Source organism: Azospirillum sp. TSH100 (genome assembly GCF_004923295.1).
GTDB lineage: Bacteria > Pseudomonadota > Alphaproteobacteria > Azospirillales > Azospirillaceae > Azospirillum.
In genome coordinates this window covers 339,727-394,880 of the sequence record NZ_CP039638.1, presented here as the reverse complement: position 1 = coordinate 394,880, position 55,154 = coordinate 339,727, and the positions used below count along the sequence as shown (strand labels likewise).

Genomic DNA, 55,154 nt, shown 5'->3' with positions numbered 1-55,154 from the left:
GTGCGCGTGGAAAAGCTGGACGTCTTCCCCGACGCCGCCAGCGTCGGCGTCGAGATCGAGCGCGCACGGGGGTAAGGGTGCCGCACAGGGGTGAGGGTGGCTCAGGCCCTCACCGAACTCCTTTTTACCGCCGCATCGGCACCGCCCGCTTGACCAGCCGGCGGTCCATGTCGGCGCTTGCCACCGTCGGCTCGCCCAGGCTGCGCATGACGAAGGCGAAGGTGTCCATCACCCGGTCCAAGACGATCTCGTTGTCGTCCGGCCGGCGGCTGACCGACACCACGGCATAGCCGGCAGCGCGGGCCACCGCCGGTTCCCCGCGCAGGCCGCGCACGCCCCAGCCCGCCAGCGCATCCTTGCAGCGGAACAGCTCGGCGGCGAAACCGCCGGCCGACTGGGTGCGGCCGACCACATAGGCGGCGGCGACCGCCAGCGGCGCCAGCAGCCCGTCCCAATCCAGGCAATCCTCCCGCCCGACCCACACCCCGCCGACCGAGCAGGCGGCGGCGCCGATCGCCTCGCCCAGCCCGGCGCGGAAGGCGCGCAGGGAGGCCACCGCGTCGGCCGCCGGCATCGGTTCCACCCGGCGTCCCTCCGGCATCAGCATCAGCCGGCCTGCCCATTCCGACGAGGGTGGCAGCTGTTCGGTCAGGCGCGCGAGCAGCGCCTCGCGGGCGGCGGCGAAGGGGACGACCTCGGACATCGGGGCCTGCGGCAATGGTGGGGAGGGGAGGGCGAGAAAAAGCCTGAGATGCCGGGAACTGTCAAGAGCAAGCCCATGCGGCGGCAACCCATGGCTGTTCTTGGTGCGCGTTGTCACAGGCCAGGGGCGCGAAACCGGCCCTGCCCGGAAAAAATACGAAGCTTTGCGTTTTTCCGCTTGCCAGGGTCGGTCAACAGCCATATAAGGCGGGCCTCCGTTCCCGGTTAGCTCAGTTGGTAGAGCAGCGGACTGTTAATCCGCTTGTCGCTGGTTCGAGTCCAGCACCGGGAGCCATCACGCGGGTGTAGCTCAGTTGGTTAGAGCGCCGGCCTGTCACGCCGGAGGCCGCGGGTTCAAGTCCCGTCACTCGCGCCATTCTCTTATATCTCCTTCAGAAGTTGTCGATGCGGATGATCGCGACTGCCCCAGCGGGCAGCTTCGCGCTATCATGCTTTCTTCGCCGTGTTCACGATGCGGCCGATGGCGCCGGTTTCCTGTTGAACGGAGTCCGCGCGCCGCAACGGCCGTGCGCATCTCGGATCGAGAATTGCCGGGGAGGAACCGCTCATGCGTTTGTCTGACAAGGTCGCCGTCGTCACCGGTGGGGGATCGGGCTTCGGCGAGGGCATCGCCCGACGCTTCGCCGCCGAAGGAGCCCGCGTCATCGTCGCCGACCTGGACGAGGCCGCCGCCGGCCGCGTCGCCGACAGCCTGGGAGAGACGGCGCTTGCCGTCCGCGCCGACGTCGCGGTAGGGGAGGATTACGAGGCCATCGTCTCGGCGGCGCTGGGCGAATTCGGGCGGCTCGACATCCTGGTCAACAATGCCGGCTACACCCACCGCTACGGCTCGATGCTGGATGTGGACGAGGCCACCTTCGACCGCATCTATGCCGTCAACGTGAAGTCGATCTATCACAGCGCCATCCACGCCGTGCCGGTCTTCCGCGCCCAGGGCGGCGGCGTGATCCTGAACATCGCCTCCACCGCCGGGCTGCGGCCGCGGCCGAACCTGACCTGGTACAACGGCTCCAAGGGCGCGGTCATCACGCTCACCAAATCGATGGCGGCGGAACTGGCGTCCGACAATGTCCGGGTCTGCGCCATCGCCCCGGTCGCCGGCGAGACCGGCATGCTCCACCGCTTCATGGGGCAGGACACGCCGGAACGCCGCGAACAGTTCCTCAGCAGCATCCCGCTGGGGCGCCTGTCGACGCCGGGAGACATCGCCAACGCGGCGCTGTATCTCTGCTCCGACGAAGGGGACTTCCTGACCGGTGTCTGCCTGGAGGTCGATGGCGGGCGGTGTATCTGAAGAAGAGCTAGCCCCCCACCTGACCTCCCCCGCTGGGCGGGGGAGGGACTGCCTCCGCTTTTCCGGACGGGCACTCGCTCCCTCCCCCGCCCAGCGGGGGAGGATTGGGGCCGGGGCGAGTGGCGTTGTCAGCCTGCACCTTCTCAACCACCACCACCTCAACCACATCCTCCTCCCGCTTTTCGTCCGGCAGGATGGCGTCGAGCAGGCGGGCGATGTCGTCGGTGGGCCGCAGGGCGCCATAGCCCGGCGCGTTGTAGTCCCAGTCATAGTCGGCGAAGCCGCGGAAGCCGGCGATCACCGGGTCGCTCACCCAGGCCTTGCGCAGAGCCTCACGGCGGAGTTCCGCCGGCACATTGTTGCGCAGGAAGCCGGTGTAGTCGCTGTCGGCCCCCAGACTGTCCAACGGGGGCAGGTCCGGCGCCTCCTCCTCAACCGCAGCCTCCTCACTCACCTCGGCCTCGGCGGTCTCCACCGTCAGTTCTTCGGGCGGCCCCTCCGCCCGTGTCTCGCGCTTTAACCGCGACCAGCGGCCTAGGAAGCCCTCCTCCACCACGCGCTCAACCATGCTGCGCCTGCCCGGTCCTGCGGTGCCGCGCCAGGGCTTCCGGATCGGCGCGGTCGCGTTTGCGCTTGTGGAAGGGACGCTCGACATAATGGCGGGCGACGAAGCCGTCCATCCACAACACCAGCGGGATCGGCAGCGGCAATGCCTCGATCACGTCGTCGCCGGCTTCGGCATGGGCGTCGATCTCGCCGGGGTCGACGGTGACTGCCAGCAGCCGCACCCCCGGCGCCGGGCCGCCCGGCCGCAGGATGACGTAGGCGCTGGGGCTGCCGCCGTCGAGATTGTGCTTGTAGTTCTCAGCCTCGGTCGGGAACAGGGCGATCTCGGCGGTGCCGGCGTAATGGCGGGTCCAGTCCGGCCCTTCGGCCAACACGCTCCAATCGACCAGGGTGGGATCGGCCGGGACCAGCATCACCGGCTGCCAGCGCGCCTCGATCCAGGGGTTGTCGACGCGCCGACGCTCCACCACCACGCCGACGCTGCGCCGTTCGGCGCGGTCGGGCGGCGAGGTTGGAGTGGTGGGGGTGGCTGTGGAGGACGGGAACTCGCTGGGCATTGTCGGTGTTCCTGATGGGCTGGGGCCGGACGGCCGAAGCCGGACTCTGTCCCCGCTACAACGCGCCGGCGGCGGTTTGGTGCCGCCGCGCCCCGGGACTCCAACGGCTTTCCCCGAAAGACCAATGTTCAAGAGGAAGGATGCGCCATGCGCAAGTTCGCCGCCGCCTTGCTGCTGTCGGGGCTCCTGTCCGGCCTGCCGTTGCCGGCGTCAGCCCAGCAGGCGGATCAGCAGCCGAACCAGCAGCCCGGATCCGGCCAGCCGGCGGCACCGGTCGAGTCCGGATCGAAGGAGTCGGCCGGCGACGCGCTTGCCCGCGACGGCAAGGTGCAGCAGAGCCAGGATCCGCATCCCACGGCCCAGGGCACCAGGTCGCCCAATCCGGGGAGTTCCGCCGCCACCGGCAGCCGGGACTTGCAGCAGGCGCTCGCCGATGTGCGCCGGGCGCCGCCCGACCTCAACGGCACCCCAGTGCCGCGTCCGAACCAGTGGGCAAGCGAACCGGACCAGCCGAACGAGCCGACCCGGTCGCAGAATCCCTCCGATCTGACCAGCCAGGAGGTGAAGTGACGGGTGCTTAACCCGACACCCGGCGTCCGCGGACGCGGATCAGGCCGCTGCCCTCGGGATCGGCGCGGTCCGGCTTCAGCATCGCTTCCAGCAGCCGGGCGTCGCTGGTCCAATAGGGGACATACCAGGCACGGTCGGGGTCCATCACCAGCGCGCGCCGGTTCGCCGCGTCATAGGCGCCCAGTGGTGCGATGTGGCCCATTCCGACGTCGCCGGTCAGCGTGCCCTGGTCGAAGGCCAGCAGGATGATGTCGTCGGCGCTGCGCTCGTTGTCGGACAGGATGCGGCGCAGCTCCGCCAGCGTCGCGGGGGAGGTGTCGCGCGGGCGCCAGACCTCCACCTCGGCATCGATGCCGTAGGCGTTCAGGCTGCGGTGGACATAGGCGATCAGCTCACCAAAGGAGATGCCCTCGCCGTCGTCGGCGGTGGCGTCCCGCCAATGATCGTCGTCCAGCCGGTCGAGCAGCTGCTTGTCGGTGACCAGCCGTTCCGATGCCAGCCCCGGCAACCCGCGCAGCGCGTTCAGCATCATCACCACGCTGGTCACCGAGCAGGAGGCCCCGGTCGTCTGCGGCACGTAGAAAGGGCTGAGAGCCCAGTAATCCGGGGCCGGGGCGGTGCGGACGAAATCGACCGAGCGGGTGATCGGAACCGCATCCGGGCCGAATTTCGGCTTCCTGTCGTCCTGCGCCAACACGGGCGCCACACAGGCGGTCCATAGCAGGAGGCTGGCCCCCAGGGTCTTCGCCACGGCTCCTACGGTCCACGTCGCTTGCGTCATCGGAAACTGTCTCGGTCCGTCCGGTCTGGAATGGGGATGCGCCCCGCCGGGTCTGCGGCGGGATGCCGCATGCATATGGTGCGCTGCGGCACCGGCGCCAAGCAGGGGGCACGGCTGCGCCGATTGCGCTTGCGCCGGGTGCTCAAGCCGTTTTGGGGAAGGTTTTCCGAAATGCATGTGGGCGGAGCCTCCGTTGCTCGACCTCCGAGCAAAACAGGCTCCGCCCACCGCGGGGGCCGGCGCGTCGAGGGCGTACCCCCGATGCACTGGTCCTATCGTCAGGATCGTCTGTCGCTAACAGGCGATCAGACGCCGTCCCAGAAATGCTCCAGCCCGACCGCACCGACGCCCTCGGCCCCCATCTTCGCCCAGGCGAGGTCATGGATTCCCATGGCGAAGGCCGGCGAGGAGGACTGGAGCGAATAGTCACCCCAATAGGCGTTGTTGAACATCGGCTTGGCGATCACGTCATGGTCGCCGTATTTCGGCACGTTGTAGACGAGGTTGTTGTCGATGACGAAGTCGTTGGCGCTCAGCAGCTCGGTGTAATCGTCCAGCGGCAGCGTGCCCATCACCACGTTCTTGGTGATCGTGTTGTTGTGCGGGTCGCCGGCGGTGCCGTGCACCGGTTGCCATTCGATGCGGATGAAGTCTTCCTTGTTGCTGGCGATGACCGAGAAGTTGTTGGTCACCACGTTGTTGTCGCCGCCGTGGATCTGCACAGAGGCCCAGTCGGCGTCCTTGATGAAGTTGTCCTTGACGGTGATGCCGCCGGCCATGTCGTCCAGATAGATGCCGAAGCCCTTCTGGCCGGACAGCCAGGTGTCCTGGTTGCTGGTGGCCAGCCCATTGGCATGCTCGATCCGGTTGCCCTGGATGATCATGCCGGTGTCGACGCTGGACCGGCCCAGGATCTCGATCGCGCCGCCGTCGGCGGTCTCCAGACCGGTGTAGGAGATGTGGTTGTACTGGATGACGTTGTTGTGGTTCACCGTGTTGGTGGTGCCGCCGTAATCCTTGAACGAGATGCCGTAGCGGGCGCTGTGGTCGATGTCGTTGTTGGAGATCAGGTTGTTGTCCACCCCGGTGCCGATGATGCCGGCGACCGCCTTGTGCACCTCGCCGATGTTGCTGATGGTGTTGGCATAGATGCTGTTGCCGTTGCTGCGGCCGTCCATCTCGATGCCGTTTTCCGCCAGATGGTTCAGCGTGTTGTGGGCGATCTGGTTGTTGGACGAGCCGGACCCCAGATGGATGGCGGTGCCGACGTTCAGGAAGCTGTTGTCGCTGATGTGGTTGCCGCTGGCCTTCAGCAGGTCGAGCGCGTTGCCGCCGGTGGTGGTGTTCTTGAAGGTCAGCCCGTCGATGGTGACGTCGCTGGCGCCGTTCAGCCGAACCAGCGTGCCCAGCCGCGGCACCTCCACGCCGGTGGAGACGAAGTTGGAGCTGGCCGCCTTGTAGAGCAGCGCGCCGTCGCTGGTCCGCCAGGCGAACTCGCCCGCCTGATCGACGTAAGCGGCATTGTTCAGCAGCTTGTAGGTGGTGCCTTCCGCGAAGGGCAGGGAGGCCCCGTTCTTCAGCGTGATGGTGCGGGTGGAGGCATTGAAGCTGGCGATGCTGCCCAGCGTGTCGCCCAGCCGCTCGGCATCCATGATCTGGATGAGCGTGCCCGGCTGGATGTCGGCGGTGGTGACATCGGTGCCGTGGGATCGGATGGACCAGCCGCTCGGCCCCGCCGAGGCGGCGTCGGCGAAGTGCCAGCCGCTGGTGACGTCGGCGCTGTCATAGGCGAACTTCTCCGCCAGATGCTGGCGGACGTCGCCGACGACCAGATCCAGGTTCGTGGCGGTGCCGAGCTTGGCCGAATAGAGGCCGTTGCCCTCGCTGGTGAAGCTCTTCACCACTTCGCCGCCGCTCAGCACCGGCTTCTCGCCGGGATAATTCTGGAAGCTGTGGCCGTTGTCGAGCGCGGTCAGCTCCAGCGTCTTGGTCAGGTGGTAATCGCCGGCGCGGATGTAGGTGGTGTCGATGGTCGGGTCGGCCCGCATGGCGGCCTGCGCCTTCTCCAGGCTGGCGAAGGGGCCGTCGGTGCCGTCGGCGTTCGGCGCCGCCAGCTTGCCGGACCACGTGTCCTTGCCGTTGGTGGCGACGTAGAAGGCCGGCTTGGTCGGGGCGGTCGGCACCGGCGTCTGTGTGGACGGCGTGTCGCTGAACAGGTCGGTGCCGGCCTTGATGTTCAGGGCGCCGCCCCAATAGAGGCCTTCCTGGCCGGCGACCACGTCCTTGCCGTCGACCGCCCCCTTGTCATAGGTGACGATGCTGTCGGTGGCGGCCACCGTGTGGCCGTTGATGGAGACCGACTTGACGAACAGGTTGCGGTCGACGCCGTTCACGGTGGCGTCGTTGTCGTACCAGACCTGGACCGTATGGGCCTTGGTCGGGTCGACGTCGGTGGTGAACTTGTAGCCGGCGGTGGTGGCGGTCGCCTTGGCGTCGCCGATCACCTGGCCGTCGACCAGCAGCTTGAAATGCGCCGCCTGACCGCCGGCCGAGGTGCCGGAGGCGTTGACGATGATGTCCACCGACTTGCTCGGCGGCGGCGGGGGAGGGGGGACATAGGCGCCGCCGAAATACTCCTCCGGCACGCCGAAGGTCAGGGCGCCGCCCCAATAGAGGCCTTCCTGGCCGGCGACGACGAACTTGCCGTCCACCGGACCCTTGTCGTAGGAGGCCATGTCCGAGGTCGACGCGATGGTCTGGCCGTCGATGTTGATCGACTTGACGAACAGGTTGCGGTCGACGCCGTTCACGGTGGCGTCGTTGTCGTACCAGATCTGGATCTTGTGGGCCTCGTTCGGGTCCACGTTGGCGGTGAAGGTGTAGTTGGTGGGCGAGGTGGCGTTGACCCAGGCATCGCCGACCACCTGATCGTCGACCAGCAGCTTGAAATGGGGAGCCTGGCCGGCGGCGCTGACGCCATAGGCGCTGACCTTGATGGTCGTGGTCATGGTGGAGGCCGGCTCGGCGCCCGGCGCCGTTGCGGTCGACGGGAACAGGGTGGCGGGCAGCGGCACATTCAGGGCGCCCGGCCAATACATCTCGGTCTGGCCGGCGATGACGTTCAGGCCATCGACCTTGCCGGTGTCGTACTGGACGGACGGATCGATCGCCAGGATGGTCTTGCCGTTCACCTCGAACGACTTGACATACAGGTTGCGGTCCTCGCCGTTAACCTTGTCGTCGTTGTCATAGACCAGCTGCAGGGCGTGGGCCTTGTCGGCCGGCACGGTGGCGGTGAAGACGTAACGCGACTGGGTGGCGGAGGAGACGGTGGCCTCACCGATGCTGGTGCCGTCCAAAAGCAGTTGAAAATGCGGCCATTTTCCGCCGGCCACATCGCCCCAGGCATTGACCGCGAAGGTGACCTGGATCGTGCCGTCGGTGTTGGTGGTAGCCATTTTGGAACTCCGCTTTATGGGTATCGCCTTGTTCCGCAGGCTCGTCTGTTAGCCTTAATCGGGTACTAACACTTATAGTTAGGAAATTATGAATGACGGCGTTTTCCGTGGCATGAATGAGACAAAAAACGGACGATCGTTTTTTAAGCGAATCAGGAGGAAATGAAACATTTCCACACTGCCGGAAGCGGCAAGCTGTAATCGGCAGTTTTTGCCCGGCTGACTCGGATTTGGCCGTCTCTGTTCGGAAGGTTCATTGTGGATGAAGGTGGGCAGGTTCCTTTTTTGGAAATTCGACTTGCGGGCCGCTCCGAAAAGCGCCGTTACGGTATCGCTGTCGGTGCGGATCAAACGCCGCGGATCACCATCCGGGAGGTGCCGTCGAGCGGTCGTACGCACCGGCCTCATGGCCTCGGTTCATCGCGGCATGCGGCTTTGCGGCGTTTGGTAAACCTCGCTGAAATGCGTGCGGAACAGGCGCATGGCCGGTGTCAGCTCGACCCCTTGGCGCCAAGCCAGGCCGACATCCATCGCCGGAACCCGCTCGCGCATGATGATCGTCTCGATCCGTTTGCCTTCCAGTGACCATGGCCGATAGACCATGTCGGACAGGATGGTCACGCCCTGGCCGTTGGCGACGGTGGAGCGAACGGCTTCGATCGACGAGGTGCGCAGCCGGACATTGGGGCGAAAGGGTGAGGCGCTCCAGTAGCGGGTGGTCCAGTGGGCGGCCTCGTCGACGGTCAGCATGATGTAGGGGTGCTCGGCCACATCCTGGAGCCCGACGGAATCGAGTTCGAGCAGCCGGTGCCCGGCCGGCACCCACAGGCGCCGCTGGCTGCCGATCAGCGTTTCGGTCGTCAGTTCCGGATTGCTGATGTTGGAGGTCAGGACCACCGCCATGTCGAGCCGACCGGTGATCAGATTGTCCTCGATCATCTCGCGCGTCAGCTCGTGGATGTGGATGCGCAGGTTGGGGTAGCGCCGTTCCAGCCGCTCCAGATGCTGCGGCAGAAAATATCCCAGAACCGTATAGCTGGCGCCGATCGACAGGCTGCCGGCGACCTCAGCCGCCATATCCGCCGGATGCAGCGCCTCCTCGACGCTCGCCATGATGCGGTGGCTCGCGGCCAGGAAACGGCGGCCGGTGTCGGTCAGCTCCATGCCCTGTGCGGTGCGGACGAACAGCCGCCCGCCGACCTCCGCCTCCAGCTCCTTGATGGCGGAGGTGATCGCCGACTGGGAAATCGACAGCTCGCGCGCCGCCCGTGACACCTGCCCGAGATTGGCGGTGGCAAGGAAATATTTCACGTGGCGGAAATTCAGCATATCAAACCCCGGATTTTGCCATAAGATATTATCGAAAAATCAGAATATGCCTAAATCCTGCACAGGCCAAGGCCATCCCATAGTGGCTGAATTCCGCTGTCTTGCCTGATTTTCGAGCGAATTTTGACGACGGAAAAACAGATAAAGCAATCGCAAAAATTAGAAATTGCAAAGGGTAGGGAACGGCATACGCTCATATGGCAAGGCAGCCATTCCACGGACTCATCCCTGGGGCTCAGCACCCCCGGTTCCGTAAGCAAGCAAGGGAGTAACGCGTTGGCTCGTACAATGGTCGATCTCAACTGTGACCTCGGCGAGGGGTACGGCCAGTGGACGCTCGGCGAGGCCTCCGACGACGCGCTGATGGACCTCATCAGCTCGGCCAATGTCGCCACCGGCTTCCATGCGGGCGATCCCAATCTGATGGATCGCGTGGTGCGGCTGGGGGTCGAGCGCGGCGTGGCCCTGGGCGCCCACCCCGGTTATCGCGACCTCCAGGGCTTCGGCCGCCGCGTCATCCAGGCCAAGCCAGAGGAGCTGGTGAACGACATCCTCTATCAGGTCGGCGCGCTGCGTGAGTTCGCCCGCCGCCATGGCACCCGGCTTCAGCATGTCAAGCCGCACGGCGCCCTTTACATGGAGGCGGCGAAGGACGAGACGCTGTCGCGCCTGATGGTCGAGGCGCTGCTGAAGTCGAGCCCCGATACGCTGCTGTTCTGCATGGATGTATCGGAAACCTGCGCCGTCGCCGAGGCGGCCGGCCTGCCGGTCATCCGCGAATTCTACGCCGACCGCGATTATGACCGCAGCGGCTCCATCGTTTTCGCCCGCCGCATGCGGCCGCTCGATCCGGCCGAGGTCGCCGACAAATGCGTCCGGGCCTGCCGCGACGGCAAGGTGCGCACGGTGGAGGGCGACGACATCGAGATTGCCTTCGATTCCATCTGCTTCCACTCCGACACGCCGGGCGCCCTCGCCATCGGCACCGCCGTGCGCGACGCCCTGCTGAAGGACGGGCTGCGCATCGTCGCGGCCGCCGATCTGGTTGCCCAGAAGCGCTGACGTCTCCCGGTTTTCCTGTTCCGTCCCAGACGGCCCGTTGAAGAAGGAATGTTTCGATGCCCGAGATCCGCTCTCCCCTTCCCGGCTCCTTCTACCGGCGTCCCGCCCCCGGCCAGCCGCCCTTCAAGGAGATTGGCGACCGGGTGGAGCCGGGCGACGTCATCGGCCTCGTCGAGGTGATGAAGAGCTTCAACGAGATCCGCGCCGATGTCGCCGGGACCATCCTGAGCTTCGCGGTGGAGGATGAGGAACCGGTGATGGCCGGCGCCGTCCTCGTCGAGCTGGAAGGCTGATCGCGATGACGATCCGCCGCCTGTTCGTCGCCAACCGTGGCGAGATCGCGGTGCGGATCATCCGCGCCGCCAAGAGCCTGGGCATCGAGACGGTCCAGGCCTATTCCGAAGCCGACCGCGACATGCTGGCGGTCAAGCTGGCCGACGAGGCCGTCTGCGTCGGCCGCCCGGCCGCCCGGCATTCCTATCTCGATGCGGCCGGGCTGGTGTCCGCGGCACGGAAGGCCGGCTGCGACGCCATCCATCCCGGCTACGGCTTCCTCTCCGAGAATGCCGAATTCGCCGAGATGGTGGAGAGCTTCGGCATGGTCTTCGTCGGTCCGAAGGCCGACACCATCCGCCGGATGGGCGACAAGGCCGCCGCCCGCGAGGCCGCCATTGCCGCCGGCGTGCCGGTGGTCCCCGGATCGCAGGGCCGCGTCGCCGATGTCGAGGCGGCGCTGACCGCCGCCGAGACCATCGGCTATCCGGTGATGATCAAGGCGGCGGCCGGTGGTGGCGGCCGCGGCATCCGCATCGCCGAAACGCCGGAGGAGCTGCGCCGCCTCGCCCCGCAGGCCCAGTCGGAGGCCCAGGCCGCCTTCGGCGACGGCGGGCTCTATCTGGAGCGGGTGATCGGCAATGCCCGCCACATCGAGGTGCAAATCCTCGGTGACGGCACCCGCGCCATCCACTGCTTCGAGCGCGAATGCTCGCTGCAGCGCCGCCGTCAGAAGGTGTGGGAGGAGGCGCCCGCCGCCTGCCTGGACGAGGCCACCCGGGCGCGGCTCTGCGCGTCGGCGGTGGCGCTGGCCGAAAACGTCGGCTACCGCGGCGCCGGCACGCTGGAATATCTCTATGACGAGCCGACCGGCGCCTTCTACTTCATCGAGATGAACACCCGCATCCAGGTGGAGCATCCGGTGACCGAGATGATCACCGGCATCGATCTGGTGGCGGCGATGATCCGCATCGCCGGGGGCGAGCCGTTGCCCGTCACCCAGGATCAGGTGACGCGGACCGGCCACGCCATCGAGGTGCGCGTCAATGCCGAGGACCCGGCCGCCGGCTTCCTGCCCAGCCCCGGCACCGTCGAAAGCCTGTCGGTGCCCGCCGATCCGGCCGTCCGCTTCGACGGCATGGTCTATGAGGGCTATACGGTTCCGCCCTTCTACGACTCCCTGCTCGGCAAGCTGATCGTGCATGGCGCCACCAGGGGCGAGGCCATCGACCGCATGGCGGCGGCGCTGGAGGGCTTCACCCTGACCGGACTGAAGACCACCGTCCCGCTGCACAAGGCGCTGGCCGCCGATCCGGACGTCCGGGCGGGCAAGGCGCACACCCGGTTCCTGGAAGGCTGGCTGGCCGGGAACCCTGCATTCAATCCCCCGAAGGCCGCGCAATAGGAGCACCGGATGCAGACCCGCTATTCCTACGGTGGCGACGAGCACATCTTCGTCGAAATGGACGAGGAGATGTCGCTCGAAGCCTTCTTCAAGAGCATGTCGATCACCAACGCGGTCCGCGCGGCGCACATCGACGGCATCACCGAGATCTGCCCGGCCAACGGCAGCTTCCAGATCAAGTTCGATCCCGACCGCATCGCCCCGGACGACCTGATGGGCCGGCTGCGTTCGCTGGAACAGGCGGCGGACAAGGCGGAGAAGCGGCTTGAGACCCGCATCGTCGAGGTGCCGGTCTTCTACCGCGATCCCTGGACCACCGAAACGCTGATGCGTTTCCGCGAGCGGCACCAGGATCCGCAGAGCACCGATCTGGAATACGCCGCCCGGATGAACGGCTACGACACGGTGGAGCAGTTCATCCACGCCCACCATGCTTCGCCCTGGTTCGTGTCGATGGTCGGGTTCGTCGCCGGCCTGCCCTTTCTCTACCAGCTGGTCGAACGGTCGCGGCAGATCCAGGTGCCGAAATACCTGCGCCCGCGCACCGACACGCCCAAGCACACCATCGGCCATGGCGGCTGCTTCGGCTGCGTCTATTCGGTGCGCGGGGCCGGCGGCTACCAGATGTTCGGCATCACGCCGATGCCGATCTACGACCCGACCCAGAAGGTCTCCTATCTGCGCGAGTTCATGGTGTTCTTCCGCCCCGGCGACATCGTGAAATGGAAGCCGATCGACCGCGAGGAATACGACGCCATCACCGCCGACGTCGCGGCCAACCGCTACGAGCCGCGCATCCGCAAGGTCACCTTCGATCTGGACAGCTTCAATGCGGACATCGACGGCACCAACCAGCGGCTGATGGAGACCCTCCATGGCGTTTAAGGTTCTGAATCCCGGCCTGCTGACCACCGTCCAGGATCTCGGCCGGCCCGGCTATTTCCATCTCGGCATCCCGATGTCGGGGGCGATGGACCGCTACGCGCTGCGCGCCGCCAATCTGCTGGTCGGCAATCCGGAAGGCGCGGCGGCGCTGGAGGCGGTCTTCATGGGACCGCAGCTGGAGTTCGAGGTCGACGCCACCGTCGCCGTCACCGGCGCCGACCTGCCGGCCCGCGTCGATGGCGCGCCGCATCCGGCCTGGACCGCCTTTCCGGTGCGCGCCGGACAGGTGTTGTCCTTCGATTACCTGAAGGGCGGCGCGCGGGCCTACATCGCGATCTCCGGCGGCATCGACACCCCGCCGGCGCTGGGCAGCCGCTCCACCTACATCATCGGCGCGCTCGGCGGCTATCACGGCCGGGCGCTGGCGGCGGGCGACATGGTGCCGCTGGGCACGCCGGGCGCCATCCGCCATGGCACCGAGGTGCCCGAGGCGCTGCGCCGCACGGTGGGCAAGAGCGCCGAGCTGCGGGTGCTGCCGGGCCTGTACTGGCGCCTCATCACCGAGGAGGCCGGGCGCAACTTCTTCGAGGACAGCTGGAAGGTGGCGCCGGAAGCCGACCGCATGGGCTACCGGTTCCGCGGCGGCCGTCCCTTCACCTTCGAGCCGCGCGAACAGCCTTTCGGCGCCGGCTCCAACCCGTCCAACATCGTCGACGCCTGTTACCCCTACGGTTCGATCCAGGTGCCGGGCGGCACCGAACCCATCGTGCTGCACCGCGACGCCGTGTCGGGTGGCGGTTACTTCACGCTGGGCGCGGTGATCTCCGCCGACATGGACCTGATCGGCCAGATGCAGCCCCATACCGGCGTCCGCTTCGTCAAGGTCGACATGGATCAGGCGCTGGCTGCCCGCGCCGACGAGGCCGACAGGCTGGCTCGCCTGCGCGAAGCCCTGGCCTGACCGGCGGGGAGGCGGCACCCCGTCCGCCGCCTCCCTCCCTTTTTAAACATTCCCCGTCCGTCCAATCCCCCGTCCGTCCAATCCCATGCCGTGGAGACCACTTGCATGAACGCCTTCGCTCGCGCTCTCGTCGCCGCCACAGTTCTTGGAAGCAGCTTCGCCGCCACCCTTCCGGTGTCCGCCGCCGAGTGGTTTCCCTATCCGGCGGTGGAGGTGACACCCGCCTTTTCCGCCGACGGCAAGCCGAAGGACGTCTCCTACAGCCCGCTGTCCAAGGCGGCGAAGAAGTGGGACATCTGCGTGTCCTTCCCGCACATGAAGGACGCCTACTGGCTGGGCGTCGATTACGGCGTGGTCGAGGAGGCGAAGCGGCTGGGGGTGAAGGCCACGGTGGTGGAGGCCGGCGGCTACACCGAACTGAACAAGCAGATCAGCCAGATCGAGGATTGCGTCGCCCGCGGCGCCAACGCCGTGGTGATCGGCGCCATCAGCTTCGACGGGCTGAACAATCTGGTGACGGAGCTGGCGAAGAAGAACATCCCGGTGATCGACGTCATCAACGGCATCTCCTCCCCGGCGCTGACCGCCAAGTCGCTGGTGTCCTTCCACACCATGGGGGCGGAAGCCGGCCGCTATCTCGCCGCCAGGCATCCGGCCGGCAGCCCGCCGGTGAAGGTCGGCTGGTTCCCCGGCCCGGCCGGCGCCGGCTGGGTCGAGGCCGCCAACAAGGGCTTCATGGAGGCGGTGGCCGGCTCCGCCGTGCAGGTGCTGGAGCCGCGCTATGGCGACACCGGCAAGGAGGCGCAGCTTCGGCTGGTCGAGGATGTGCTGCAGGCGACTCCCGACATCAAATACATCGCCGGCACCGCCGTGACCGCCGAGGCGGCGCAGGGCCTGCTGCGCGAGCGCGGTCTGACCGACAAGGTCGGGCTGATCGCCTTCTACATGACGCCCGGCGTCTATCAGGGCATCAAGCGCGGCTTCATCCAGGCGGCACCGGCGGATTCCATGGTCATCCAGGGCCGCATCGCCATCGATCAGGCGGTGCGGGCGCTGGAGAAGACCGATCTGGTCAAACATGTCGGCCCGAAGATCTTCGTCGTCGACAAGACCAACGTCGGCAGCGTGCCGCGCGACACCATCCTGCCGCCGGATAATTTCGCCCCCGTCTTCAGCGTGAAGTGAGGCTGTTTCCCCCGCCACCGGTTTCCAAGCGGGGAACCGGTGGCGGGGCCATCCGGAGTGTGCGCATGTCTCCTCCCGTCCTGATCCGGACCGTCGCCCTGACCAAGCGCTATCCCGGCGTCACCGCGCTGGACCGCGTCGATTTCGATCTGCGCCCCGGCGAGGTGCATGTGCTGTTCGGGGAGAACGGCGCCGGCAAATCGACCCTGATCTCGCTGCTGGCCGGGGTGTCCGCCCCCAGCGAGGGCGAGATTCTGGTGCGCGGCTATCATGTCCGCTTCGCCGGTGTCGCCGACGCCCGTGCCGCCGGCATCTCCGCCGTCTTCCAGGAATTCTCGCTGGTCCCCACCCTGACGGTGGCGGAGAACCTGTTCCTGGGCGACGAGCCGATGAAAGGCCCCTTCATCGACCGCCCGGGGATGCGGCGCAAGGCCGCCGCCCTGTTCGCCGAGCTTGATTTCTCCATCGATCCGAAGCGGCTGGTCGCGACGCTGAGCCGCGCCGAACAGCAGATGGTGGAGATCGCCAAGGCCCTGCACGGCGATGTCGGCATCCTGATCCTCGACGAGCCGACGGCCTCGCTGACCGACCGCGAGGTCGATCATCTGTTCGCCGTTATCGCCCGCATGAAGGAGCGCGGCGTCGGCATCATCTATATCTCCCACCGGATGCAGGAGTTCGCCCGCATCGCCGACCGCGTCACCGTCCTGCGCGACGGCAAGCGGATCGGCACCGTGGCGATGGCGGACACCAGCGAGGCGGCCCTGATCGAGATGATGGCCGGCCGCTCCATCGGCGAGATCTATCCCACCATCGCCCGCAATCCCGGCCCGGTCCTGCTGCGGACCGAGGGATTGCGGGCCTGGGGAGTCCATGGCGTCGATCTGGAGGTGCGTGCCGGCGAGGTGCTGGGCGTCGCCGGTCTCGTCGGTTCCGGCAAGTCGCGCAGCTTCCGGGCGCTGATGGGGCTGCTGCCGGTCGAGGCCGGGCGGGTGACGGTGGGCGGTCGCGATGTCACCGGTGCTTCGACCCGCGACCTGATGCGCGCCGGCCTCTGCTATGTGCCGCCCGACCGCAAGACCGAGGGGCTGCAACTCGCCTTCAGCACACGGAACAATCTGGCCCAGGGTGAGCTGGCCGGGACGCGGAGCCGCTTCGGCCTGCTGCCCTGGCGGCGCATCCGCAAGCGCTGCGAGGCGACCGCCGAACGGGTCGAGCTGCCGGCCGCCTATCGCGGCCGCGCCGTCGGCAAGCTGTCGGGCGGCAACCAGCAGAAGGCGCTGTTCGGCCGCGCGCTCGGCCGCGACTACGACCTCTACATCTTCGACGAGCCGACCGTCGGCGTCGACATGGGCGCCCGTGCCGCGATCTACCGTCTGATCCGCGAACTGGCGGAGGTCGGCAAGGCGGTGGTGGTCATTTCCTCCGACCTGCCGGAGGCGATGAACCTCGCCCACCGCCTGCTGGTCTTCGCCCATGGACGCATCGCCGCCGAACTGGAAGGCGACGCCATCAGCGAAGCCGCCATCCTTTCCCATTTCTTCGATCCCGTTCCTTCGGCTGCCACCCCAGCGGTCCCCACCATCGACCAGGAAGCGAGACTGCCCGCATGAGCGCCACCACCTCCTCCGCCACCCCGTCCTCCGGCACCGCTCCGGCCTCCACATCCGTCCGGCTGCGCGCGGCCGGGCGGGCGCTGTTCATCCGCCTGGGTGTGCTGCCCTTCTTCCTGGCGGCGGCGTTGATCGTGTTCACGGTCATTTCCGACCGCTTCCTGACGGCGGACAATCTCGTCAACGTGATGCGCCAGTCGGTCTATCTGGTTCTGGTGTCGCTGGGGCAGATGACGGTTCTGATCACCGGCGGGTTCGATCTCGCGGTCGGGGCGACCGTCGCCCTCACCTCCGTGGTGTCGGCTCTGGTGATGGCGGCGCTCGGCACGGTGTTCCCGGATGCCCCGGCCCTGGTGATCGCGTTCGGCGTGCTGGCCGGCTTCGGGGTGGCGGCCCTGGTCGGGCTGGCGAACGGCGCCGGGGTCGCGCTGTTCGGCGTCTCGCCCTTCATCATGACGCTGGGCGTCAGTTCCGTGGCGGCCGGCGGATCGCTGTTCCTGACCGGCGGCGTTCCGGTGTCCGGCCTGCCGGCGGAATTCGCCGATCTGTTCGGTTTCGGACGCTGGCTGGGCATTCCGGTGCCGGTGCTGGTTGCCGCCGTGGCGGTCGCGGTCGCCTGGATCGTCATGACGCGCACCCGGATCGGTGCCCACCTCTATGCCGTCGGCGGGAACATCAAAGCCGCCAGGCTGTCGGCCATCGATACCGGGCGCACATTGATCGTCGCCTATGTCCTGTGCGCCTTGATCGCGGCGCTGACGGGCCTGCTGTTGACGGCCCGGGTGGAATCGGGAGAAGCCAATCTGGGCGGCACGCTCGCCCTGGAGTCCATCGCGGCGTGCGTGATCGCCGGCGTGTCCCTGCGCGGTGGCATCGGCCGGGTTGACACCGTGGTGCTGGGAGCCGTGTTCATCGTGCTGGTGCAGAACGGGATGAACCTTGCGCAGGTCGGATCCTATCTGCAGATGGTGCTGCTGGGCGGGCTGCTGATCCTCGCGGTGATCTTCGATCAGATCCGGTACCGCATGATGATGGACGCGTAAGGCATCGTTGAGTGCTGACCTATGCGGGAGGGGGCGGTCGGACCAACCGCCCCCTCTACGCCTCCTTCCACCTATCCCTGAACACCAGATCCTCCAGTGGCAGGCGTTTGCGCCACCCCTTGGTCTCCAGTTCCGGCGTCGCCTCGAAATGGGAGACGTGGCCCAGGCAGAGATAGGCGATCGGCACGATCCGCTCCGGGATGCCGAGTGCCGTCCGCAGCGCCTCCTCGTGCAGGATGCTGACCCAGCCCACCCCCAGACCCTCCGCCCGCGCCGCCAGCCACAGATTCTGCACGGCGCAGACGCAGCTGTAGAGGTCCATCGCCGGCATGTGGGTGCGGCCCAGCACCACCGGGCCGGAACGCTCGCGGTCGCAGGTGATGCACAAATTCACCGGCGCCTCACGGATGCCCTCCAGCTTCAACCGGCTGTAGAGGCTGCGCCGTTCTCCCTCGAACATCGCCTCCGCTTCCTCGTTGGCGCGGGCGAAGTCGGCATGGATGCGGGACTTCACATCCCGGTCGGTGATGACGATGAAGTTCCAGGGCTGCATGAAGCCGACCGACGGCGCATGGTGGGCGGCCAGCAGGATGCGGTTGAGCACCTCGTCGGGCACCGGGTCGGGGCGGAACTGCCCGCGCACGTCGCGGCGGGAGAAGATCGCCTTGTAGAGCGCGTCACGCTCCGCCGGGGTGAAGGCGTCCTCCATCCTCACCCCCGCGCGATCAGGTGGAAGAAGGAGCCCAGCGCCAGCCCGCGCCGGCTGCCGAGTTCGCCCAGGTCGCTGCCGTCCGCCGCCGTCGCCTGCAACAGCGGCGCGTCGTCGCCACGGGCGAGGGTCGAGGCGTAATGGAACTCGTGCCCCCGCAGCAGCGCTCCGGCCGGTCCCAGCGGCCCGTCGGCCAGCAGCGACGCCCGGCGGTAGCCCAGATGCAGCCGCCGCTTGGCGAAGGAGGTGCGCACCCCCAGCAGGCCGGTCATCGGGTGGGTGACGCCGTCGGCATCCTCCAGCGTCTCGCCCATCACCATGTAGCCGCCGCATTCGCCATAGACCGGCACCCGCTCCGCCGCCGTCCGCAGGCCGTCGCGGAAGGTGGCGTTGGCGGCGAGGCGGCCGGCATGGAGTTCCGGATAGCCGCCGGGGAGATAGACGGCATCCGCGTCCCGTGGCGGTGGCTCGTCGGCCAGGGGGGAGAAGAAACGCAGCTCCGCCCCCGCAGCCTGCCAGCCGGCGGTCAGGTGCGGATAGACGAAGGTGAAGGCGGCATCACGGGCGATGGCGATGCGCTGGCCCAGAGGCGGCAGGGCGGGGGCGTCGCTGCCCGGCCCGGCCTTGGATGGCTTTGCCAACGCAACGACGCTGTCGAGGTCGACATGCTCCGCAACGAAGCGGCCGAGTGCCGCCAGCCGGTCGGACAGCCCCTCCGTCTCGTCGGCCTGGACGAGGCCGAGATGGCGCTCGGGCAGGCTGAGATCGGGCGCGCGGGGGAGGGCGCCGAGCAGGGGAATGCCCAGCGCCTCGATGGCGTTGCCGGCCAGTGCGGTGTGGCGCGGGCTGCCGACATTGTTCAGCACCACGCCGCCGATGGTCACATCGTCGCGGTAGGTGGCGAAGCCCTTCACCAGGGCGGCGGCCGACTGCGACTGGCCCTTGGCGTTGACCACCAGCAGGACCGGCCAGCCGGTGCGCGCCGCGATCTCCGCCGTCGAGCCGGTGCCGGTGGCCCCGACCCCGGCGACGCCGTCGAACAGGCCCATCAGCGCTTCGCAGACCAGCAGCTCGGTCCCTTCGGCGGCGCGGGCGGCCAGACCGTCGAGCAAATCGGGTCCCATCGCCCAGGTGTCGAGATTGACGCTCGGCCGGCCGGTGGCGGCGCGGTGGAAAGCCGGGTCGATGTAGTCCGGCCCCGACTTCACCGCCCCCACCGCCACGCCGCAGGCGCGCAGCGCCGCCAGCAGGCCCAGCGTCAGCGTCGTCTTGCCGGTGCCCGACGCCGGGGCGGCGACGATCAGGCCCTTAGTCATTCTTCCCTCTGGCATGCTGAAGAGCCGTCTGGGCCGGCAGCCAGTCCAGCGTCGGGCGCAGCCGCACCACCTCGCCGATGACGATGATGGCCGGCGGCTCCAGCCCGCTCGCCGCCAGATCGGCGACGCAGGTGCCGAGGCTGGTGACGAGGCTCTTCTGGTTGGCGGTCGTCGCCTCCGTCACCACGCCGACCGGGGTGTCGGCGGACAGGCCACCCGCCATCAGCTCCGCCGCGATGGTCGGCAGCGCCTTCCAGCCCATATAGAGGATCAGCGGCGCCCTGGTGGCGGCCAGCGCCCGCCAGTCCGGCCCGCCGCCCAGCGAATGACCGGTCGCCAGGATCACCGCCTGGTTGGTGTCGCGGTGGGTCGCCGGGATGCCGGCATAGGCCGGGCCGGCGATGCCCGACGTGATGCCGGGCACGATGCGGAAGGGGATGCCCTCCGCCGCCAGCGCCTGTGCCTCCTCGCCGCCGCGGCCGAAGACGAAGGGGTCGCCGCCCTTCAGGCGCAGTACCCGGTGGCCCTCCTTCGCCAGCTCGATCAGGCGGTTGGTGATGTCGTCCTGGTGGGCGGAGGGGCGGCCGCCGCGCTTTCCGGCGAACTCCAGCCTTGCCGACGGGCTGGCGAGCGCCATGATCCGTTCGTTGACGAGCGCGTCATGGACGATGACGTCGGCTTGCCTTAGACCTTGCAGGGCCAGCAGGGTCAGCAGGCCGGGGTCGCCGGGGCCGGACCCGGCCAGCCAGACGCTGCCGGGGGCGAAGGGGACGAGGACGCTTTCGGGAATGGACGACTCAAACGACATGAACGCGGACTCGGGCTCGGAGAAGATGGAAGGCGGTGCGGAGGATGCCGGTGCCGCAGAGGGTGCCGCAGAGGGCATGCCGGAGCATGCTACACCCTTGCGCCGCGGCTGGACGACGGGAACCTGCGCCACCGCCGCGGCGCGGGCGGCTGCGGAAGCGCTGTTCGGCAGGGAGTTTCCCGACCCGGTGACCGTGACCCTGCCCGGCGGCCAGACCCCGGCCTTCGCCCTGGCGGTTACGGAGCGCGGGGAAGGGCCGGATGGTCCCTGGGCGATGGCCGGCGTGGTCAAGGATGCCGGCGACGATCCCGACGTGACCCACGGCGCGCTGGTGCGGGCGCGGGTCTGGCGCGGCATGCCCGGCGGCGGCGTGACGTTCCGCGCCGGTCCCGGCGTCGGCACGGTGACCCTGCCCGGCCTGCCGCTGCCCGTCGGCGAGCCGGCCATCAACCCGGTGCCGCGCAGCATGATCGCGCAGGCGGTGGGGGAGGCGGCGAGCGCCGCCGGCCAGCTTGCGGACCTTGTGGTGGAGGTCGGGGTGGAGAATGGCGAGCAGCTCGCCCGGCGCACCATGAACGGGCGGCTCGGCATCCTCGGCGGGTTGTCGATCCTGGGAACCACGGGAATCGTCGTGCCCTATTCCTGCGCGGCCTGGATCGCCTCGATCCAGCGCGGCATCGACGTGGCGCGGGCGGCGGGCCTGAGCCATGTCGCGGCCTGCACCGGCGATTTGTCGGAAAAGGCGGTGGTGGCGCGCTATGGCCTGTCCGAACAGGCGCTGCTCGACATGGGCGATTTCGTCGGCGGCACGCTGAAATACCTGCGGCGGCACCCGGTGCCCCGCCTGACGCTGTGCGGTGGCTTCGCCAAGTTCGGCAAGCTGGCGCGCGGGCTGATGGATTTGCACAGCAAGCGCAACAGCGTCGATTTCGACTGGCTGGCCGGGCGGCTGGCCGATCTCGGCGCTGGGCCGGAGCTGGTCGCGCAGGCGCGCGGCGCCAACACCGCGGCGCAGGTGCTGGGCATGGCGGACGCCGCCGGCTTGGCCCTGGCCGACCATGTGGCCGAACTGGCCCGTCGCGCCGCTCAGGAGGTGCTGGAGGATGCGCCCGTCGCGGTCGAGGTGCTGGTCACCGACCGTCAGGGACGCATCGTCGGAAGCGCTCACTCCCCCAACTCCTGGCCCAACTCCTGGCCCAGCCCCCGGTAACGCCGCACATGGCTGCCGTCATAGAGCGCGCTGCAGCGGAACTCTTCATGACCCAGCGCCGGGCCGACCAGGATCAGGGCGGTACGCTCCATCGGTGAGGCCGCGACCTGTGGCGCGATGTCGGCCAGCGTGCCGCGCAGAACCCGCTCGTCCGGCCATGTTGCGCGGTAGACCACCGCCGCCGGGCAGTCGGCGCCGTAGAGCGGGGTCAGCCGCTCCACCACCCGGTCGATGACGTGGATCGACAGGTGGACCGCCAGCGTTGCCCCCGAGGCGCCCAGCACCTCCAGCGTCTCGTTCGCCGGCATTGCGGAGGCGCGCCCCTCGGTGCGGGTCAGGATCAGCGTCTGGCTGACCTCCGGCAGGGTCAGCTCCCGCCCCAGCGCCGCCGACGCGGCGGCGAAGGCCGGCACGCCGGGGGTGATGCTGTAGGGAATGCCCAGCTCGCGCAGTGCGCGGGTCTGCTCGCCGAGCGCGCTGTAGACCGACAGGTCGCCGGAATGCAGGCGGGCGACGTCCTGGCCGGCGGCGTGGGCGGCCTGGAACTCGGCGACGATCTCCTCCAGCGTCAAGGGCGCGGTGTCGATGATCCGCGCCCCGGCGGGAGCGTGGGCGATGATCTCCTTCGGGACCAGGGAGCCGGCATAGAGGCAGACCGGGCAGCGCGCGATCAGGTCGCGGCCACGCAGGGTCAGCAGGTCGGGAGCGCCCGGTCCGGCACCGATGAAATGGACGGTCATGAGCGGGTCTCCGATAGAGCAACGGCAGGCAAGGCGAGCGCGACGGTGGCGCGGGGGGTGGAGCGGCGCGGCAGCAGCAGGCGCGATCCCGGTCCGGCGGCGGCCAGCGCCGCGGCCTCCGCCACCGAGGCCAGCCCGACGGCGGCCAGCACGGTGGAGGATCGGGTGTGGACGCGGTCCTGCGCCGCCAGCATCGCGTCCTCCTCGATGAAGCGCAGCGGCAGGCCGAGCGCGCGGGCGGCTTCCGCCAATCCGGTCTCGTCGGCCTTCATCGCCGGGGCGGCCAGCGCCGCCAACTGGCGCGCAGCATCGGGCAGGGCCACCTCGTCGAAGGCGGCGGCGACCAGGGTGGCGATCTCCTCCCAGCCGCAGCCACGGCGGCAACCGAGCCCGACAAAGACCGGTCCGAACAGCAGGGCGTCGGGGGTCAGGCGGTCCATGTGCCCTCCATATAGGGCTTTTCCGCTCGCCACAGCGTAACCGGCATCGCCGCGCGCCAGCCCCGGAAGCCGCCGACCGCCGAGGCGCGGGCCACCGAAATCTGGGTCAGCTCACCGCCGAGGCGCTTGTGCGCATCGATCAGCACCGCCTCGCTTTCCAGCGTCACCGCATTGGCGGCGATCCGCCCGCCGGGGGGCAGGGCGTCCCAGCAGGCCGCCAGCACGCCGTCAGCGGTCAGCCCGCCGCCGATGAAGATGGCGTCCGGCCGCTCCAGACCTTCCAGCGCCGCCGGTGCCTTGCCGCGCGCCAGTTGCAGGCTGGGCACGCCGAGGGTGGCGGCGTTGGTCAGGATGCGGGCAATCCGTTCCGGGTGATGTTCGATGGCGACAGCCCGGTTGGCCGGATCGCGCAGCATCCATTCGATGCCGATGGAGCCCGATCCGGCGCCGACATCCCACAGCAGCTCGCCCCGGCGCGGCGCCAGGAAGGACAGGGTGACGGCGCGCACCTCACGCTTGGTGATCTGGCCGTCATGCTCGAACCAGTCGTCGGGCAGGCCGGGTGCCAGCGGCAGGACGCGGGCGCCCGGCGCGGCGACGCAGTCCAGCGCGATGGTGTTGAGGTCGGCGGTATGGTCGGCCGTCCAGGCGTCGGCGGTGGCCTCCAGCCGGCCTTCGCGAGAGCCTCCCATCGCCTCCAGCACCGTCAGGCGCGATGCGCCGAAGCCGCGGGCGCGCAGCAGGGCGGCCAGCTTGGCCGGAGTCGTTCCGTCCCAGGAAAGGAGTAGAAGCCTTGCGTTCGGTTGCAGATACGGAACGACCTGTTCCAGCGGGCGGCCGTGGATGGTCAGGCAGCGGCAGTCCTGCAACGGCCAGCCGAGCCGGGATGCGGCGAGGCTGAAGGCGGAGGCCGACGGGATCACAGTCGTTTCCGCAGCCGGAACGACTCGCGACAGGGTGGCGCCGACTCCGTACCAGAATGGATCGCCGCTTGCCAGCACGCAGACCCGCTGTCCGCGCATGCTGAGCAGGCCGGGGAAGGCGTCGGTCATCGGCGACGGCCAGGGCAGCCGTTGCTGTCCCGCAACGACCGGCACGAGATCGAGGTGACGGGTGCCGCCATAGAGGATGGCCGCGCCTTCGATGGCTGCGCGGGCGGCGGGCGACAAACCGTCCCAGCCATCCTCGCCGATGCCGACGATGCTGAGCCAGCGGGCCGTTCCCATGCTATCCATGGTGCCGATCCTGACGGGTGTGGAGGGGGAGTTGGTCAAGGCGCTGATCCTGGGCGGCACGACGGAGGCGACGGCGCTGGCGAAGCGGCTGGCCGGACATCCGCGCATCGACGCCCGCGTGTCGCTGGCCGGCCGCACCAGGAACCCGCTGCTGCCGCCGCTGCCGACCCGCATCGGCGGCTTCGGCGGGGTGGAGGGCTTGGCCAATTACCTGCGCGCCGAGGGGATCGGGGCGGTGATCGACGCGACGCATCCCTTCGCGGCGCAGATCTCCGCCAATGCCGCCATGGCCTGTGCGCGGGCCGGCGTGCCGCTGCGTCTTCTGACCCGGCCGGCCTGGGTGGCGGGGCCGGGCGACCGTTGGATCGGCGTGCCGGACATGGATGCCGCGGCGCTGGCGCTGTGCGATCTGGGCGACACCGTTTTCCTGACCATCGGCCGGCAGGAGGTCGCGGCCTTCGAGGCCGTGCCGGACAAGCGCTACCTGATCCGCGCCGTCGACCCGCCGGAGCCGATGCCGGCCCTGCCGCGCATGAGCCTGATCCTTGACCGTGGGCCGTTCACCGTAGAGGGCGAACTGGCGCTGATGCGCGGGCAGGGGGTGGAGGTGGTCGTCAGCAAGAACAGCGGCGGACGGGCGACCGACGCGAAGCTGGAAGCGGCGCGCGTGCTGGGCTTGCCGGTGGTGATGGTGGAGCGGCCGGCCGGCAACGGCGTGGTGGAGTTGCAGGGCGTCGAGGACGCGGTGGGGTGGCTGGAGAAGATGTGAGGCTCCTCCCCGTAGGATCTCCCTCTCCCCCCCGGGGAGAGGGTCGGGGTGAGGGGGAAGCTCCGCGTGCCTTCCCGAGAATCGTCGTGGCGTGTCCCCCTCACCCAGCCCTCTCCCCGGGGGGAGAGGGTTACTCGCGGTGGGTTGGTTGCGGGCATCTCAGCCAACACTGCCGTCACACCCATCCTCACCCCCGGTAATGCCGGGGGGTGTAGACCCAGCGCCCGCCGTCCGCACGCGCCACGAACCGCGTGTGCGAGGCGCCGATGATGACCAGCGTGCGCATGTCGGCCTGTTCCGCCCGCACTTCGCCCAGCGTTGTGACCGTCAGCTCCTCGTCGGCGCGGCCGACGGCGCGGCCCAGCACGATGGGGGTTTCCGGCGCGCGGATGTCGCGCAGGGCGTCGAAGGCGGCCCCCAGCTGCCAGGGACGGGCCTTGGAGATCGGGTTGTAGAGGGCGATGACGAAATCCGCCTCGGCCGCCAGCCGCAGCCGCCGCAGCACCACCTCCCACGGCTTCAGATTGTCGGACAGCGAGATGGCGCAGAAGTCGTGGCCGAGCGGCGCGCCCGCCCGTGCGGCGGCGGCCTGCATGGCGGAAATGCCGGGATCGACCGACAGCGCGACCGTCCGCCACGCTTCCGGGGCCTCCGGGTCGTCCAGCGCCTCGAAGATGGCGGCGGCCATGGCGAAGATGCCGGGATCGCCGCCCGACACCACCGCCACCCGCCGGCCCTGCGCTGCCAGATCGAGCGCGAAACGGGCGCGGTCCAGCTCCACCCGGTTGTCGGAGGCGTGGCGTACCTGATCGCCCGGCGGCACGCGCTCGACATAGGGGAAATAGCCGACGAGGTCGGTCGCCTCGGCCAGATCGCGCCGCGCTTCTGGCGTCAGCCAGTCCTCGGGGCCGGGGCCAAGGCCCACAACCTTCAGCCAACCATTGTTTTCGGGGCCGCTCATCCGCGCTTGCCCTCGCCCGGAATGACGATCTGCGAGAAGTAGGGGGCGATGTCCGGCGCCTCCAGGAAGGGCATGAAGCGCTGTTCGTCCATGCTGGCGCGCTCGACGTACCACGCCCGCTCCGCCAGCCCGGCGGCGGCGATGGCGCGGCGGACCTTGGGCAGGTTCTGGCCCAGCTTCATCACCACGCAGGCATCGGCGGCGGTGAGCGCGCGGAGCAGAGATTCCTCGTCCAGCGTGCCGGGAATCACCGACAGCACGTCGTCGCGCAGCATCAGCGGGCGCGGCAACAGCGAGGCACTGCACACCATGCTGGTGACGCCGGGGATCACCTCCGCCTTGAAGCGGCCGGACAGCCGCAGGAACAGGTGCATGAAGGAGCCGTAGAAGAACGGATCCCCCTCGTTCAGCGCCGCGACCGAACGACCGGCGGTGAGATGCTCCGCGATGCGTTCGGCGGATTCGTCGAAGAAGGCTTCGATCTGGCGGCCATAATCCGGGTGGGTCGGCGGCAGTTCCACCGTCACCGGATAGACCATCGGCAGCTCGATCTGGTCGGGCCCGATCGCCTGATCGGCGATGCGGCGGGCCTGTCCACGGGTGCCGCGCTTGCAGAAATAGGCGACGACCGGGCAGGCGCCGATGGTGCGCACCGCCTTCAACGTCATCAGTTCCGGATCGCCGGGGCCGACGCCGACGCCGAACAGGGTGCCCAAGGTGGGAGGATTGGGGAGGGTATCGCCGCTCATTCGACGTCGCTCGCCAGCGCGTTGACGGCGGCGGCGGCCATGGCGCTGCCGCCGCGCCGGCCGCGGATCGCCAGATAGGGAACGCCGAAGGGATTTTCCGCCAGCGCCTCCTTGCTTTCCATGGCGCCGACGAAGCCGACGGGAAAGCCGAGGATCGCCGCCGGCTTCGGCGCACCGGCCGCCAGCATTTCCAGCAGATAGAACAGGGCGGTCGGCGCGTTGCCGATGGCGACCACCGAGCCGCCGAGCCGCTCGCCCCATAGGTCGAGTGCGGCGGCGGAGCGGGTGTTGCCGATGGTCTTCGCCAGATCTGGCACGGCGGGATCGCGGAGCGTGCACACCACGTCGTTGCCGGCCGGCAGCCGGGCGCGGGTCACGCCATGGGCGACCATTTCGCTGTCGCAGAGGATCGGCGCACCAGAACGCAGGGCGGTGCGGGCGGCGCTGCCGACATCGGCGGAGAACAGCAGATCCCGGGCCGCATCGACCATGCCGCAGGCGTGGATGACGCGGACCGCCACCGGCTTCAGATCGTCGGGGATGGCGGACAGATTGGCCTCCGACCGGATGGTGGCGAAGGACTGGCGGTAGATGGCCGCTCCGTCGCGGATATAGTCGTAGAGCGGCTCAGGCACCGGCAAACTCCTCGGTCAACAGATCCGCGACGCGGGCCACGGCGTCGGCGGGAGACAGGCCGGGATGCCCCTGAGTTTGGCAGGCGGCATCGCCGGGTTTGGCGTTCAGGGCGACGTCATACACCCCGTCGCGGGCGGTCAGGGTGACATCGGCGATGGCAGGATGGGCGCAGCCCTTGGCGCAGCCCGACACATGCACCATTCGCACAGGGTCCAGCAAGGGGCCTGCGCGCTCGGCGATGGCGAGCGCGGTGGCATGGGTGTCGGTGGTGCCGACATCGCAGCCGCCCATCCCGCTGCACGCGGTTAGCTTCAGCCGGCGGTCGGTGTGGGACAGGATGGCGCCGTGGGCGTGGGCGACGTGCTGTGCGTCCGTGGAAGGGGCAACGAGGAGGAGGGCGCGCCAGGGGGTGATGCGGATTTCGGCGCAGGCGGAGGCGAGGGCGGCGAGGGTGGCGGCGGTCAGGCGACCGAAGGGGAAGGCAGTGGTAACGAAGGCCGGCACCTCCCCGCCACGGGATCCCTTCTCTCCCCTGGGGAGAAGGTTGGGATGAGGGGGGTCGGCAACGCCGAAGACATCCATGAGGTGCGTCCCCCTCACCTTGATCCTCTCCCCGCTTTCGGCGGACCAGAGGTCCGCCTGTCGCGTCAGCGCAAACGAAGTTTGCGCGTGAGCGGGGGGGAGAGGAGATATCAGGGAGGAGAGGCGCTTCCCTATCGCTTCAATCCCGATCGCCGCGACCAGGCCCACCATGCGGCGCGGCGGCTCCGGCAACGACGCGCGCAAGTCCAGAAAGGCACGGCCCAGCGCCGACGCCACATCCGCCACGTCCCCCGCCCGGCAAAGCCCCAGCGGTGCCGCCGTCGCCAGCGTGCCGCCCAGCGCCACCAGGAACCGTTCGCCATCCACAGCATCGAAGCGTACGTCCGTGCCGCTGTCCGCCAGATGGCCGATCCCGCCGCCGCAGACCAGCCAGCCGAACTTCGGCGGCAGGTCGTGCAGCGCGGTATCCTCCGCCAACCGGGCGTCGAGCGTACGCGCCACTCCCCGTACGTCCATCGCCGCCGTAGGATCCAGCCCGGCGGTGGGGGAGCACAACACGTTGCGCACCGCCTCGCTCGCCGCATCGCCGGAGACATAGCCCATGCCACGCAGGGCGTCGGTCACCGGCTCCAGTCCGTCGGCGGCGATGCCGCGCAGTTGCAGGTTGCCACGCTGGCTGAGATCGATCAGACCGTTGCCGTAACGATCCCCCAGTTCCGCGATGCGGCGGGCATGCTCGACGGGCAGCACGCCGGCGGGGACGCGGACGCGCAGCAGAAACCCGTCGCCGACCCGCATCGGCGCCAGAACGCCGGGGCAACTGCCGCGGCGTCTGGGCTGGTTGGCGACAGGGTTGGTCATCCGGTGGTCTCCCGGAGGCGCCGCAGATCCTCCGCGGTGGAGTTGCGGCGGGGATGCCACAGGCCGCGGTCGAGCGCCTCGCTCATACGCGCCAGAATGTGCCGGGCGGCGGCAGGATTGGCATGCGACAGGAAGTCCCATACCTCCGCATCCTCGACGTATGCGTCATACAGCTGGTCGAAATGGGCGGGGCGTACGGCGTCGGTGGTGGCGGCGAAGGCGAACAGCGTGTCGACGCCGGCCGCCAGTTCCGCCGCCCCGCGGTAGCCGTGGCGCATCATGCCCTGGATCCAGCGCGGATTGGCCGCCCGGCCGCGCAGGGTGCGGGCGATCTCTTCCGCCAGGGTGCGGACGGCGAGCTTGTCCGGGTCGGCACTGTCGAGGTGGTAGAGCGCCGGTTCGGAATTCTCCAGCGCGGCGGCCGCCGCGAAGCCACCCTCGAACTGCATGAAACCGTCGGTGGACAGCACGTCGTGCTCGCGCTGGTCCTGATGGTGGACGAGGGCGTCGGCGCCACCGACGCGGCGGCGGAACAATGCCGGCAGCGGCACTCCCTCCAGCCCGGCGCCATAGGCATGGCAACCGCCCTCCAGATAGGCGGCGCCGAAATCGGCCCGCGCGGTCCAGTCGCCCCGCGCGATCATGCCCGACAGCGCCGTGCCGTAGATGCCGGGGGCGGCGCCGAAGATGCGGGCGGTGGCCCAGCGGCGGGCATCCTCCGCATTGGTACCGGCTGCGGCGAGGCGCTGTTCCTCGGCCCGGGCGGTGGCGGCCAGCGGGTTGGTGTCGTCGGGCTCGTTGAGGCCGGCGACGGCGCGCACCGCCTGATCGAACAGGGCGATCTGCTGCGGGAAGACGTCGCGGAACAGGCCGGAGATGCGCAGCGTCACATCCACCCGCGGGCGGCCGAGCACGCCGGCCGGCATGATCTCGTAGCCGGTGACGCGGCCGGAGCCGTTCTCCCAGATCGGGCGGACGCCGAGCAGAGCCAGCGCCTGGGCCAGTTCGTCGCCGCCGGTGCGCATGGCCGGGGTGCCCCAGCAATCCACCACCAGCCGGCGCGGCCAGTCGCCATGGTCCTGGAGATAGCGGGTGATCAGCGCGTCCGCCGCCTGCCAGCCCAGGGTCCAGGCGGTCGGCGTCGGCACCCCGCGCGGGTCGAGCGCATAGAGGTTGCGGCCGGTCGGCAGCGTGTCCGCCCGCCCACGCGCCGGCGAACCGCCCGGGCCGGGGCGGACGAAACGGCCGTCCAGCCCGTCGAGCAGCGCCCGCATCTCCGCCTCGCCGCAGGCATCGACCGCCGTGGCGACCGTGACCGGATCGGCGGAGCGGGCGACGCCGGTACGAGATACTGCGGCGGTCAGCCGGTCGCGGCGCTCGCCGGTCGGGCTGTGGCCGAAGACATGCAGCCCGTCGCGGATCTGCATCTCCTTCACATCGCAGAGATGGGCGTCCAGCCGCGACAGGATGGCGTCGGGGTCGTCGTCGGGCCGCAGGTTGCAGTCGGCGGCGACGCCGGACTTCCAGGCGAGGTCGAGGATCGTCTCGCGCAGCATGCCCAGCCGGCGCGGGTCGAGGCCGGTCGCCTGCGAATATTCGTCGATGGCGGTTTCCAGCGCTGCGAGGTCGCCGTAGAGGCCGGAGTCCACCGGCGGCGGGGTCAGATGGCCGATCAGCACGGCTCCCAGCCTGCGGCGGGCCTGCACCCCTTCGCCGGGGTTGTTGACGATGAAGGGATAGAGGGTCGGCAGGGCGCCGCCGACGATCTCCGGCCAGCATTCCGCGGACAGCGCCACCGCCTTTCCGGGCAGCCATTCCAGCGTGCCGTGGGCGCCGATCTGCACCAGGGCATCGATGCGGACAGCATGGCGAAGCCACAGGTGGAAGGCGAGATAGCCGTGGCTGGGCGGGGTGTCGGGATCGTGGTGCTGGGCGGTGGTCAGGGGGCCATGGCCGCGGCTGGGCTGCACCGCCACCACGGCGTTGCCGCAGGGCAGGGTACGGAAGGCGAAGGCACCGTTACGGCAGGCGGGATCGGCCGCGGGCTCCCCCCAGGTTTCGGCGATGCGGGCGCGCAGCTCCGGCGGGGCGAGGCGCTGGTAGTCGGCGAGCGACAGGGTCGGGGTCGGTGTGGCGGTGAGGACGGCCATCAACTCCGCGCCGCTGTCCGGAAGGGCGGACAGGTTGTAGCCCTCGGCGGACAGCCGCTGGAGCATCGCCACGGTGCTGGCCGGGCTGTCGAGGCCGACGGCATGGCCGATGCCGCCGCCGGGGCCGGGATAGTCGGACAGCACCAGCGCGACCCGCCGGTCCGCCCGCGGGGTGCGGGACAGGCGGACCCAGCTCGCCGCGAGGTCGGCGGTGAACTCCACCCGGTCGGGGATCGGGCGCAGGGCCGGGGCGGCGAATTGCAGGTCGGGATCGGGCTCCCCCGCCGTCTTGAAGGCGATGGCGCGGGCGATGATGCGGCCGTCCATCTCCGGCAGCACGACATTCATCGCAAGGTCGGACGGCGCCAGCCCACGCGAGGACGCCTGCCAGCCGGCTTCGGGGGTGGTGGCGAGGATGGCTTGCAGCACCGGGCTGCCATTGGCCTCCAGCGGGGAGCCGTCCTCGCGTGCGGCGGAGAAGGCGGTGGTGTTGACGACCACGGTGGCGTCCTGCGCGATCAGGCTGGCGCGCATCCAGGCGGCGCAGTCCGGCTCCTTCAGGCTGGCGACGAACAGCGGCCTGGGGGCGAGGCCGCGCGCGGCCAGTGCGTTGCACAGCGCATGGACCGGGGCGAGGTCGCCGGCCAGCAGGTGGGAGCGGTAGAACACCACCGCAGCGACTGGGGAGCCGGCGGGGACTGGACCGGTCCAGCCGTCGTAGGCACCGAAGCGCGGGACAGGGGCGGGATCGTCATGGGGCAGGGGGGTGCCGGCCAGCGTCGCGGCGCAGGCCAGCAGATGGCCGATGTTGGCCGGACCGCCCTCGGTGAAATAGCGCCACAGCCGGTCGGCAGTGTCCGCGGGAACGGTGCCGTAGGCGGTCAGGTTCGGGTCGGGCTGTGCCTCTCCGGACAGGACGGCCAGTGGGATGTTGCGCTCCCGGCAAAGGGCGGCGAGGCGGTCGAGGCCGTAACGCCAATAACCGCTGCCGCCGAGCAGGCGCAGGACCACCAGTTTCGCCTTGGCGACGATGTTGTCGGCGTAAAGGTCGACCGACAGCGGGTGGCCCAGGCGGTTGAGGTTGGCGAGGCGGAGGCTGGGCAAACGCACACGCCCCGCCCGCCACGCGGCGGCGAGCGCAGTCAGGTCGCTGTCGGAAAAGGACAGCATGACGAGGTCGGCCGGCGTCTGTCCCAGATCTTCCGCCTGGGGGCCGGCGTCCAGTTCGTCCTGGCGGGCGGCGAGCAGGTGCATGGTCTGATGTCCAGGGGCGTTTGCCCCCTTTCTCCCTCGAAAACGCTGAAGGTCAAGGAGGGGGCAAACGCCGCAATACCCTAACGCTTACCCGACAACCGCCCGCGTCACCGCCTCGCGGTCAAGCCCGGTCTCGCCGATCACCACCAGACGGCTGCGGCGCTCCTCGCCGGGCTTCCACAGGCGGTCGTAATGGGTCTGGATGCGGGTGCCCACACCCTGGACCAGCAGGCGCATCGGCTTGCCGGGCACGTCGATGAAGCCCTTGAGGCGCAGGACGCCGTGCAGGCCGGCGACCTTCTCCAGCGTCATCGCCAGGGCGGCCGGGTCGGGCTGCGCCGGCAGTTCGACCACGAAGCTGGTGAAGTCATCGTGGTCGTGGCCCTCTTCGTCGTCATGGTGGCTGGGACGGTTGGCGAGATCGTCCTCCACCGCCGCCCCGACGCCAAGCAGAACCAGCGGATCGACCGCACCCTGGGAGGCGCGGACCAGCTTGGCGTCGCGGCCGACCGTGTGGGCGAGGGCGCCGCGGATCAGATCCTCGACGCGGGCGAGGTCGCCGGCAGCGACCAGATCGGTCTTGTTGACGACGATCAGGTCGGCGCAGAGCAGCTGGTCCTCGAACACCTCTTCGATCGGCGTTTCGTGATCGATTGTGCCGGCGGCGTCGCGCTGGGCCTCCAGCGCCGCGGGATCGGGGGCGAAGCGCCCCTCCGCCGCGGCGGCGGCGTCGACCACGGCGATGACGCCGTCGACTGTGACCCGCGTCTTGATCGCCGGCCAGTGGAAGGCCTGGACCAGCGGCTTGGGCAGGGCCAGGCCGCTGGTCTCGATCACGATGTGCTCGGGCGGCTCCGGCCGGGCCAGCAGCTTCTCGATGGCCGGGACGAAGTCGTCGGCAACGGTGCAGCACAGGCAGCCGTTGGCCAGCTCGATCACGTCGTCTTCGGTGCAGGTCGGGTTGCCGCAGGCCCGCAGGATGTCGCCGTCGATGCCGACATCGCCGAACTCGTTGATGATCAGCGCCAGCCGACGGCCATCGGCCTTTTCCAGCAGGCTACGGATCAGCGTGGTCTTGCCGGCGCCGAGGAAGCCGGTGATGACGGTCGCCGGAACCTTGCCGGCGGCCGTTTTCGCAAGAGCGGACATGGGACTACGCCTCCTTAGCGCGCGCCGGGCTGGACCCGCAGGGCGGGGCGGGGTTCGGCATCGCCGACCAGACCGCTCATCAGCCAGCCGCAGGCGGAGCCCAGGATCGCCCAGAACAGGGCTGCCCCGCCGAGCGAAGCGGTGACGAAGCGGGCGGCCAGTTCCGGCGGAACCGCTCCTTCGGCACTTTCCGGATGGGGGGCGCCGATCAGGTGGGGCAAGGCTGCCGCCAGAACGGCGATGGCGATGACCAGACGGTTGCGGGCGAAGGCGAGGGCCAACATGCAGACGCCGGCCCCGGCGGCGGCGGACAGCCACCAGAGCTGACGCAGCTCCAGCTCCGCCCCGGCCATGCCCGGCAGTTCCGGGGCCAAGCCGAAGGAGGGCGCCAGCGAGACGGCGACGAAGCCGCCCATGCCCCAGACCAGACCGCGCCGGGCATCGACCGGCCGTCCGGCCAGCAGGATCGCCGCTCCCAGCAGCAGCGCATAGGCGACGCCGGCGATCAGATTGGCGGCGATGGTAAGGCCGATGCGCTGAATCGCCTCGTCAAGGGTGACCGGTACGCCTTCGCCGACCTCGCGCACACCAACATCGCGCGCAGGGCCATGCTGGTGGCCTTCGGCGTGGCTGGCGGCCGGAGCCCCAGCCGTAGGGGCGGTGGCGGCAGGCGGGGTCACCACCTCGTATTTCTCGGCTTCGAGGATCAGCGGGACGGTCGTCGCCTGCTGAACGACGGACGCGGCCGTGCCGGAGAGCACGCCCGCGACCAGAGCGGCTGTGAACAGCCGCCGGATCAGATCCATGACCCGTGCTTAGTGGCAGGGGAATGCGAAGGAGTGACGGGCGTCATGGGCCGCGTCGTGGATCTGCTGCGGCTGGGCGAAGCCGACGCCATACAGCAGGAAGCTGCCCAGCAGGATCGCGGCGAAGGCGGCGACTGCGGTCTGGGCGGCGCTGCGGGTGGTGGAACCAGCGGCGGTGTGAAGCGAACGGGTGGTCATCGGTTATGTCCTTGCTCTCCCGCCACACCCGGCGGGGTTGGGAAAGGTTGGTACGTCCGCCGGCAGGTTTCCTGGCTCGCGGGTCGTCGCATCGCCGTCCGCCTTCCCGGCCTTGCGGCCAGTGGCATGATGGACGGGACGCTCGCCGCTTACAGTTGCGGGGGCAGCCGCGGCATTGGAGCTTCCAGGAGGCCCAGAAAGCTCCGCACCGCATTCCCTATTATCCCCGCCGTCCGTCAGGACGGGCGGGGCACCGTCGGACGGCCACCATCGCAGTGCCGCGCGTGTTTGGCAAGCCCGCAATAAGGCGTCTGCCGCACGGACGATCTTGCACGCCGACATTTTGGATGCTGTCATGTTCGGTGGACAGAGTGTCCGGAAATCCGACACTTTTCGATGCCGGCTGTTGGAGGGGGATGGACGGACGCAGCCGGAAAAGCGGCGGAGAAACAAAGGGCCGGGAGGCCCGACCGAAGTGAATCCGGCCGTGGCACGCTTCGTGCGTGCGACAACCGGTGAAACGTCCCGCCGCATGGCGGCCCCCGGGCAGATCCCCCGGGATATAAAAAGACGAACGGGAGGAGAATTCGCGACCGATGAACGCCGCACCGAACGACGACATCATCCTGGAAGCGCGCAACCTGACGAAGGAGTTCAAGGGATTCGTGGCGGTGAAGGAGGTGAACCTCCAGGTTCGCCGCGGCACCATCCACGCGCTGATCGGCCCGAACGGCGCCGGCAAGAGCACGGTGTTCAACCTGCTGACCAAGTTCCTGACGCCCACCCGCGGCCAGATCCTCTACAAGGGCCGCGACATCACCCGCACCAAACCGGCCGACATCGCGCTGATGGGGCTGGTCCGCTCCTTCCAGATTTCGGCCGTCTTCCCGCACCTCAGCGTACTGGAGAATGTCCGGGTGGCATTGCAGCGCCCGCTCGGCACCAGCTTCCATTTCTGGAAGTCCGAATCGACGCTCTACGACCTGCATGACCGGGCGCTGGAACTGATCGAGGCGGTGAACCTGTCGCCCTGGGCCAACCATCTGGCTGCCGAGCTGCCCTATGGCCGCAAGCGCGCGCTGGAGATCGCCACCACCCTGGCGCTCGACCCGGAGGTGATGCTGCTGGATGAGCCGCTGGCCGGCATGGGCCACGAGGACATCGAGGGCACCGCCGCACTCATCAAGCGCGTCGCCGCCGACCGCACCGTGCTGATGGTGGAGCACAACCTGTCGGTCGTCGCCCATCTGTCGGACACCATCACCGTTCTGCGCCGCGGCGAGATCCTGGCGGAGGGTCCGTACGAGGTCGTCTCCAAGAACCCGCAGGTGATGGAAGCTTATATGGGGACCGGACATGCCTGACGGCGCGATGACCAAAACGGCAATGCTTGAAATCGCCGACCTGCACGGCTTCTACGGCGAGAGCCATGTGCTGCACGGCGTCAGCCTGGAGGTGAGGCAGGGCGAGGTGGTGACTCTGCTCGGCCGCAATGGCGCCGGCAAGACCTCCACCATGCGCGCCATCATGGGCATCATGGGCAAACGTACCGGATCGATCCGCTTCCAGGGTCAGGAGCTGATCGGCATGGCGCAGCACAAGATTCCGCGGCTCGGCATCGGCTATGTGCCGGAGGAACGCGGCATCTTCTCAAGCCTCAGCGTGGACGAGAACCTGACGCTGCCGCCGGTGGTCAAGGAGGGCGGGATGACCGTCCCGCAGATCTACGACCTGTTCCCCAACCTGAAGGGCCGTGGCTCGACCCAGGGCACGCGGCTGTCGGGCGGCGAACAGCAGATGCTGGCGATCGCCCGAATCCTGCGCACCGGCGCCACCCTGATCCTGCTGGACGAGCCGACCGAGGGTCTGGCCCCGGTCATCATCGAGCAGATCGGCGTGGCCGTCCGCGCCCTGAAACAGCGCGGCTTCACCATCGTGCTGGTGGAGCAGAACTTCCGGTTCGCCGCCACCATCGCCGACCGCCATTACGTGATGGAGGAAGGGCATGTGGTGGACATGATCCCCAACGACCAGCTCCATGCCAACATGGACAAGCTGCACACCTATCTCGGCGTGTAGGCGGTCCAGACCCCCGACATCATCGGCACGGACGCCGCCCCGCCCCTGTCAAGGGCGGGGCGGCGAACAGCCGGATTTGTGCCTGCCTGCGGCATCGGTGCCCCGCGATGGGGACCGGCCGACAATAAAACCAAGAGGGAGAGACCTTCCGATGCGCACGCTTCTTCTCGCCGGCACCGCCCTTCTGACGCTCGCCGGGACTGTGGTTCCGGCCGCCGCCCAGGTGTCGGACAATGTCATCCGCATCGGCGTGCTGAACGACCGTTCCGGCATCTACGCCGATCTGGCCGGCGAAGGCTCCGCCATCGCCGCGCGGATGGCGGCGGAGGAGTTCGGCAACAAGGTCGCCGGCGCGCCCGTGGAGATCGTCGTCGCCGACCACCAGAACAAGGCCGACATCGCCGCGTCCAAGGCGCGCGAATGGGTGGACACCGGCGGCGTCGACGTCATCGCCGACGTGCCGAACTCCGCCGCCGCGCTCGCGGTGCAGGGCATCACCAAGGACAAGAAGCGCATCTTCCTGATGTCCGGTCCGGGCGCGACGGCGTTGAGCGGCGCGCAGTGCAGCCCCTACGGCTTCCACTGGACCTACGACAACTACGCCATGGCCGCCGGCACCGGCCGCGCCCTGTACGAACAGGGCAAGAAGAAGTGGTTCTTCGTGACCGCCGACTACGCCTTCGGTCAGTCGCTGGAGGAGGAGACCACCAGGATGGTGAAGTCGCTGGGCGGCACCGTCTCCGGGTCGGTGCGCCATCCGCTCGGCACGCCGGACTTCTCCTCCTTCCTGCTGCAGGCACAGGGCTCCGGTGCTGATGTGATCGGCTTGGCGAATGCCGGCGGCGACACCGTCAACGCGGTCAAGCAGGCCGCGGAGTTCGGGATCACCCAGTCGGGTCAGAGCCTGGCCGGCCTGCTGATGTTCATCTCCGACGTGCATGCGCTGGGCCTGCAGTCGGCGCAGGGTCTTATGCTGACCACCGGCTTCTACTGGGACATGGACGACCAGACCCGCCAGTGGTCGAAAAAGTTCGAGGCCAAGGCCGGCAAGAAGCCGACCATGGTGCAGGCCGGCGTCTATTCCGCGGTGAAGCATTACCTGAAGGCGGTCGAGGCGGCCAAGACCGACGACGCCGACAAGGTCGCCGCCAAGATGCGTGAACTGCCGGTCGAGGACATGTTCGCCAAGACGGGCAGGATCGCCGCCAACGGCCGCATGTTCCACGACATGTATCTGGCTCAGGTGAAGACCCCGGCCGAGTCGAAGGGGGCCTGGGATTATTACAAGATCGTCAAGACCATCCCGGCCGACACCGCCTTCATGGACCCGAAGCAGAGCGGCTGCCCGCTGGTGAAGTGAGGGGTTGAGTCGTCACCCGGCTTCAATCGCCCCATGGGCGAGGCCGGGTGACGGCCATCCGATCCAAAACAAAAACAACACCAACGAACCGGGAGAGATGCGGAGATGGTCAGCCTGCTGGGAATCCCGCCCCAAGTGCTGTTCGGGCAGCTTCTGCTCGGCCTGATCAATGGGTCCTTCTATGCGCTGCTCAGCCTCGGGCTGGCGGTGATCTTCGGCATGTTGAACGTCATCAACTTCGCCCATGGCGCGCTCTACATGGTCGGCGCCTTTGTGGCGTGGCTGCTGCTGACCTATGCCGGGGTCGGATACTGGGGGGCTCTGATCGTGGCGCCGCTGGTGGTCGGGCTGCTCGGCATCCTGCTGGAAAAGTCGATGCTGTCGCGGCTCTACAAGCTGGACCATCTCTACGGCCTGCTGCTGACCTTCGGTCTGGCGCTGATCCTGGAGGGTGCGTTCCGCCACCAGTATGGCGTGTCGGGCCAGCCCTACCCGATCCCCGACGCGCTGAAGGGCGGGCAGAATCTCGGCTTCATGTTCCTGCCCAACTATCGCGCCTGGGTGGTCGTCGCGTCTCTCACCATCTGCTTCGGCACCTGGTTCGCCATCGAGCGGACCAAGCTGGGCGCCTATCTGCGCGCGGCGACGGAGAACCCGACGCTGGTCCAGGCATTCGGCATCAACGTGCCGGTGATGGTGTCGCTGACCTACGGCTTCGGCGTGGCGCTGGCCGGGCTGGCCGGCGTGCTGGCGGCGCCGATCTATCAGGTGTCGCCGCTGATGGGGACCAACCTGATCATCATCGTCTTCGCCGTGGTGGTGATCGGCGGCATGGGGTCGATCCTCGGCGCCATCGTCACCGGCCTGGGGCTGGGGTTGCTGGAGGGGCTGACCAAGGTCTTCTACCCGGAAGCCTCCAACATCGTCGTCTTCGTCGTGATGGCGATCGTTCTTCTCATCAAGCCCGCGGGCCTTTTCGGACGGGAGCGCTGATCCATGAGCGTCGCCAGCAATTCCACCCCTGTCGCCCTGCGCGGTCCTGCCCACGGCACCGGAACGGTGATGATCGCCGCACTCCTGCTGCTGATCGCCGTCGCGGCACCCTTCGTGCTGTACCCTGTCTTCCTGATGAAGGTGCTGTGCTTCGCCCTGTTCGCCTGCGCCTTCAACCTGCTGATCGGCTTCGCCGGCCTGCTCAGCTTCGGCCATGCCGCCTTCTTCGGCGGAGCCGCCTACATCGCCGCCCACACGGTGAAGGTCTGGGGCTGGGCGCCGGAGTTCGGGCTGCTCGCCGCCACGGCGGTGGCCGGGCTGATGGGGCTGGTCTTCGGCCTGATCGCCATCCGCCGCCAAGGCATCTATTTCGCCATGATCACCCTGGCATTGTCGCAGATGGTGTTCTTCCTGGCCTTGCAGCTGCCTTTCACCCATGGCGAGGACGGCATCCAGGGCGTGCCGCGCGGCACCCTGTTCGGGCTGTTCGACCTCGGCCAGCCGCTGACCATGTACTACACCGTGCTGGCGATCTTCGTCGCCGGCTTCGCCCTGATCTGGCGGACGGTGCATTCGCCCTTCGGCCAGGTGCTGAAGGCGATCCGCGAGAACGAGCCGCGCGCTGTGTCGCTCGGCTACCGCACCGACCGCTACAAGCTGGTCGCCTTCGTGCTGTCGGCTTCGCTGGCCGGGCTCGCCGGCGGGACCAAGGCCCTGGTCTTCCAACTCGCCAGCCTGACCGACGTGACGTGGCAGATGTCGGGCGAGGTGGTGCTGATGACGCTTCTGGGCGGCATGGGCACCTTGTTCGGGCCGGTGGTGGGTGCGGGGCTGGTGGTGACGCTGGAAAGCTACCTCGCCTCCACCAGCCTGCCGGTGCCGGTGGTGATCGGCTGCATTTTCGTCGTCTGCGTGCTGGTCTTCCGCCGTGGCATCGTCGGCGAGCTGCTGGCCCGGCTGCCCAAGCGGGGGAACTGACCCAGCCTTTCAATTCCGCGAAACTCCCCCAGGGGGGACCGAAAGGTCCCCCTCTTTTTTCCCTTTTCTTACCCGCACGGGTTGAGAATCCGGAAAGGACGAGAGGATATGGCGGAGGATGTAGAGAACAGGTCGGAGTTGCCTTTTTAAAAACGCCCTGGGCGCGCCGTGCCGTCAAGGTCTGGTCTGATGAACGGGTGCGGATCGACTCCGCCCATCCGGCCGATCCTGTGCGCCTTCCCTTTAATCCGACGGATAGGCTACTATGTTGACCTCTGATATTGTTGGCAAATTGCGTTGCAATGCAGCAGGCTCCGAAGCCGGCATCGCAAGGGGCCTCGACACCGGGACGGCGAAGATCGGTCCCGTTTGGGAGGGTGACGTGGGCGACACCGTCGATTTCGAAGCGTTGCGCCAGCGGGCGGTCCACTCCCTGTTCGAGCATCTGGAATCCATGTGCGTCGGCGCCGTCGCCGTCGACCACAATGCCCGCATCGCCTGGATGGACGAGAAGTACAAGGCGCTGCTGGGCGTGCCCGGCGATCCGCGCGGCCGGCAGGTGGAGGAGGTCATTCCCAACAGCCAGCTGCGCCGGGTGATCGACAGCGGCCAGCCCCAGCCGCTCGACATCATGGAATTCGACGACCGATCCTTCGTGGTGACGCGGATGCCGCTGTTCGGCACCGACGGCTCGATCATCGGCGCCATCGGCTTCGTGCTGTTCGACCGTGCCGAGTATCTCCGCCCGCTGGTCCGCAAATACGAGAAGATGCAGGAGGAGCTGGCCCGCACCCAGCAGGAGCTGGCGCATGAGCGCCGGGCCAAATACTCCTTCTCGCAGTTCCTCGGCGCCAGCGAATCGATCCGCGAGATCAAACGGCTGGGCCGCCGCGCCGCCCAGATGGATTCGACAGTCCTGCTGCTGGGCGAGACCGGGACGGGGAAGGAGCTGCTGGCCCAGGCCATCCATTCCGCCAGCCCGCGTGCGTCCAAGCCCTTCGTCGGCGTCAATGTCGCCGCCATTCCGGAAACCCTGCTGGAGGCGGAGTTCTTCGGCGTCGCCCCCGGCGCCTACACCGGTGCCGACCGCCGTCACCGCGAGGGGAAATTCCAGCTCGCCAACGGCGGTACCCTGTTCCTCGACGAAATCGGCGACATGCCGCTGCCGGTCCAGGCCAAGCTGCTGCGCGTGTTGCAGGAGCGGGAGATCGAGCCGCTCGGATCCAACAAGGTGGTGCGGGTCGATGTCCGCATCATCGCCGCCACCAGCCGCGACCTGCACGCCCTGGTGCGGGAAAAGCAGTTCCGCGCCGACCTCTATTACCGGCTGAACGTTGTGCCGATCACCCTGCCGCCGCTGCGCGAGCGGCCGGAGGATATCGAGAGCATCGCCGACCGCATCCTGGAACAGCTGGCGATCCAGCAGGGCACGCCGCCGCGCGAACTGCTGGAATCGGCGGTGCAGGTGCTGCGCGACTATGACTGGCCCGGCAATGTGCGGGAGCTTTACAACACGCTGGAGCGGGTGGTGGCGCTGACCGACGCGCCGATCCTGACCGCTCCGCACATCCGCAGCGTGCTGCCCGGCACCCAGCATCCGGCCGGCGCCTCCGCCCTGCCGCTGGCGGCAGGGGCGCGGCCGTTGCAGGAGGTGTTGCACGCCGCCGAACGCCACGCCATCGCGGCAGCCCTGGAGGAGGCGAACGGCGTCAAGGCGCGGGCGGCGAAGCTGCTGGGCATTTCGCGCGCATCGCTGTACGAACGCATGGTCACGCTTGGTCTGGGGGCGACACAATAGGCGCCGGCAGGGATTGCCGGTCGTAAATTTCGTATCGTGAAACTTTGTTCCATTGACGTCCTGTCCGGGCGCTGGCAGGATCGTCCCGCTATGTCTTGCGGAAGGAACCGGTCATGCGCAGGCGGGAAGAGGCTCTGGTCGCCGATGATCTGACGGACGACGAGAAGGACCCACGCTTCGTCACCGCGCTCGCCCGCGGGCTGGAACTGCTGCGCGCTTTCAGGCGCAATGAATCGATGCTCGGCAATCTGGAGCTGGCGCAGCGCACCGGCCTGCCCAAGCCGACGGTGTCGCGGCTGACCTACACGCTGGCGAAGCTGGGCTATCTCGCCTACGACCAGAACACAGGCAAATACCGGCTCGGCACCTCGGTGCTGGCGCTGGGATATGCCAGCCTGTCGGGCATGGGCATCCGGCAGGTGGCGCGCCCGCTGATGCAGGAACTGGCCGACCAGACCGGTCTGGCGGTGGCGCTGGGCGGGCGCGACCGGCTGAGCATGATCTATCTGGAATGCTGCAAGGCCACCGGGCCGATCACCCTGTCGCTCGATGTCGGCTCCCACATCAAGCTGTCGACCACCGGCATGGGCCGCGCCTATCTGGCCGCCCTGCCGGAGGCGGAGCGTGCGCCCTTGATGGCGAAGCTGGAGGAGCATGAGGGGGAGCGCTGGCCGGAGATCCGTGACGGCATCCTCCAGGCCATCGAGGATTACCGGATGCGCGGCTATTGCCGCTCCATCGGTGCCTGGAAGTCGGAGGTGCATGCCGTCGGCGTACCCTTCGTGCCGCGCGACGGCTCCCAGGTGTTGGCCTTCAACTGCGGCGGTCCGGCCTTCATGGTCGATCTGAAGAAGCTGGAGGAGGAGTTCGCGCCGCGGCTGGTCGCGATGGTCCGGCGGATCGACGCGACCCTGTTCAATGGCTAAGTGGGGATGACGGGAGCGGGGGGACGGAATCGGTCGAACGACCGCCCCAGTCCGCTTCAATCGGTTTTTCCTAACGGGCTCGCCTGAAAAATCTATTGGACGGATCAAGGATTTGAAGCAATCCTTTGAATTGTTCCAGACAGGCTTCCCGATCCGGGCTGCCCTGTTCGGCCGGCCAGCCATTCGGCGCCAAGGGTGGCCGGTCCCTCGGAAGGGGGAGATCTCGGGGATGCGCGGGCACGTTCAATCCAACGCCCCGCGATCTCCTCCCTTCCGGGGTCTGGCCATTCCGGTTCCGATCTCCGGCCTGTCGTCAGGCCGCCCTGACCCGCGACAGGAAGCCGTTCACCTCGTCGCGCAGGCGCCCCGCCTCCTGAGACAGCAGGGTCGCGGCGGCCAGCACCTCGGTCGATGATGTTCCGGCTTCCTCGGCGGCCTTGCTGACGCCCGCGATGCTGGAGGAAACCTCCTGCGTCCCCTGGGCCGCCTGCTGGACATTGCGGCCGATCTCCCCGGTGGCGGCACTCTGCTCCTCGACCGCGGCGGCGATGCTGTTGGAGATCTCGTTCACCTGGGTGATGGTCCGGCCGATGTTGCGGATCGCGGTCACGGCGCCGCCGGTCTGGGTCTGGATTTCGGCGATCTGGGTGGAGATGTCCTCTGTCGCCTTGGCGGTCTGGTTGGCGAGCTGCTTCACCTCGCTCGCCACCACGGCGAAGCCTTTCCCCGCTTCACCGGCACGGGCCGCCTCGATGGTGGCGTTGAGCGCCAGCAAATTGGTCTGGCTGGCGATGTTCTGGATCAGGCTGACCACGTCGCCGATCCGCTGCGCCGCCACCGCCAGCCCTTCGACCGTGCTGTTGGTGCGGTCGGCCTCGTTCACCGCCTGGCTGGAGATGGTGGCGGAGTCGGCCACCTGCCGGCTGATCTCGCCGATCGAACTGCTGAGCTCCTCGGACGCCGCCGCCACCGTCTGCACGTTGGCCGACGCCTGTTCGGTCGCGGCGGCCACCGCCGTCGACTGGCGCGCCGTCTCCTCGGCGACCGCCGACATGGTCCTTGCGGTGGACTGAAGCTGTGCCGAGGCGCTGGAGACCGCTTCGACGACGGCGCCTATGCTCTTCTCGAATTCGTCCGCCAGTCCGAGCATGGCCTGCTTGCGGTCCGCCGCCGCCCTGGCTTCGGCCTGCTTCGCCTCCTCTTCCATCTCACGGCTGCGGATCAGGTTGGCTTTGAAGACGCGGGCGGTTTCGGCGATCATCCCGACCTCGTCACGGCGGTCGGTTCCGGCGATCTCGACCGTCAGGTTGCCATCGGCAAGCCCGCGCAACGACGAAACGATGGATTTGATCGGCCCGACGATGCCCTTTTGTGAGATCAGCAGGCCGAGCAGAATTCCCACCAGCGTTCCGCCGCCGGCGAGGACGAACATCCGGGTCAGCTTCAGGGCCGCCGTCTGCTCGGCCGCCCTGGCCAGCTCGGTCGACTCCGTCTCGGTGAAATTCAGGAAGGCGGTGATGTCCGTGCGCAGGTTCCTGATATCGGCCCGGCTCGCCTCCACGGCGGCCTTCATCGCGCGCTGCCCATCGGTCAGCGTGGACGAGCCCTGGATCTTGCGGGCCGTATCGAGGGACACCGACAGCTTTTCATAATAGGCGGGAAGCTGCCGTTCGATCTTCCGCAGGATCGCCACCTGCTCCCCTTCGATCGTACCCTGAAGCTGCTTGATGGCGTCCGCGATCGCCTTGCGGCGCTCTTCGATGGAGGCGGATATGGCACCGACCTCGCCCGGATCGATCGCGAGGCTGTATTCGTCCCGGTTGATTTCGGCAAGCAGACGGTTGAGGCGGGAACTGAGACGCACCTCCGTCGTCGCTTCGTCGAGATCCGAAATCGCGGTTCCAAGGGACTGCAATCCAATGGCTCCGAATCCGGCAACCGCCATGCTCACCGCGGAAAGCATGCCGACGATCAGCATGATTTTCATCGAGATCTTAAGACCGCCCAAAGACATCCTTGCCTTACCCTTCCGGTTGATTATTCCATTCACAATCTCGCAAGCTCCGTTCACAATCTTGCGCGGCTTTAGCTAAGTTATTTTTATGTTTCACATAATCTTAAAATTGTTTTACCTGGACTCCTGAAATAAAGCCTACCCCGAAAGTGGTAATACTAGAACTATCGTGGATTTTTGTGGTTGGACGGCTGTCCGGGGTACACGGGCCCGAATGCTCCCGTCTGCGTCTTTGCGTTCGGGAACCCTTCGCACCGGTCGGCCGTTTTCGGAATGCGGCTGGATTCCGGCGGGGGAGACGAGGCTTGGCAGGCGGCTTGACGGACTGGCTGGTGCAGGTGATGCACAACCTCCACTATGCCGGGATTTTCTTTCTGGTGGCACTGGCCCGGGTGTTCCCGCCGCTGCCGGCCGAATCTGTGATTCCGCTGGCGGGGATCGGGGCGGCGACGGGGGAGTTCACGCTGTTCGGGATCGCTGTCGCCGGCGGGCTCGGCTCGCTGGCGGGCCAACTGGTGTGGTTCCTGCCGAGCCGGCTGATGGGGCGCGACCGGCTGGAGGCCTTCCTGAAGAAATACGGCCCCTGGCTGACCATCAACCCGAAGAAGGTGCGGCAGAGCACAGACTGGTTCGCCAAGCGCGGCGGGCTGGCCGTGCTGTTCTCGCAGCCGGTTCCGGGGGTGCGGACGCTGATCTCCATCCCGGCCGGCGCCTGCCGGATGTCGATCCTGAACTATTCGCTGGCGTCGGGCATCGGGTCGGTGCTGTGGACGCTGCTGCTGGCCTGGACCGGCTACATGCTGTCGACCTGGCCCTTCGCCCACCGGCTGGTCGGCTATTTCACCATCGGACTGCTGGTGGTGCTCGTCGGCCTCTATCTGTGGCGGCTGGCCAGACATCTGCATCTGCTGCGCAGGGGGCCCACCGCCGAAGCGCCGACGGTCACCCCGCCGGCCGGCTGCTGAACGGTGTTCAGGCCGTCGCCATCCCGACGATGCCGGTGGCGGCCATGCCCAGCGCCCACAGGCCGAACAGGCCCAGCGCCACGCCGGTGCAGTGGTTCAGCATGGTCAGGCCGCGGTCGGAGATGCGGTGGCGCACGGCGGCCACCCCCATCGCCAGCGTCATCCACCACAGCGACGATCCGATGAAGACGCCCAGCACCAGGGTCGACGCCTCCAGCCGGTCCAGCGTGCCGCCCAGCCCGAAACCGGCGAAGATGGCAATGAAGGCCATGATGGTCGCCGGGTTGGTCAGGGTCAGCGACAGGCCGGTCATGAAGCCGGCGAGCCAGGATTTGGTGTCGGGCGCCGCAGCGGCCTCGCGCTCCTCCGTTTCGGGATGCTGGCGGAAGGTGCGGATCGCCACCACCAGCAGGAAGATGCCACCGACCAGCTGGAAGGCGATCTCGTGCCCGCGCAGGAAGCTGAGCGCCGCCGACACGCCGAAGGCGGCGATGGCGCCGTAGAAGGTGTCGGCCACCGCGGCGCCGAAGCCGGTGAAGAAGCCCATCAGCGGGCCGTGCTGAAGGGTGCGGCGGATGCACAGCAGACCGATCGGTCCGACGGGTGCGGCGATGGCGAATCCAAGAACGATTCCCTGCAAGAGCACCCAGACTTGGTCCACCGAGCGTCGCCCCCAAGATTTCTGTGGCCGGATTTCTATGGCCGGCCATCCGGCTTGCCGTACCGGTTCGTCGTGCCCGTTGGCCGCAACAACCATCGGCGGGGGTGATAAACGCCCCCGTCTCCGTCGTCAACCGGGGGCGATCCGATTCGCTCCACTGTTTCGTTCGCTTTCCCTGTTGTGTGAAATCATGGCGCGGTTATCCTTTGGGTCAAGTTTTCGCAGTCGGGAGTGGGTGGGACATGAAGACGCGTATTCTTGCAGCCATGCTGGCGATGACCGCGGCCGGAGCCACCGGCGGCGCGCCGGCCCTGGCCGACGAGTTCTCGCCGGCCGTGGTGTTCGACCAGGGCGGCAAGTTCGACAAGTCGTTCAACGAGGCCGCCTACAACGGCGCCGAGCGGTTCAAGAAGGAAACCGGCACCGCCTACCGCGAGTTCGAGATCACCAACGAGGGCCAGCGCGAGCAGGCCATGCGCACGCTGGTGCGCCGCGGCGCCTCGGTCATCGTCGCCGTTGGCTTCTCGCAGACCGCGGCGGTGGAGAAGGTGGCGAAGGAATCGCCCAACACCAAGTTCTGCCTGATCGATGACAAGCTGGCCGCCCCCAACGTCCAGTCGGTGACCTTCAAGGAGGAGGAAGGCTCCTTCCTGGTCGGCATGGCAGCCGCCCTGGCGTCGAAGTCCGGCAAGGTCGGCTTCATCGGCGGCATGGACATCCCGCTGATCCGCAACTTCCTGACCGGCTACGAGCAGGGCGTGAAGCATGTCGCGGCCGCCGACGAGGTGTTCGTCAACATGACCGGCACGACTCCGGCGGCCTGGAACGATCCCGGCCGCGGGGCGGAGCTGGCCAAGAGCCAGTTCGGCCGCGGCGCCGACGTGGTCTTCGCCGCGGCGGGCGCCACCGGTCTCGGCGTGCTGCAGGCGGCGGCCGATGCCGGCAAGCTGTCGATCGGCGTCGACAGCAACCAGAACCATGTCCATCCCGGCAAGGTGCTGACCTCGATGGTCAAGCGGGTCGACGTCGTCGTCTATGACTGCATGAAGTCGGCGAAGGACGGCAGCTGGAAGGCCGGCCACCGCGTCGTCGGGCTGAAGGAGGACGGCGTCGGCTACGCGCTGGACGACAACAACCGCAAGCTGATCACGCCCGAAATCGAAGCGAAGCTGGAAGAGGCGAAGAAGCAGATCATCGCGGGCTCGCTGGCGGTCAAGCCGTACCAGCCCTGAGCGGACCCTTCATGACGCAGGAAAGCGCGCCGATCGCCCTGGAGACGGTGGCGATCAACAAGTGGTTCGGCGCCAACCATGCCAACCGCGACGTGTCGCTGTCGGTGCCGGCCGGAACGATCCACGGGGTGATCGGCGAGAACGGCGCCGGCAAGTCGACGATCATGAGCATCGTCTATGGCTATCTGCGCGCCGACAGCGGGGAAATCCGGGTGAACGGCAATCCTGCCGCCATCCGGACGCCGCGCGACGCGCTGGCCGCCGGCATCGGCATGGTCCACCAGCACTTCATGCTGGTCGATCCCTTCAGCGTGCTGGAGAATGTGCTGCTGGGGGCGGAAGGCGGCGTCACCCTGGCCGGCGGCCTGGCCCGCGCCCGGGGCGAGCTGACCCGGCTGGCCCGCGATTACGGGCTGGAGGTCGATCTCGACAGCCCGGTCGGAGACCTACCGGTCGGCGCCCAGCAGCGGGTGGAGATCCTGAAGGCGCTCTACCGTGGCGCCGACATCCTGATCCTCGACGAGCCCACCGGGGTGCTGACCCCGCAGGAGGCCGACCATCTGTTCCGCATCCTGCGGGCGCTGCGCCAGCAGGGCAAGACGGTCGTCATCATCACCCACAAGCTCCGCGAGATCATGGAGCTGACCGACAATGTCACGGTGATGCGGCGCGGGCAGGTGGTCGCCAACGTCGCCACCCGCGACACCAGCAGGGAACAATTGGCCGAGCTGATGGTCGGCCGCAAGGTTCTGCTGCGCGTCGACAAGACGCCGGCCAAGCCGGGCGCCGAGGTCTTGCGGGTCGAGGGCCTGCGGGTGCGCGATCCCTCCGGTGTGGAGCGGGTGAAGGGGGTCGGGCTGTCGGTGCGGGCCGGCGAGATCGTCGGCATCGCCGGCGTGTCCGGCAACGGCCAGTCCGAGCTGCTGGAGGCGCTGGCCGGCATGCGCCCCGTCGCCGGCGGATCCGTCCGCCTGCGCGGGGAGGAATTGGCCGGGCACCCCGGCCGCTTCAACGCCCGCGCGCTGCGTGGTCTGGGCGTCGGGCATGTGCCGGAGGACCGGCAGAAGGTCGGTCTCGTCACCAGCTTCTCGGCGGAGGAATGCTCGATCCTCGGTTTCCAGGACGATCCGGCCTGGAACGGCCGGGTTCTGCTCGACCGCGACGCGGTGGCGGCCAGCTGCGCCCGCCGGATGGAGGAGTATGACACCCGCCCGCGCGACGGCTCGCTGGCGGCGGCCAATTTCTCCGGCGGCAACCAGCAGAAGATCGTGCTGGCCCGCGAGATCGAGCGGAACCCCGACCTGCTGCTGGTCGGCCAGCCGACCCGCGGCGTCGACATCGGCGCCATCGAGTTCATCCACCGCCGGCTGGTGGCCTTGCGCGACCAGGGCAAGGCGATCCTGCTGGTCTCGGTCGAGCTGGACGAGATCCGCGCCCTGTCCGACCGCATCGTCGTGATGTTCGACGGCCACATCGTCGGCGAGGTGATGCCGGATCAGGCGGACGAGAAGACGCTGGGGCTGATGATGGCGGGCTGTGGGTGAGGGGGGCATAGCCCCCCGCCTCCTCACTTCGCGAACAGCTGCGACATGTCGGCGAAGGCCTTGAACTCCAGCGCGTTGCCGGCGGGGTCGAGGAAAAACATGGTGGATTGTTCGCCGACCTGCCCCTTGAAGCGGGTGTAGGGCTCGATCACGAACTTGATCCCGGCGGCCTTCAGCTTTTCGGCCAGCGCGTCCCAATCGGCGGGTTGCAGCACGACGCCGAAATGCGGGACCGGCACGTCGTGGCCGTCAACCGGATTGTGGTGGGCCGGGGCGGCATTCGGGTCGCGCGGCTTCAGATGGGCGACGATCTGGTGGCCGAACAGGTCGAAATCGATCCATTCGTCGCTGCTGCGCCCCTCCGGGCAACCCAGGACGGTGCCGTAGAAATGGCGGGCGGCGGCCAGATCGTCGACCGGGAAGGCGATGTGGAAGGGCGTCAGCGTCGTCATCGGAGGGGTGGCCTTTCTCGACCGGTTGGCAATGGGCTGTTGGTGTCCCCAGCAGAGCGTATCGCTGCACACTTGACAAACGAGTTCTCGGGCGGAGATTTATGAGTTCAACTCATGATTCGGATTGCCCATGCCCGACCGCGTCCTGCCGTCGCTCAATGCCGTCCGCAGCTTCGTCGCCGTGGCCCGCCATCTCAGCTTCACCCGGGCGGCGGACGAGCTGTCGGTGACCCAGGGCGCGGTCAGCCGGATGATGCAGACACTCCAGGCCGATCTGGGGGTCGAGCTGATCCGCCGCGTCGGCCGGGGGATCGAGCTGACGCCGACCGGAGCGGCTTTCTATGGCGAGGCGTCGGCGGCGCTCGACCGCATCGCGGCGGCGGCGCGGGCCGCCCGCGCGCAGGAGGGCGGGGTGCTGCGGGTCAGCGCGCTGCCGACCCTGACGCAGCGCTGGCTGATCCCGCGGCTGAAGCGCTTCCAGGCGGACAATCCCGACATCCAGGTCGAGGTCAGCATCGGCGAGCACCGCGTCGATTTCGCCAAGGAGCGCATCGACGTCGCCATCCGTTACGGCGTCGATGAGTGGCCGGGGGCGGAGACGGCGACGCTGATGCCGGAGACGATGGGCGTCTTCTGCGCGCCCTCTCTGCTGGAGCAGGGACCACCGCTGCGTCATCCCGTCGATCTGGCGCGGCACCGGCTGTTGCGGCACACCACCCGACCCGATTCCTGGCGCGTCTATCTCGCCGCCTTCGGTCTGCCCCTGCCCGAGTCGGCGCTGTCGCTGGCCTTCGAGCATTTCTTCATGATCGCCGAGGCGGCGTCGGCCGGCATGGGGGTGGCTCTGCTGCCGGTCTTCCTGGCCGCGGAGGACGTGGCGTCGGGCAGGCTGGTCCAGCCGATGCCCGAGACGCTGCGCCCGCGCGGCCGTTACCTGATCGCCCACGCGCCGGGCGCCGAGCGGGCCCGTCGGGTTCGCCGTTTCAAGGAATGGCTGCTGGCCGAGGCGGGGTAGGGCCCGCTACTCCAGCGTCCCGGCCACCTCATGACGGTCCTCGGCGGTCGCCAGCAGGGTGTCCACGGCGATGCGCAGGCCGGCGACCACCTGATCGACCGCCATCGATGGCATGCCGGGGTGACGGACCGCCTGTTCGGGCGCGAGCGGGATGTGCAGGAAGCCGACACGCATCGCCGGTCGCCGCATCGCCCGCAGATGGCAGGCACCGTAGAACAGGTGGTTGCAGACGAAGCTGCCGGCGCTGTGCGACAGGCCGGCGGGAATGCCGGCGTCACGCAACGCGACGGCGATCGCCTTCACCGGCAGGCTGGCGAAATATGCGGCCGGGCCACCGGCCACCACCGGCGCGTCGACCGGCCGGTTGCCGGCATTGTCGGGGATGCGGGCGTCGTCGAGGTTGACGGCCACCCGCTCCAGAGACAGCTCCGCCCGGCTCTGCGCCTGCCCGACGGCCAGCAGATCCACCGGCTCGGTTTCCGCCACCGCCTGCTCCAGCGCGCCGAGCGCAGCACCGAACACGCAGGGCATCAGCCTTGCCACGACGCGGTGGCTGCGGCACTCCCAGCCGTCCAGCTGCCGCACCGCCTCCCAGGAGGGGTTGACAGGCTCGCCGCCGAACGGCTCGAAGCCGGTGAGCAGGATGGTCGGCATCGGATCCCCGCCCTCAGGCCGGATCCGTCCGCTCCCAGGACGGGGTCGGCAGCGTCATGCCGTGGTTGCCGCGATAGGCCGCGACCTCCGGCGACGACCAGCCCGCCAGCAGTGCCGGGTCCAGCCGGTAGACCTCGACGCCCAGGGGGCGGCAGACCTCCAGCGGGTCACGGGCGTCCGGACCCCACAAGGGCACGCTGAGGTCGCCGCCGGGGCAGGTCGACAGGGCGCAGAGCAGGTCGATCTCGGCGAAGAACTCCAGGAAATCGCCCTGCTTGGCCGGGCAGGCCTTCATGAAATACTTGTCCTCGGCGTTCAGCCCGGTGACCTGGAAGACGTTCAGCACGTCATGCACGTCGAACTCGGTCAGGCCATAGGGGGCGACGGCGCGGGTCAGGTTGGAATGGCAGTGGTGGTGGAAATCCTCCCCGGTCAGCATGCGGTTGACGTAGGGATCGCAACGGGTGCCCAGCAGGTCATGGACCCGGCCGCCATACTCGTCGATGCCGTAATCGGCCAGCGTGTCGTGCGTGATCGTCGCCAGCGGTCGCAGATAGGGCAGGGTCGACCACAGGCGGTCGTACGTGCTGACATGCGCCTGCTGGAGCTGCCGCGTGCGCGAGGCCCAGAAGCGTTCGCGCGGGTTGTGGCGGTTCCAGATGTTGAGGTCGGCGACCTGGGGGCCCTCGATGGTGACGATGCGGAAGACATGGCCGGCCGGCACGGTCCAGGCGCGGCCGGAGCGGATCGGCACGACGAAGCTGTCCACCAGTTCCCGCCCCTCGGTCTGCGACCCGATGCGTCCGTAAAAGGCGCGGTCGACATCGAGCGCCGACCCTTTGCTGGCCTGATAGGCGGCGGGATAGCTGGGCATCGCTGACTCCTTGAGGCTATTCAATCCATTAAAGCCGTACCGCGATCATGGCGAGGGAGCCGCACCTGGCGCAACAGCTCTTCGCGCACCCGCGCCACCACCGGCGCCCAATCGCCGGGGCGTTGCTGGCGGAACAGGCGCAGCGTCGGATACCAGGGGCTGTCGTCGCGGTCGAGCAGCCAGCGCCAGCAGCCGCTGAAGCGCGACAGCACCCAGACCGGCACGCCCAGGGCGCCGGCAAGATGGACGACGGCGGTGTCCACCCCGATCACGAGGTCGAGCTGCCGGACGATGGCCGCGGTGTCGGCAAAATCGGTGACCTCCGCCATCGGGTCGAAGAGCGCCGCACCGTCCAGCTGTGCCGCCGCCGGCCCCTTTTGCAGGCTGACCCAGGACACGCCCGGCACCGTCAGCAGCGGCGCGAGTTGGGCGAGGGCGAGGCTGCGGCGGGCATCGGTGCGGCTGGCGGCGGCATGGCCCAGCCGCGGATCGCCGGCCCAGACCAGCCCGACCCGCAAGCCCGCCGTATCCGGCAGCGCCCCGGACCAGCGTTGGACGGCGTCCGGCGGCGGTATGAGATAGGGCTGTGCGGGGACATGGTCAGGCAGCATCGCCAGCCGCTGCATCAGCGACAGCAGCGGCACCCAGAGATCATAGGAGCCCGCATCGGGCAGAGCGGCCGTGACCGCGTCGACGCCCGCCATCCCGGTCAGCAGCCGGACCAGCGGTGCCCGGCACTGCACGATGACGCGACCGGCGCCGCGCGCCTTGACCAGCGGAATCAGGCGGATGAATTGCAGGGTGTCGCCGAAGCCCTGCTCCTCCACCACCAGCAGGGTCTTGCCGGCGATGTCCTGGCCGGCCCATTCCGTGTTGGCGCAGGCGGGCCGGGTCAGCGCCAGTTCCCGAGCCTGCCAGCGCGCCTCGTATGCCTGCCAGCCCTCCGCGAACAGCCCGTGCTGGAGCAGCGCCTCCGCCAGATTGTAGCGCACGCTGGGCAGCGCCGGGGCGAGCGTCGCCGCACGGCGCAGCAGGGTCAGGGCGCCGTCATGGTCGCCGCAATCCTGCCGGGCATGGGCCATCGCCAGATATGGGGTGTAGAGGCCGGGAGACAGCGCGATGGCCCGGCGGCAGGAGTCGAGCGCCGCCAGCGGGTGGTCGGCCTCCTGAAGCATCGCGCCGATGTTGGCATAGGCCTCCGCCATGTCCGGACAGCGGACCAGCGCCTCGATGCAGGAGGCCACCGCCTCGTCCGCCCGGCCCAGCCGGCGCAGGGCGGCACCGCGGTTGGCGTAGGCCTGCGCCGCCTGGACCGGCGGCAGCCGCGGGTCGGCCAGCAGCCGGTCATAGATCGCCACCGCCTGCGCCCACTGTCCGCTTCGGTGCAGGCGCAGCGCCGTCGCGACGGCGGCGTCCACCGTGCTCATCGGCGAAGAACGCCGAGAGTGCTCAGGATGTTGGGCGGAATGTTGCCATGATCGGCGATCATATTGGCGTCGTCGGCCGAGATGCCGAGATGGATCAGGCGGTTGATGACCTGCCAGCGGCTGATCCTGTTGCTTTCATACAGGGTCAGCGCGTCCTTGATGACCTCGATCGCCGAGGTTCGGGAAATGTGTTTCGACATGGGCCGCCTCCATGAGGGCCGGCGGAGACCGCCGGCGCTGATGGAGGGGTTACACGGCCCAGCCCGCTGAAACCGGCGGGGTTTTTTGCGTGAGCGCCGTTCTCTGTCGGGTCGCCCGGATCAGGCCGCCACAGATCAGGCGGCAGCGGCGGCCAGGACGCGGGTCTGGCGGGCGACCTTCTCGAAGGCCTTTTCCTCGATCTGGCGGATGCGCTCGCGGCTGACGCCGTAGCGGACCGACAGGTCTTCCAGGGTCAGCGGGCTGTCCGACAGGCGGCGGCTGGTCAGGATGTCGCGCTCGCGGTCGTTCAGCACGCCCATCGCCTCGTGCAGCAGGGCGCTGCGCTGGCGGGCTTCGCCGCGTTCGACCAGCGACTCCTCCACCGACGGGCGGTCGTCGGCCAGGAGATCCTGCCATTCGCCCGAATCTCCGTCGGCGCTCATCGGCGCGTTCAGCGAGGCCACCGGCGCCGACAGCCGGCGGTTCATGGCGACGACGTCCTCCTCCGGCACCGACAGGTCGGTGGCGATGCGGGTGACGCTGTCGGGCTGCAGGTCGCCGCTGCCGTATTCGCCCAGCTTCCGCTTCAGGCGGCCCAGGCTGAAGAACAGCTTCTTCTGCGCGGCGGTGGTGCCGATCTTCACGAGGCTCCAGGAGCGCAGGATGTAATCCTGGATCGAGGCCTTGATCCACCACATCGCGTAGGTGGACAGGCGGAAGCCGCGTTCGGGTTCGAATTTCTTGACGGCGGTCATCAGGCCGAGATTGCCCTCGGCGACCAGATCGGAGAGCGGCAGGCCGTAGCCGCGATAGCCGCCGGCGATCTTGACCACGAGACGGAGGTGGCTGGTGACCAGCCGGTGCGCCGCATTGACATCGCCATGCTCGGTCCAGGCCTTGGCCAGCATGTATTCGTCCTCGGCCGTCAGGACCGGGTAACGGTGCGTGTCGTTGATGTAGCGGGACAGGGATTCGCCGGAATCGGGCGAACGGAGGGCGATGGCGGTGCTCATGTCACATCCTCGTGCAAAGCGATATGACGGGTGCAGGACCCCCAGACGGCAGGCCCAGGCCTCTCCGGCGGAGCAGGCAGGCATATAGTACAAAATCGGTGCTGAAAGTCAAGCACGGGGGTCGGGTATAGGGGCCGGCCATCCCGGCCGGGCGAGCGGCACCACTGACAGACGCTAATTCTGTTGCCCGGCGGGGGTGGGGGCGCTTACGGTCGCATGTCGTACCATATATGACCTGCCCACACCGGTTCCCCTGCCCAGATGCCGCGTCCCGTGATCCGCCGCCTGATCGATGCCGTGCCGACCGCCGTCCTGCCGATGGCGGCGGGGGTGGGGCTGTCGGCTCTGACGGCGCCGCAGCCGGACGCCGCCATGGCGCTGCTGCGGGGGCTGGTGGTGACGCTTCTGCTGACCCTGCCGTCGCTGGCGGTCGGCACCGCGCTGGGCACGCTCGCCGGGTCCTGGGCGGCGGTGGCGCCGCGGTCGGCCGGCGGACTGGTCGGCCGGCTGCTGGCAGGGGCGGGGCCGCTGCTGCCGGGTTTCCTGCTGGCCGGGGTCGCGGCCCTTGCGGTGCGGGCGGGAGCGTCGGCGGCGCCGCTGGGCTGGACCGCGCTGTCGATCCCCGCCGCCTGTCAGGCAGCCCGGCTGGCGCGTCCGGCGATGGGGCGCGCCTTGGGTCCGGGACCCGAAGGCGGTGCGGTGCGGATGGCCCGCGGGCTGGGGCTGGA

Annotated in this window: 53 protein-coding genes, 2 tRNA genes and 1 riboswitch (2 of these 56 only partly in view); of the genes, 27 read left to right on the top strand and 28 right to left on the bottom strand. The window is 68.6% G+C overall.

From position 1 onward, the window contains the following. A protein-coding gene (locus E6C72_RS27175) for a dihydroneopterin aldolase (RefSeq protein WP_109086007.1) crosses the window boundary here: on the top strand, positions 1 to 75 show its final stretch. The gene continues 309 nt to the left of window position 1, outside the view; only the last 75 of its 384 coding nucleotides appear in the window; its start codon lies beyond the left edge, outside the window; the stop codon is at positions 73 to 75. Positions 76 to 124: 49 nt separating this feature from the next. On the opposite strand, the gene E6C72_RS27170 is transcribed toward E6C72_RS27175, so the two are convergent. Further along, positions 125 to 703 (bottom strand): hypothetical protein, encoded by a 579-nt coding sequence (locus E6C72_RS27170; protein WP_247875724.1) that lies wholly within the window; start codon positions 701 to 703, stop codon positions 125 to 127. A gap of 218 nt (positions 704 to 921) precedes the next feature. On the opposite strand from E6C72_RS27170, the gene E6C72_RS27165 reads away from it, so the two are divergent. The 3 genes from E6C72_RS27165 to E6C72_RS27155 all read left to right on the top strand — a co-directional run bounded on the left by E6C72_RS27165 (position 922) and on the right by E6C72_RS27155 (position 2,017). Then, positions 922 to 997 (top strand) — tRNA-Asn (locus E6C72_RS27165). A 4-nt stretch (positions 998 to 1,001) separates the two neighbouring features. Then, positions 1,002 to 1,078 (top strand) — tRNA-Asp (locus E6C72_RS27160). 192 nt (positions 1,079 to 1,270) lie between these two features. Further along, a complete protein-coding gene (locus tag E6C72_RS27155) occupies positions 1,271 to 2,017 on the top strand; it encodes a glucose 1-dehydrogenase (RefSeq protein WP_109086009.1) in 747 nt (248 codons plus the stop codon). Between the two features lie 7 nt (positions 2,018 to 2,024). Here the strand turns inward: E6C72_RS27155 and E6C72_RS27150 are convergent, their stop codons facing one another. Together E6C72_RS27150 and E6C72_RS27145 are read right to left on the bottom strand one after the other, a co-directional pair. Continuing rightward, positions 2,025 to 2,585, bottom strand: coding sequence for a DUF3306 domain-containing protein (locus E6C72_RS27150; RefSeq protein WP_109086010.1), 561 nt, complete (start codon positions 2,583 to 2,585; stop codon positions 2,025 to 2,027). Next, positions 2,578 to 3,141, bottom strand: coding sequence for a DUF3305 domain-containing protein (locus tag E6C72_RS27145; protein ID WP_109086011.1), 564 nt, complete (start codon positions 3,139 to 3,141; stop codon positions 2,578 to 2,580). Before E6C72_RS27145 ends, E6C72_RS27150 begins: the two co-directional genes overlap by 8 nt. Positions 3,142 to 3,288: 147 nt before the next feature. On the opposite strand from E6C72_RS27145, the gene E6C72_RS27140 reads away from it, so the two are divergent. Next, complete coding sequence (locus E6C72_RS27140; RefSeq protein WP_109086012.1) at positions 3,289 to 3,711, top strand: hypothetical protein; 423 nt, start codon at positions 3,289 to 3,291, stop codon at positions 3,709 to 3,711. A 7-nt stretch (positions 3,712 to 3,718) separates the two neighbouring features. Here E6C72_RS27140 and E6C72_RS27135 read toward each other — a convergent pair whose 3' ends face one another. The 3 genes from E6C72_RS27135 to E6C72_RS27125 form a co-directional block, all read right to left on the bottom strand. Continuing rightward, entirely contained in the window at positions 3,719 to 4,492 is a 774-nt protein-coding gene (locus E6C72_RS27135; protein ID WP_247875725.1) for a phytochelatin synthase family protein, read from the bottom strand. 305 nt (positions 4,493 to 4,797) lie between these two features. Beyond that, positions 4,798 to 7,950, bottom strand: a complete 3,153-nt coding sequence (locus E6C72_RS27130; RefSeq protein ID WP_109086014.1) for a carbohydrate-binding domain-containing protein — start codon at positions 7,948 to 7,950, stop codon at positions 4,798 to 4,800. 417 nt (positions 7,951 to 8,367) lie between these two features. After that, positions 8,368 to 9,261, bottom strand: a complete 894-nt coding sequence (locus tag E6C72_RS27125) for a LysR family transcriptional regulator (protein ID WP_247875726.1) — start codon at positions 9,259 to 9,261, stop codon at positions 8,368 to 8,370. 294 nt (positions 9,262 to 9,555) lie between these two features. Between E6C72_RS27125 and E6C72_RS27120 the strand changes: the two genes are divergently transcribed. The 8 genes from E6C72_RS27120 (at position 9,556) to E6C72_RS27085 (ending at position 17,706) form a co-directional block, all read left to right on the top strand. Next, the gene (locus E6C72_RS27120; RefSeq protein WP_109086016.1) at positions 9,556 to 10,341 is read left to right on the top strand and encodes a 5-oxoprolinase subunit PxpA; all 786 of its coding nucleotides are present in this window, start codon (positions 9,556 to 9,558) and stop codon (positions 10,339 to 10,341) included. 56 nt (positions 10,342 to 10,397) lie between these two features. Beyond that, positions 10,398 to 10,634, top strand: a complete 237-nt coding sequence (locus E6C72_RS27115; RefSeq protein ID WP_109086017.1) for an acetyl-CoA carboxylase — start codon at positions 10,398 to 10,400, stop codon at positions 10,632 to 10,634. Between the two features lie 5 nt (positions 10,635 to 10,639). Further along, the gene (locus tag E6C72_RS27110) at positions 10,640 to 12,019 is read left to right on the top strand and encodes an acetyl-CoA carboxylase biotin carboxylase subunit (protein ID WP_109086018.1); all 1,380 of its coding nucleotides are present in this window, start codon (positions 10,640 to 10,642) and stop codon (positions 12,017 to 12,019) included. Between the two features lie 9 nt (positions 12,020 to 12,028). Next, positions 12,029 to 12,904 carry an allophanate hydrolase subunit 1 gene (locus E6C72_RS27105; RefSeq protein ID WP_109086019.1) on the top strand — a complete coding sequence of 292 codons (876 nt, stop codon included), beginning with the start codon at positions 12,029 to 12,031 and terminating at the stop codon, positions 12,902 to 12,904. After that, entirely contained in the window at positions 12,894 to 13,865 is a 972-nt protein-coding gene (locus E6C72_RS27100) for a biotin-dependent carboxyltransferase family protein (protein ID WP_109086020.1), read from the top strand. Before E6C72_RS27105 ends, E6C72_RS27100 begins: the two co-directional genes overlap by 11 nt. Before the next feature lie 105 nt (positions 13,866 to 13,970). Further along, positions 13,971 to 15,050, top strand: a complete 1,080-nt coding sequence (gene torT / locus E6C72_RS27095; protein ID WP_109086021.1) for a TMAO reductase system periplasmic protein TorT — start codon at positions 13,971 to 13,973, stop codon at positions 15,048 to 15,050. A gap of 65 nt (positions 15,051 to 15,115) precedes the next feature. Then, positions 15,116 to 16,663: a sugar ABC transporter ATP-binding protein gene (locus E6C72_RS27090; RefSeq protein WP_109086022.1), complete on the top strand. Its 1,548-nt coding sequence runs from the start codon at positions 15,116 to 15,118 to the stop codon at positions 16,661 to 16,663. Next, complete coding sequence (locus tag E6C72_RS27085) at positions 16,660 to 17,706, top strand: ABC transporter permease (protein ID WP_199228756.1); 1,047 nt, start codon at positions 16,660 to 16,662, stop codon at positions 17,704 to 17,706. The genes E6C72_RS27090 and E6C72_RS27085 overlap by 4 nt, the downstream gene beginning before the upstream one ends. A gap of 55 nt (positions 17,707 to 17,761) precedes the next feature. Here E6C72_RS27085 and bluB read toward each other — a convergent pair whose 3' ends face one another. Genes bluB through cobA form a run of 3 tightly spaced genes read right to left on the bottom strand, consistent with a single transcriptional unit; the run spans position 17,762 to position 20,539 of the window. Further along, entirely contained in the window at positions 17,762 to 18,415 is a 654-nt protein-coding gene (bluB, locus tag E6C72_RS27080; RefSeq protein WP_109086023.1) for a 5,6-dimethylbenzimidazole synthase, read from the bottom strand. A 2-nt stretch (positions 18,416 to 18,417) separates the two neighbouring features. Then, positions 18,418 to 19,731: a cobyrinate a,c-diamide synthase gene (locus tag E6C72_RS27075; protein WP_169055306.1), complete on the bottom strand. Its 1,314-nt coding sequence runs from the start codon at positions 19,729 to 19,731 to the stop codon at positions 18,418 to 18,420. Further along, positions 19,724 to 20,539 (bottom strand): uroporphyrinogen-III C-methyltransferase, encoded by an 816-nt coding sequence (gene cobA / locus E6C72_RS27070; RefSeq protein ID WP_109086025.1) that lies wholly within the window; start codon positions 20,537 to 20,539, stop codon positions 19,724 to 19,726. Before cobA ends, E6C72_RS27075 begins: the two co-directional genes overlap by 8 nt. A gap of 76 nt (positions 20,540 to 20,615) precedes the next feature. Between cobA and E6C72_RS27065 the strand changes: the two genes are divergently transcribed. Then, positions 20,616 to 21,749, top strand: coding sequence for a cobalt-precorrin-5B (C(1))-methyltransferase (locus E6C72_RS27065; RefSeq protein ID WP_199228759.1), 1,134 nt, complete (start codon positions 20,616 to 20,618; stop codon positions 21,747 to 21,749). Here E6C72_RS27065 and cobM read toward each other — a convergent pair. Genes cobM through cbiE form a run of 3 tightly spaced genes read right to left on the bottom strand, consistent with a single transcriptional unit; the run spans position 21,704 to position 24,155 of the window. Beyond that, a complete protein-coding gene (cobM, locus tag E6C72_RS27060) occupies positions 21,704 to 22,489 on the bottom strand; it encodes a precorrin-4 C(11)-methyltransferase (protein WP_109086027.1) in 786 nt (261 codons plus the stop codon). The genes E6C72_RS27065 and cobM overlap by 46 nt on opposite strands. Further along, on the bottom strand, positions 22,486 to 22,929 hold the full coding sequence (locus E6C72_RS27055) for a cobalamin biosynthesis protein (protein WP_109086028.1): 444 nt from the start codon (positions 22,927 to 22,929) through the stop codon (positions 22,486 to 22,488). Before E6C72_RS27055 ends, cobM begins: the two co-directional genes overlap by 4 nt. Further along, positions 22,917 to 24,155, bottom strand: coding sequence for a precorrin-6y C5,15-methyltransferase (decarboxylating) subunit CbiE (gene cbiE / locus E6C72_RS27050; protein ID WP_109086029.1), 1,239 nt, complete (start codon positions 24,153 to 24,155; stop codon positions 22,917 to 22,919). Before cbiE ends, E6C72_RS27055 begins: the two co-directional genes overlap by 13 nt. Here cbiE and E6C72_RS27045 point away from each other — a divergent pair. Further along, on the top strand, positions 24,154 to 24,933 hold the full coding sequence (locus E6C72_RS27045; RefSeq protein ID WP_247875727.1) for a cobalt-precorrin-6A reductase: 780 nt from the start codon (positions 24,154 to 24,156) through the stop codon (positions 24,931 to 24,933). The two genes, cbiE and E6C72_RS27045, sit on opposite strands and share 2 nt — an antisense overlap. Before the next feature lie 187 nt (positions 24,934 to 25,120). Here the strand turns inward: E6C72_RS27045 and cobJ are convergent, their stop codons facing one another. From cobJ to E6C72_RS27000, 8 genes are all read right to left on the bottom strand, one after another. Further along, positions 25,121 to 25,894: a precorrin-3B C(17)-methyltransferase gene (cobJ, locus tag E6C72_RS27035; RefSeq protein ID WP_109084428.1), complete on the bottom strand. Its 774-nt coding sequence runs from the start codon at positions 25,892 to 25,894 to the stop codon at positions 25,121 to 25,123. After that, complete coding sequence (locus E6C72_RS27030; protein ID WP_109084427.1) at positions 25,891 to 26,643, bottom strand: precorrin-2 C(20)-methyltransferase; 753 nt, start codon at positions 26,641 to 26,643, stop codon at positions 25,891 to 25,893. The genes cobJ and E6C72_RS27030 overlap by 4 nt, the downstream gene beginning before the upstream one ends. Then, a complete protein-coding gene (locus tag E6C72_RS27025; RefSeq protein ID WP_109084426.1) occupies positions 26,640 to 27,278 on the bottom strand; it encodes a precorrin-8X methylmutase in 639 nt (212 codons plus the stop codon). Before E6C72_RS27025 ends, E6C72_RS27030 begins: the two co-directional genes overlap by 4 nt. Next, the gene (gene cobG / locus E6C72_RS27020; RefSeq protein ID WP_109084425.1) at positions 27,271 to 28,683 is read right to left on the bottom strand and encodes a precorrin-3B synthase; all 1,413 of its coding nucleotides are present in this window, start codon (positions 28,681 to 28,683) and stop codon (positions 27,271 to 27,273) included. The genes E6C72_RS27025 and cobG overlap by 8 nt, the downstream gene beginning before the upstream one ends. Beyond that, complete coding sequence (gene cobN / locus E6C72_RS27015) at positions 28,680 to 32,087, bottom strand: cobaltochelatase subunit CobN (RefSeq protein ID WP_109084424.1); 3,408 nt, start codon at positions 32,085 to 32,087, stop codon at positions 28,680 to 28,682. The genes cobG and cobN overlap by 4 nt, the downstream gene beginning before the upstream one ends. Before the next feature lie 87 nt (positions 32,088 to 32,174). Next, a complete protein-coding gene (cobW, locus tag E6C72_RS27010; RefSeq protein WP_109084423.1) occupies positions 32,175 to 33,236 on the bottom strand; it encodes a cobalamin biosynthesis protein CobW in 1,062 nt (353 codons plus the stop codon). Positions 33,237 to 33,250: 14 nt separating this feature from the next. Further along, on the bottom strand, positions 33,251 to 34,042 hold the full coding sequence (locus E6C72_RS27005; protein ID WP_109084422.1) for a CbtA family protein: 792 nt from the start codon (positions 34,040 to 34,042) through the stop codon (positions 33,251 to 33,253). Positions 34,043 to 34,051: 9 nt separating this feature from the next. Further along, positions 34,052 to 34,240 carry a CbtB domain-containing protein gene (locus E6C72_RS27000; RefSeq protein WP_109084421.1) on the bottom strand — a complete coding sequence of 63 codons (189 nt, stop codon included), beginning with the start codon at positions 34,238 to 34,240 and terminating at the stop codon, positions 34,052 to 34,054. Between the two features lie 43 nt (positions 34,241 to 34,283). Beyond that, a riboswitch (cobalamin riboswitch) is annotated at positions 34,284 to 34,513 on the bottom strand. Between the two features lie 323 nt (positions 34,514 to 34,836). Between E6C72_RS27000 and E6C72_RS26995 the strand changes: the two genes are divergently transcribed. The 7 genes from E6C72_RS26995 (at position 34,837) to E6C72_RS26965 (ending at position 42,374) form a co-directional block, all read left to right on the top strand. Further along, a complete protein-coding gene (locus E6C72_RS26995) occupies positions 34,837 to 35,604 on the top strand; it encodes an ABC transporter ATP-binding protein (protein WP_109084420.1) in 768 nt (255 codons plus the stop codon). Further along, positions 35,597 to 36,319, top strand: coding sequence for an ABC transporter ATP-binding protein (locus tag E6C72_RS26990; protein ID WP_109084419.1), 723 nt, complete (start codon positions 35,597 to 35,599; stop codon positions 36,317 to 36,319). Before E6C72_RS26995 ends, E6C72_RS26990 begins: the two co-directional genes overlap by 8 nt. A 151-nt stretch (positions 36,320 to 36,470) precedes the next feature. Beyond that, positions 36,471 to 37,679, top strand: coding sequence for an ABC transporter substrate-binding protein (locus E6C72_RS26985; protein WP_109084418.1), 1,209 nt, complete (start codon positions 36,471 to 36,473; stop codon positions 37,677 to 37,679). Between the two features lie 105 nt (positions 37,680 to 37,784). Next, on the top strand, positions 37,785 to 38,672 hold the full coding sequence (locus tag E6C72_RS26980) for a branched-chain amino acid ABC transporter permease (protein ID WP_109084417.1): 888 nt from the start codon (positions 37,785 to 37,787) through the stop codon (positions 38,670 to 38,672). A gap of 69 nt (positions 38,673 to 38,741) precedes the next feature. After that, positions 38,742 to 39,650: a branched-chain amino acid ABC transporter permease gene (locus E6C72_RS26975; RefSeq protein WP_247875505.1), complete on the top strand. Its 909-nt coding sequence runs from the start codon at positions 38,742 to 38,744 to the stop codon at positions 39,648 to 39,650. Between the two features lie 382 nt (positions 39,651 to 40,032). Then, a complete protein-coding gene (locus tag E6C72_RS26970) occupies positions 40,033 to 41,448 on the top strand; it encodes a sigma-54-dependent Fis family transcriptional regulator (protein ID WP_247875503.1) in 1,416 nt (471 codons plus the stop codon). A 113-nt stretch (positions 41,449 to 41,561) separates the two neighbouring features. Then, a complete protein-coding gene (locus tag E6C72_RS26965; protein WP_109084414.1) occupies positions 41,562 to 42,374 on the top strand; it encodes an IclR family transcriptional regulator in 813 nt (270 codons plus the stop codon). Between the two features lie 313 nt (positions 42,375 to 42,687). Here E6C72_RS26965 and E6C72_RS26960 read toward each other — a convergent pair whose 3' ends face one another. Continuing rightward, complete coding sequence (locus E6C72_RS26960; protein WP_256379131.1) at positions 42,688 to 44,361, bottom strand: methyl-accepting chemotaxis protein; 1,674 nt, start codon at positions 44,359 to 44,361, stop codon at positions 42,688 to 42,690. A gap of 332 nt (positions 44,362 to 44,693) precedes the next feature. Between E6C72_RS26960 and E6C72_RS26955 the strand changes: the two genes are divergently transcribed. Beyond that, positions 44,694 to 45,353, top strand: a complete 660-nt coding sequence (locus tag E6C72_RS26955) for a DedA family protein (RefSeq protein WP_109084412.1) — start codon at positions 44,694 to 44,696, stop codon at positions 45,351 to 45,353. 7 nt (positions 45,354 to 45,360) lie between these two features. Here the strand turns inward: E6C72_RS26955 and E6C72_RS26950 are convergent, their stop codons facing one another. Continuing rightward, positions 45,361 to 46,014, bottom strand: a complete 654-nt coding sequence (locus E6C72_RS26950; RefSeq protein ID WP_109084411.1) for a LysE family translocator — start codon at positions 46,012 to 46,014, stop codon at positions 45,361 to 45,363. Between the two features lie 242 nt (positions 46,015 to 46,256). On the opposite strand from E6C72_RS26950, the gene E6C72_RS26945 reads away from it, so the two are divergent. Together E6C72_RS26945 and E6C72_RS26940 are read left to right on the top strand one after the other, a co-directional pair. Next, positions 46,257 to 47,246, top strand: coding sequence for a BMP family protein (locus E6C72_RS26945; RefSeq protein WP_109084410.1), 990 nt, complete (start codon positions 46,257 to 46,259; stop codon positions 47,244 to 47,246). Positions 47,247 to 47,257: 11 nt separating this feature from the next. Then, positions 47,258 to 48,790: an ABC transporter ATP-binding protein gene (locus E6C72_RS26940; RefSeq protein ID WP_109084409.1), complete on the top strand. Its 1,533-nt coding sequence runs from the start codon at positions 47,258 to 47,260 to the stop codon at positions 48,788 to 48,790. A gap of 23 nt (positions 48,791 to 48,813) precedes the next feature. Here E6C72_RS26940 and E6C72_RS26935 read toward each other — a convergent pair whose 3' ends face one another. Continuing rightward, positions 48,814 to 49,242, bottom strand: coding sequence for a VOC family protein (locus tag E6C72_RS26935; protein ID WP_109084408.1), 429 nt, complete (start codon positions 49,240 to 49,242; stop codon positions 48,814 to 48,816). Between the two features lie 130 nt (positions 49,243 to 49,372). Here E6C72_RS26935 and E6C72_RS26930 point away from each other — a divergent pair, with 130 nt between their 5' ends. After that, positions 49,373 to 50,257 carry a LysR substrate-binding domain-containing protein gene (locus E6C72_RS26930; RefSeq protein ID WP_109084407.1) on the top strand — a complete coding sequence of 295 codons (885 nt, stop codon included), beginning with the start codon at positions 49,373 to 49,375 and terminating at the stop codon, positions 50,255 to 50,257. Positions 50,258 to 50,263: 6 nt separating this feature from the next. On the opposite strand, the gene pcp is transcribed toward E6C72_RS26930, so the two are convergent. From pcp to rpoH, 5 genes are all read right to left on the bottom strand, one after another. Further along, a complete protein-coding gene (pcp, locus tag E6C72_RS26925) occupies positions 50,264 to 50,911 on the bottom strand; it encodes a pyroglutamyl-peptidase I (protein WP_109084406.1) in 648 nt (215 codons plus the stop codon). A gap of 13 nt (positions 50,912 to 50,924) precedes the next feature. Then, a complete protein-coding gene (locus E6C72_RS26920) occupies positions 50,925 to 51,785 on the bottom strand; it encodes a DUF1989 domain-containing protein (RefSeq protein ID WP_109084405.1) in 861 nt (286 codons plus the stop codon). A gap of 20 nt (positions 51,786 to 51,805) precedes the next feature. Then, a complete protein-coding gene (locus E6C72_RS26915) occupies positions 51,806 to 53,212 on the bottom strand; it encodes a tetratricopeptide repeat-containing glycosyltransferase family protein (RefSeq protein WP_109084404.1) in 1,407 nt (468 codons plus the stop codon). Then, positions 53,209 to 53,412: a hypothetical protein gene (locus E6C72_RS26910; RefSeq protein ID WP_109084403.1), complete on the bottom strand. Its 204-nt coding sequence runs from the start codon at positions 53,410 to 53,412 to the stop codon at positions 53,209 to 53,211. Before E6C72_RS26910 ends, E6C72_RS26915 begins: the two co-directional genes overlap by 4 nt. Positions 53,413 to 53,547: 135 nt before the next feature. After that, the gene (gene rpoH, locus E6C72_RS26905; RefSeq protein WP_109084402.1) at positions 53,548 to 54,426 is read right to left on the bottom strand and encodes an RNA polymerase sigma factor RpoH; all 879 of its coding nucleotides are present in this window, start codon (positions 54,424 to 54,426) and stop codon (positions 53,548 to 53,550) included. Between the two features lie 261 nt (positions 54,427 to 54,687). Here rpoH and E6C72_RS26900 point away from each other — a divergent pair, with 261 nt between their 5' ends. Continuing rightward, positions 54,688 to 55,154, top strand: partial view of an ABC transporter permease subunit gene (locus tag E6C72_RS26900; protein ID WP_109084401.1) — the 5' portion only. Its footprint extends 298 nt past the window's final position; the window shows 467 of its 765 coding nt (coding positions 1-467); the start codon lies at positions 54,688 to 54,690; the stop codon falls past the right edge of the window.

Coding starts and splice junctions, on each gene's coding strand:
- E6C72_RS27140 (WP_109086012.1), top strand. CDS start 3,289: ATGCGCAAGTTCGCCGCCGCCTTGCTGCTGTCGGGGCTCCTGTCCGGC.
- cobA (WP_109086025.1), bottom strand. CDS start 20,539: ATGTCGTTTGAGTCGTCCATTCCCGAAAGCGTCCTCGTCCCCTTCGCC.
- E6C72_RS27000 (WP_109084421.1), bottom strand. CDS start 34,240: ATGACCACCCGTTCGCTTCACACCGCCGCTGGTTCCACCACCCGCAGC.
- E6C72_RS26985 (WP_109084418.1), top strand. CDS start 36,471: ATGCGCACGCTTCTTCTCGCCGGCACCGCCCTTCTGACGCTCGCCGGG.
- E6C72_RS27105 (WP_109086019.1), top strand. CDS start 12,029: ATGCAGACCCGCTATTCCTACGGTGGCGACGAGCACATCTTCGTCGAA.
- E6C72_RS27045 (WP_247875727.1), top strand. CDS start 24,154: ATGCTATCCATGGTGCCGATCCTGACGGGTGTGGAGGGGGAGTTGGTC.
- E6C72_RS26910 (WP_109084403.1), bottom strand. CDS start 53,412: ATGTCGAAACACATTTCCCGAACCTCGGCGATCGAGGTCATCAAGGAC.
- E6C72_RS27130 (WP_109086014.1), bottom strand. CDS start 7,950: ATGGCTACCACCAACACCGACGGCACGATCCAGGTCACCTTCGCGGTC.
- E6C72_RS27150 (WP_109086010.1), bottom strand. CDS start 2,585: ATGGTTGAGCGCGTGGTGGAGGAGGGCTTCCTAGGCCGCTGGTCGCGG.
- E6C72_RS26945 (WP_109084410.1), top strand. CDS start 46,257: ATGAAGACGCGTATTCTTGCAGCCATGCTGGCGATGACCGCGGCCGGA.
- E6C72_RS26975 (WP_247875505.1), top strand. CDS start 38,742: ATGATCGCCGCACTCCTGCTGCTGATCGCCGTCGCGGCACCCTTCGTG.
- cobN (WP_109084424.1), bottom strand. CDS start 32,087: ATGCACCTGCTCGCCGCCCGCCAGGACGAACTGGACGCCGGCCCCCAG.
- E6C72_RS26995 (WP_109084420.1), top strand. CDS start 34,837: ATGAACGCCGCACCGAACGACGACATCATCCTGGAAGCGCGCAACCTG.
- E6C72_RS27065 (WP_199228759.1), top strand. CDS start 20,616: ATGCCGGAGCATGCTACACCCTTGCGCCGCGGCTGGACGACGGGAACC.
- E6C72_RS27005 (WP_109084422.1), bottom strand. CDS start 34,042: ATGGATCTGATCCGGCGGCTGTTCACAGCCGCTCTGGTCGCGGGCGTG.
- E6C72_RS27145 (WP_109086011.1), bottom strand. CDS start 3,141: ATGCCCAGCGAGTTCCCGTCCTCCACAGCCACCCCCACCACTCCAACC.
- rpoH (WP_109084402.1), bottom strand. CDS start 54,426: ATGAGCACCGCCATCGCCCTCCGTTCGCCCGATTCCGGCGAATCCCTG.
- E6C72_RS26930 (WP_109084407.1), top strand. CDS start 49,373: ATGCCCGACCGCGTCCTGCCGTCGCTCAATGCCGTCCGCAGCTTCGTC.
- cbiE (WP_109086029.1), bottom strand. CDS start 24,155: ATGGGAACGGCCCGCTGGCTCAGCATCGTCGGCATCGGCGAGGATGGC.
- E6C72_RS27030 (WP_109084427.1), bottom strand. CDS start 26,643: ATGAGCGGCGATACCCTCCCCAATCCTCCCACCTTGGGCACCCTGTTC.
- E6C72_RS26965 (WP_109084414.1), top strand. CDS start 41,562: ATGCGCAGGCGGGAAGAGGCTCTGGTCGCCGATGATCTGACGGACGAC.
- E6C72_RS27090 (WP_109086022.1), top strand. CDS start 15,116: ATGTCTCCTCCCGTCCTGATCCGGACCGTCGCCCTGACCAAGCGCTAT.
- E6C72_RS27100 (WP_109086020.1), top strand. CDS start 12,894: ATGGCGTTTAAGGTTCTGAATCCCGGCCTGCTGACCACCGTCCAGGAT.
- bluB (WP_109086023.1), bottom strand. CDS start 18,415: ATGGAGGACGCCTTCACCCCGGCGGAGCGTGACGCGCTCTACAAGGCG.
- E6C72_RS26990 (WP_109084419.1), top strand. CDS start 35,597: ATGCCTGACGGCGCGATGACCAAAACGGCAATGCTTGAAATCGCCGAC.
- E6C72_RS27170 (WP_247875724.1), bottom strand. CDS start 703: ATGTCCGAGGTCGTCCCCTTCGCCGCCGCCCGCGAGGCGCTGCTCGCG.
- pcp (WP_109084406.1), bottom strand. CDS start 50,911: ATGCCGACCATCCTGCTCACCGGCTTCGAGCCGTTCGGCGGCGAGCCT.
- E6C72_RS26920 (WP_109084405.1), bottom strand. CDS start 51,785: ATGCCCAGCTATCCCGCCGCCTATCAGGCCAGCAAAGGGTCGGCGCTC.
- E6C72_RS26940 (WP_109084409.1), top strand. CDS start 47,258: ATGACGCAGGAAAGCGCGCCGATCGCCCTGGAGACGGTGGCGATCAAC.
- E6C72_RS27110 (WP_109086018.1), top strand. CDS start 10,640: ATGACGATCCGCCGCCTGTTCGTCGCCAACCGTGGCGAGATCGCGGTG.
- E6C72_RS27115 (WP_109086017.1), top strand. CDS start 10,398: ATGCCCGAGATCCGCTCTCCCCTTCCCGGCTCCTTCTACCGGCGTCCC.
- E6C72_RS27055 (WP_109086028.1), bottom strand. CDS start 22,929: ATGGACCGCCTGACCCCCGACGCCCTGCTGTTCGGACCGGTCTTTGTC.
- cobW (WP_109084423.1), bottom strand. CDS start 33,236: ATGTCCGCTCTTGCGAAAACGGCCGCCGGCAAGGTTCCGGCGACCGTC.
- E6C72_RS27075 (WP_169055306.1), bottom strand. CDS start 19,731: ATGACTAAGGGCCTGATCGTCGCCGCCCCGGCGTCGGGCACCGGCAAG.
- E6C72_RS27135 (WP_247875725.1), bottom strand. CDS start 4,492: ATGACGCAAGCGACGTGGACCGTAGGAGCCGTGGCGAAGACCCTGGGG.
- cobG (WP_109084425.1), bottom strand. CDS start 28,683: ATGACCAACCCTGTCGCCAACCAGCCCAGACGCCGCGGCAGTTGCCCC.
- E6C72_RS27155 (WP_109086009.1), top strand. CDS start 1,271: ATGCGTTTGTCTGACAAGGTCGCCGTCGTCACCGGTGGGGGATCGGGC.
- E6C72_RS26915 (WP_109084404.1), bottom strand. CDS start 53,212: ATGAGCACGGTGGACGCCGCCGTCGCGACGGCGCTGCGCCTGCACCGA.
- E6C72_RS27085 (WP_199228756.1), top strand. CDS start 16,660: ATGAGCGCCACCACCTCCTCCGCCACCCCGTCCTCCGGCACCGCTCCG.
- torT (WP_109086021.1), top strand. CDS start 13,971: ATGAACGCCTTCGCTCGCGCTCTCGTCGCCGCCACAGTTCTTGGAAGC.
- E6C72_RS26980 (WP_109084417.1), top strand. CDS start 37,785: ATGGTCAGCCTGCTGGGAATCCCGCCCCAAGTGCTGTTCGGGCAGCTT.
- cobJ (WP_109084428.1), bottom strand. CDS start 25,894: ATGAGCGGCCCCGAAAACAATGGTTGGCTGAAGGTTGTGGGCCTTGGC.
- cobM (WP_109086027.1), bottom strand. CDS start 22,489: ATGACCGTCCATTTCATCGGTGCCGGACCGGGCGCTCCCGACCTGCTG.
- E6C72_RS26935 (WP_109084408.1), bottom strand. CDS start 49,242: ATGACGACGCTGACGCCCTTCCACATCGCCTTCCCGGTCGACGATCTG.
- E6C72_RS26960 (WP_256379131.1), bottom strand. CDS start 44,361: ATGAAAATCATGCTGATCGTCGGCATGCTTTCCGCGGTGAGCATGGCG.